The organism is Saccharopolyspora terrae (genome assembly GCF_004348435.1).
GTDB lineage: Bacteria > Actinomycetota > Actinomycetes > Mycobacteriales > Pseudonocardiaceae > Saccharopolyspora > Saccharopolyspora endophytica.
In genome coordinates this window covers 1-44,238 of the sequence record NZ_SMKS01000051.1, presented here as the reverse complement: position 1 = coordinate 44,238, position 44,238 = coordinate 1, and the positions used below count along the sequence as shown (strand labels likewise).

The following is a 44,238-nucleotide window of genomic DNA, read 5'->3' as shown; positions in this document are numbered from 1 at the left end:
CCGATGACGGTCACGGGCAAGGTCCGCAAGGTCGAGATGCGCGAAGAAGCCCGCCGCCTCCTCGACCTCTAGCACGTCGGAGACCCGGAACACCGCAGTAATCAGGACCCGGAATACCGCAGTAATCGGGTTCCGGATTACTGCGGTATTCCGGGTCCCTTGGGGAGCTCCAGCGGGGTGGAGGTTTCGGGTTGAAACCGCCACCCCGCTCGCGTCATCCGCGGAGCTTTTCCAGCTCAGCGGCGTCTTCGGCGCCGAAGCGATCTTCGAGGGCCTCCGGTTCGGCGTCGACGTCGATCTGGGCGAGCGGCATGCCCCTCGCACTGGAGATCGCGCCCAGGCGCCTGGTCGCGCGGTCGGAGGCGTAGGCGGTGAGCTCCTCCTTGTCGAGCGCGAACGGCAGCTCCTCGGGAGCGTCCGCCGGACTCCACTGGACCTGCGCGATGGCGTGCGGCAGCAGCGCGGCCATCTGGTCCTCGACCACCGACCAGTTGGTCTCGTCGGCGGCCACGTGCCTGCGGCAGGTGAAGGTGCCCCAGGCCATGTGCCTGCGCTCGTCGTCGCCGATGCGCTTGATGACCTGCTGCATGCCCGGCAGGATCCCCCGGCTCACGCAGATCTTGTGCCACGCGTAGTAGCCGGTGAGCGCGAGGGTCCCTTCCACGACGTGGTTGTAGGTGACCGAAGCGCGGACCTGGTTCTCGGGGCCGGGGTCGGTGTGCAGCGCCTGCAGCGTCTCGGGCAGGGCTTTGTAGAAGATCTCCCGGTAGCCGGGGTTCTCGGCGACGTACTCGTGCAGGTCCTCGGTGAGCCCGACGGCGTCCATCCAGAGCCGGAACACCTGGGTGTGCTTGGCCTCCTCGAAGCAGAACTGCGTCAGGTACATCTCGTCGCCGAAGCGCCCCTCGGCGGCCATCGCGGCCATGAACGGCTGGAGGTCCTGCGTGACGGCTTCTTCCCCGGCGATGAACTGCGCGCACAGCCCGGCCACGCCTTGCTTCTCGTCGTCGGTGAGGTTCTGCCAGTCCTCGGCGTCCTGGCTGAAGTCGATGTCGGCGGGGTTCCAGAACTTCGCGTTGCCCTTGTTGAACAGTCGCAGCGGGAGCGATTCCCAGTTCAGGCCGTTGGCTCGCAGGGAGTGGAAGCTCTCGCGCTGGGCGGTGTGCGTGCTCGTCATTGAACGACTCCAGCTCGCCGGGATGTGAGGTGTGTTACCCCTAGTTTCGGTACTGGACAGTTTCGCGTCAAGGCCGGTCGGAGCGTGTCCGTAAGGTGAAGATGATGGACGAGAGCAGCGCACTCACGGTCGGATTCGACCTGGACATGACCCTCATCGACCCGCGGCCCGGCATGGTTCGGGCCTTCGACGCACTCAACGAGGAGTTCGGCACCCGGCTCGACGGGGAGCACTTCGCCGCACACCTCGGGCCGCCGCTGGAGGACGTGCTGCGCGGATACGGCTTCGACGAGCCGATGGTCAAGCGCCTCGCCGCCCACTTCCGCTCGATCTACCCGACCGTCGTGATCGACGAAACGGTCGCGCTGCCCGGCGCGGCCGAAGCCCTGGAGGCCGTGCGCGCCGCCGGTGGCCGGACCCTGGTGGTCACCGGCAAGTACGAGCCCAACGCCGCGCTGCACCTCAAAGTCCTGGGCTGGAGCGTCGACCGGCTCGCCGGTGGCGTGTTCGGCGCGGGCAAGGGCGAGGTGCTGCTGGCCGAGGGCGCCGACATCTACGTGGGCGACCACTTCGGCGACATCGTCGGCGGTCACACCGCCGGAGCGATCGCGGTGGGCGTGGCCACGGGGCCCTACTCGGCCGCCGAGCTCAGCGAAGCCGGTGCCGACGTCGCGCTGGACGACCTCTCGGAGTTCCCGGCCTGGCTGGCGACCCGCGTCTAGAACGCGGCTGAGTCCCGCACCCCCGACGGAACCTAGTGCCGGCGGGCGCGGACCACGGTCGCGATCACGCCGAAGATCAACCCGGCCGGGCACAGCAGCGCGACGATGCTGATCCACGCCGGCAGGTCTTGATGGCCGGTCGCGAACAGCGCGAAGATCAAGACGATGGCCAGCAGCCCGATGCCGAACATCGCGATCGAGATCGGGAGGACTGCTGATCTTGGTGAGCTGCTCGCCATGTGAGCAGCGTATTCACACCAATGCTGTGCCTGGCAACCGGCCTTGGCCCATAAGGATGGGTGATTTCGTCCACCTTCGCGGTACGCTTGGTAGGACGCGTCCCGGCGCGCGCACCTGCGTGGCGTTAACGGGGCGCTTTCGTCGTGACGGGGCTGTTGCCGCGTCGCGGTGGGAAGAACGGCAGGGAGATCGTGACCCGGTCAACGGGTCAGCGCATTCGACAGGGAACGGTGAGGACAGTGCCGACCGGCAGGGTCAAGTGGTTCGACTCGGACAAGGGCTTCGGCTTCCTGACCCAGGATGGCGGGGAGGACGTGTACGTGCGTTCCTCCGCGTTGCCATCTGGTGTGGATGCGCTCAAGACCGGCCAGCGCGTCGACTTCGACATGGCGCAGGGCCGACGCGGCCCGCAGGCGTTGAAGGTCAAGTTACTGGACCCGCTGCCCTCGGTCACCGAGGCGCGCCGACGTCCCGCCGATGAGTTGCACGGCATGGTCGAGGACATGATCAAGCTCCTCGAGCTCAAGGTTCAGCCGGACCTGCAGCGAGGCCGCTACCCCGACCGCAAGACCGCCAAGCGCATCGGCGAGGTCGTCCGAGCGGTCGCGCGGGAACTCGATCCCGGCGGGAACTGATCGGTCTGCGCAATCCGCGGTCGTCCGAGCGAAGCCGTGCGGTAAGCGGAATCTGACACGCCTTCTGGGCCGGGAGCCGATGCGCGTCGGCTGTCCTCCCCGGAGGACGTGTCAGAACCCGCGACGGCGAGCGGTCACTGCTTGACGTTGAGGACCCAGCTGCCGCCGATGCCGAAGTCGACCCCGCCGTCGGCGCCCTGGCTCAGCACCGCTGAGAACTGCTGGACCTCGACGTGCTCGATGCGGGCGCCGTCCGGTGGCAGTTGCAGCGTGTAGGAGTGGCGCGAGTCCGGCGTGAACACCGGGCTGCGGCCGTCGAGCTCCTGGCCGTTGAGCCCGCGGTAGAGGAACACCACCTGCCACGGTGCACCGGCGACCTCCGCCGGCACCGAGATCTGCAGCGGGTCGCGACCGACCATGCGCAGCTCACCGACAGCCTCCGGCTTCGGGGGCGAGCACTCCTGACCGGTCGGGTCGCAGAACTGGGCGGCCTCGACCGCCACCGCGTTCCCGTGCGAGTAGAAGGTCACCTGCGGTTGGCTGGGGGAGGAGCAGCCGGCGGCGAGCCCGACGGCGGCCACTGCCAGCAGCGGCTTCAGTCCACGATGCACGGCCAGAGCCTACGACCCGGCACTCGAACGGGCGGTGGCCGGTGCGTCAGCCGAACGTCTCCGCCGTCGCGACAGCGACCGCAGCGGGATCGCCGGGACCAGCGTGCCGCCGCGCCCGCGCAGGATCGTCTGCGCCAGGACCAGGGCCAGCAGCGCGGCGATCACCAGGAACCCGATCCAGTACACCGGTGGCAGCAGCACGCCGAGCGCGCCGCCGAAGACCCAGCTCAGCTGCAGGATCGTTTCCGATCGGCCGAACGCCGAGGCCCGCGAGGCCTCCGGCATGTCGCGCTGGATGACCGCGTCCAGGCAGACCTTGGCCAGGGCGGAGGCGGTCGCGCCGACCAGGCCGACGATCACCGCCAAGGGCAGACCGGCCAGCACCGCGGCGCAGGTCGCCACGGCGAGCGCGGCGCCCAGGCAGCTGATGATCAACCGGTCGGGTTTCTCGAAGGTCATCCGCGAACCCAGCCCGTTGCCCAGGAAGCTGCCGACCCCGGCCGCGCCGCCGACCAGGCCCAGCAGCACCAGCTGCATGGCCGGTTCGTGCTGGGTGTTGTGCTTGATCACGAACGCGGCGAACAGCGTCAGGAAACCGGTCAGCACCCGGATCCCGCCGTTGCCCCACAGCGCCACCACGACGTGACCGGTCAGCGGCACCTTGCGCGACCGCCCCGGATCGCCCAGCGAGGTCTGCACCTCGCCCTCGGTGCTCTCCACCCAGCCCGGGATCCGCAGGCACAGCCACACCCCGGCGGCGGCCATCGCGGCCATGAACCACAGCGCGCCCTCGGACCCCCACAGCCAGGCGAAGCCGGATGCGATCGCGCCGAACACGCCGCCCGCGGCCAGGCCGAAGGCGGTGAGCCGCGAGTTCGCCTTGGTCAGCGTGATCTGACCGGGCAGCACCCGCGGCGTCATCGCGGCCTTGAGCACGCCGAAGGACTTCGACAGCACCATGCAGCCCAGCGCCGCCGGGTAGAGCAGCCAGCTGTTGAAGTTCAGCGCCATCACCGCGGCCAGCACGACGCGCACCGCGAAGGACGCGGCCAGCGCGAGCCGCCTGCCCTGCTGCAACCGGTCCAGGGCAGGACCGATCACCGGCGCGATCACCGCGAACGGCGCGACCGTGATCAGCAGGTAGAGCGCGACCTTGTCCTTGCTCTCGGCCGTGGCCGCGGAGAAGAACAGCGTGTTGGCCAGCGCGACGGCCATCGCCGCGTCGACCGCGTAGTTGCCCATCCACGCGTAGGTGAACTTGGCCAGCCCGGAGCGGTCGGCGCCGTCGGCGTGGGCCAGCGAGAAGAACAGCCGCACCATCCGCTGCGTCAGGTCCCGGCTGCGCCACGCGGCCACCCGGGTGACCGTCAGCTTCTTCGGCGGCGGCGCACCCCGGGGCTGCTCGGGTTCGGGTTCCTCCTCGTCGGGTGCGGCGGTGTGGTCCTCGGGCAGCGGCGGAAGCGGACTCGTCCCACCGCGCGAGGGGTCGTAGTCCGGGTCCTCCTGCCAGGGATAACGGCGCTCGTCGGCGTCCTGGAGCGGCGGTTCGAACCGCTGTCCGGACCGCTGCTGGTCGGCGTACCAACCGCGCTTCCCGCGCTGCCCGGCGCCCCAGCCCGGACGGCCCTGCGGCTCGTCCGAGTGCTGGTCACGTCCACGCATCCCCATGTCAGCCATCCTGCACCACCTCCTCTCGCCCGGACCGGGTTGCGGCGAAGCCCGTTCGGGCCTCAGCCGCAACGCCCTCACGAATAAGGAGGCGGAAAGCCGCCCAGAAATACAGCTGGACACGATCAGGCGACAAAATAGAGGTCTAGATCACTCGCTCTAGCGATCGCCGGGCACGAAGCGGACCCGGAACGTCGACGGCCAGTTCTTCCCGGTGATCAGGAACTCGTCGGTGCCGGGCACGGCCGCGATGCCGTTGAGCACGTCGGCCCCGGCCCGCTGCTCGGGCGGCAGCAACCCCTCGGCGTCCACGACCGCCGTGACCTGCCCGTTCGCCGGATCGATCCGCATGATCTCGTCGCTGCCCCACACGTTGGCCCACACCTGGCCGCCGGCGCACTCCAGCTCGTTGAGCTCCTCGACCGGCGAGCCCTCCCGCGTCACCGACACCTCACCGACCTGCGCGAACGTCGCCGGGTCGCGGAAGGTCAGCTCGTCGCTGCCGTCGCTCATCACCAGTCGCCGCCCGTCGAAGCACAGCCCCCAGCCCTCACCCGGGTACTCCACTCGGCGGAGTTCGCGGAGGCTCTCGCGATCTCGCTCGAAAGCAACCCCTTCCTGCCAGGTGAGCTGCCATATACGGTCACCCGTGACGGTGATCCCCTCACCGAAGAACTCGGCGGGCAGCCGGACCTCGTGCCGCACCGAACCGCTCAGCGGGTCGGCCGCGCGCAACGCCGAGGAACCGCGCAGGCCGGTGCCTTCGTAGAGGGTCTCACCAGCGATTTCCAGACCCTGAGTGAACGAGGAGCGGTCGTGCGGGAGCACGTTGATCACCTCGACTCGAAGGTGTGGCAGGCTTCCCGCGTGCCCTACGCCCTGATCGGTTTGCTCGCGGTCGTCCTGGCCGTCGTGCTGCGCTGGTACCTGCGGCGCACACGCAACCCCGACCACGATGGTGAGCAGCACGCCGCACAAGAGACGTCCAGTCTGAGCAAGTCGCACCCCGAAAGCTTGACACGCCCGATCACTCCGAGTGCTACTCCGCTCCGGATCAGCGGTCCTGCGGCCTCCGCAGCGACACAGCCGACTGCGGCGTCGAGCGCGTACGGCACAATCGAGCATGTGACGCCTATGCCTGCTCCGATGACCAGCCCAGGCGCGGATGCCCCGTACGACGACGCCGGGCAGCCTGCGGCCGAGCCGTTGAACCCGGAGCTCGCGGCGGCCGAGGACGTCGCCCGAGCTGCTGCGGAGGACGAGGCCCGCCCTGGTGACGACCCGATCGGCTCGCCGGTCCTGACGCTGGACACCACGGGGGACGACGTCGCCGAGAGCGCGTCCTCCCCGGTCGGCGCGCACGTCGGCGTCGAGGCCGAGGGGCCGCACGCCGTCACGCACTACTTCGAGTCGAACTACCCCGGGTACGTCGGCTGGCGCTGGGCCGTGACGGTCGCCAGCGTCGGCGAGGGCGCGCCGGTGACGGTCAGCGAGGTCGTGCTGCTCCCCGGTCCCACGGCGCTGACGGCGCCGGACTGGGTGCCGTGGCGCGACCGCGTCCAGCCGGGCGACCTCGGTGCCGGTGATCTGCTGCCGACCAGCCCAGACGACCCGCGGCTGGCTCCCGGCCACCTGACCAGCGACGACGAGCAGTTCGGCGACGTCGCCAAGGAGGTCGGCTTCGGCCGCAAGCGGGTGCTCAGCTTCGAAGGCCGCGCGGACGCGGCCGAGCGCTGGTTCTCCGGCGACTTCGGTCCGGGCGCCGACACCGCGAAGCTCGCGCCCGCGGCCTGCGGGACCTGCGGCTTCTTCCTGAAGCTGTCCGGTTCGATGGGCGGCGCGTTCGGAGTCTGCGCCAACGAGTTCGCCCCTGCCGACGGCCGCGTGGTCAGCGTCGAGTTCGGCTGCGGCGCGCACTCCGAGGTCGACGTGGACGTCTCGTCCACCGTCCCGGTCGCCGAGATCGTCTACGACGACGCCACGCTGGAGTTCGAACCGCGCAGCACGGAGCGCGGGTGAGCGAGCCGGACCGCTTCGGCGCGGTCGGACTGCGGCGCGCAGTGTTGCAGTCCTGGGAGACCTCGCCGACCAGGTTCCGGGAAGACGCCAACGCCGAAGAGGACCTGCGCCTCGGCGGCTACCGCGAACGCCTGCTGGTCGAGCTCGCCCAGAACGCGGCCGACGCCGCGGGCTCCGACGGTGTGCTGAGCGTCGAGCTCGTCGACGACGAGCTGCGGGTGGCCAACACCGGTGCGCCGCTGACCGCCGAGGGCGTGGCCGCGCTGGCCTCGCTGCGCGCGTCGGCCAAGCGCGACGGCGCCTCGGTCGGCCGCTTCGGCGTCGGGTTCGCCGCCGTGCTCGCGGTGTCCGAGGAACCCAGCGTGCTGTCGACCTCGGGTGGCGTGGCGTTCTCCGCCGAGCGCACCCGCCAGGCCGCCGCGCAGCTGCCCGGACCGGCCGAGGAGCTGTCCCGCCGCGAAGGCGCCGTTCCGGTGCTGCGGCTGCCGTGGGAGGTCGACGGCGCCCCGCCGGAGGGGTTCACCACCGAGGTCCGGCTGCCGCTGCGCTCCGAAGTGGACGCGGCCGCGCTGCTGGACTCGTGCACCGACCAGGTCCCCGGGCTGCTGCTGGCGCTGCCCGCGCTGAGCGAGATCCGGATCGGTCGCCAGACCTGGCGCCGCGTCGACGAGGACACCGACCGGGTCGTGGTGCACGGCCCGTCGCGCAGCGATCGCTGGCTGGTGCACCGCGCGTCCGGCGCGCTGAGCCAGTCGGTGCTGGCCGGGCTGGGCGCGGAGAGCCGTTCGACCGCGCAGTGGCAGGTCACCTGGGCCGTTCCGCTGGATTCCGAGGGCGTGCCGATCCCGCTGGCCGAGGACGTGCTGCACAGCCCGACCCCGACCGAGGAGCGGCTGTCGCTGCCCGCGCGGCTGCTGGCCAGCGTTCCGGTCGAGGCGGACCGACGTCGTGCGGCGGCCTCGCCCGCCACCGACGAGGTGCTGACCTTCGCCGCCGAGTGCTACCCGGCGCTGGTCGACAAGCTGCCCGGCGAGCACCGCACCGCGCTGGTGCCGCTGCCCGGGTTCCCGCTGTCCGATGTGGACGACAAGCTGCGGCAGGGCGTCAACGACCGGCTGCGGGTCTCGACCTGGCTGCCCGGGGCGGGGGACAAGCCGATCGCGCCGCTGGAAGCCCGCGCCCTGGAGTACGTCTCGGCCGAGCTGGTGGAGCTGCTCGACGACGTCGTTCCCGGTTTGCTGGACCCGCAGCTCTCCGACGCCCGGCATCGCCGTTCGCTGCACGCCCTGGAGGTCCGCAGGCTCGGCGCCGCCGAGATCGTCGAGGCCGTCACCGGGCTGGGGCGCGAACCGCGCTGGTGGTACCGGCTCTACGAGGCCTTGGCGCCGTTCGAGGAATCCGATCCGCAGGCCCGCGAGGAGTTCACCGCGCTGCCGGTGCCGCTGGCCGACGGCCGCACCGTCAGCGGTGTGCGCGACGTGCTGCTCAGCCACCCGGAGAGCGATCTCGACCCGGCCGCGCTGCTGTCCACCTTGGACATCTCGGGTCTGCGCATCGCGCATCCCGACGCCACCCACCCGCTGCTGGAGAAGCTCGGCGCCCACCCGGCGGGACCGGCTGAGCTGCTCGACGCCCCGCCGCTGGCGGAAGCCGTGCGCAGCAGCGTGTCCGACGCGCTGGCCGGAGTCGACGTGCGTCCGCTGGCCGAGGCCGTGCTGAAGCTGGTCGAGGAGTCCCGGTCGCGCGACTGGCTGGGCGCGCTGGCGCTGCCCGACGACGAGGGCGACTTCCGCCGCGCCGACGAACTCCTGCTGCCCGAGGCAGCGCTGCTGTCGGTCATCGACACCGAGCACCTCGGCGAAGGAGCTCCGCTGTCGGTGCTCGACGACGAGGTCGCGCAGCGCTGGCCGACCGAACTGCTGACCTCGATCGGCGTCCTGGACGGCTTCGGCGTGCACGTCGAGGACGATCCCGTGGAGGCCGACGAGAAGTTCCCCGACTCGCACCAGTGGTGGGCCGAGCAGGAGGCCGACCGGCCCGAGGAGTGGCCGCCGGCCCGCTTCGTCGGCATCCGCGACCTGGACCTGGTCGCCGACGACGCGTGGCCCGAGGCGATCAGCCTGCTCACCCGGGACCCGGAGACGCTGCGCGCGCTGCGCGAACCGCACGGCTACTCGGCCTGGTGGATCGCCCGCTGCGCGCTGATCGAAGGGCACCCGCCGCGGCACTGGCGGTTGCCGGACGCCGACGAGCTCGCCGGCGTCTACGACCCGGTTCCCGACGTCGACCTGGATGCCGAGGCGCTGCGGTTGGCCGGTGTCCGCGCCGAGTTGCGCATCGACGACGGTGACGACGCCGAAGACCTGCTGGAACGCCTCGGCGATCCGGACCGCGCGATCCGCGCGGGAACGGCGTTGCGCGCCCACCGGGCGCTGAGCGAGGCCGTGTCCGCGGGCGTGGTCGATCCGTCCGAGTTGGACCCGCCGGAGATGGTGCGGTCCGTGTCGGGCGCGGTGGTGAGCACCGGTCGCGCGGTCGTGCTCGACGAGCCGTGGATGCTCGGCGTCATGGACGCTCCGCTGGTCGTCGCGGGTGGCAGCCCGGACCAGTTCGACGCCGAGGCGCTGGCCGAACTGCTCGACCTGCCGCTGGCCTCGGAGGAGAACACGCTGCGCGTGCCCGATCCGGGGCGCACCCAGCGCTGGTCCGAGGTCGCCCGGGTCGCCTCCAGCTGCGAGCTGCTGGGCATCGAGGTCCCGGACGGCGAGATCACCCTCCACGACAAGCTGCGCGTCCAGGCGTCGACGGGTGAGCACCAGGTCCACTGGTGGGTCGAGAACACCGGCAAGGTCCACACCGAACGCACCCCGGACGGCTTGGCCAGGGCCTTGGCCTGGGCCACCGGATCGTGGCCGCACCGCTTCGCCCTGGCGGCCCTGCTCGCGGACCCGGAAGCCACGACCCTGCTGCGCTGAGAGCTGTTGAGGGATCGCAGCAAGCGGTCCAGGACCCGGTGTCGACGGTCGTGGACCAGAACACCGCCCAGGGCTGGAGGTGCGGCTCAGGTGTCGAGGCCGGAGAGGCCTTGCCAGGAGCCTCGGGAGCCGCGGCGGGCGGCGCTGCGCTGCCAGCGGAAGACGCCGTAGCCGATGATGCCGAGCGTGGTGCCCGCGATGCAGGTGAAGAACTCGACTCCGACGGCGCCGTCAGCGAGGTCGCGCCACCCGAACAGCACGACACCCGCGAACCACAGGGCGGTGCCGAACAGCAGCACCGGCGTCGGATCCGCGAGCCTGCGCGGCAGCGACGGGACCGTTCGGTGCGCTGGGTCGGAGGGGGCGGTTTCGCCGTCTTGTGCCACGTCAGGCAGGCTACTCCCGGTAGTAACGGCCCGCGCACAGGCCACCGCGATTGGAAAGTTCGAATGGTGGAGAGAACCGAGAGCAAGTCTTCGCTGCTGGATCGCTACTTCAAGATCAGCGAGCGCGGATCCAGCGTTGGCCGAGAGGTTCGGGGTGGCCTGGTCACCTTCGTGACCGTCGCCTACATCATCGTGCTCAACCCGTTGATCCTCGGCAGCGATTCGCCGACCGACGCCGGTGCCAAGCACGACGTCCTGGGCAACATCCTGCCCATCCCGCAGGTCGCGGCGGCCACCGCGCTGGTCGCGGGCGTCATGACCATCCTGTTCGGACTCATCGCGAACTACCCGTTCGCCATCGCCACCGGCCTGGGCATCAACACCCTGCTGGCCGTGACGATCGCGCCCCAGGTGACCTGGCCGGAGGCCATGGGTCTGGTCGTGGTCGACGGCATCGTGATCCTGATCCTGGTCGCGACCGGGTTCCGCACCGCCGTGTTCAACGCGGTGCCCGCCGATCTCAAGGCCGCGATCGCGGTCGGCATCGGCATGTTCATCACCTTCGTCGGCCTGGTCGACTCCGGGTTCGTGCGCCGACTGCCGGACGAGGCGAACACGACGGTCCCGGTGGGTCTGGGCATCGACGGTTCGATCGCCTCCTGGCCGACCGCGGTGTTCGTCTTCGGCCTGGTGCTGACCTCGATCCTGGTGGCCCGCAAGGTTCGCGGCGGCATCCTGATCAGCGTCGTGGTCACCACGATCCTGTCGATCATCGTCGAGTCGATCTTCCACGCCGGGTCCTCCAGCGACGCCGGTGCGACCGGCTGGAACCTGGGCTACCCGGCGCTGCCGGACCAGATCGCCGGTCTGCCGGACCTGTCGCTGGTCGGCGACATCTCCTTCGGCGCCTTCACGCGGTTGCCCGCGCTGGCCGCGGCGATGCTGGTGTTCACGCTGGTCCTGGCGAACTTCTTCGACGCCATGGGCACGATGACCGGTCTCGGCAAGGAAGCCGATCTGACCGACAAGGAGGGCAACCTCCCCGGCATCGGCAAGGCGCTGGCCGTCGAGGGCCTGGGCGCGGTCGCCGGTGGTGCGGGTTCGGCGAGCTCCAACACGGTGTTCGTGGAGTCGGCCTCCGGCATCGCCGACGGCGCCCGCACGGGTCTGGCCAACGTGGTGACCGGTCTGCTGTTCCTGGGCGCGATGTTCTTGACCCCGCTCTACCAGGTGGTTCCGGTCGAGGCCGCCGCTCCGGCGCTGGTCGTGGTGGGCGCGATGATGCTGTCGCAGATCCGCCAGATCGACCTGTCGGACTTCACGATGGCGCTGCCGGCGTTCCTGACGATCGCGGTCATGCCCTTCACCTACTCGATCGCCAACGGCATCGGTGCCGGGTTCGTCAGCTACGTGCTGCTGCGCACCTTCACCGGCAAGGCCCGCGACGTGCACCCGCTGATGTGGGTGGTGGCCGCGGCCTTCGTGCTCTACTTCGCCTCGGGTCCGCTGAGCAGCCTGCTCGGCATCTGATCTCTTTCGACGAGGCACCCGCTTCCTGCGAAATCCTGGGACGCGGGTGCCTCTTTTCGCGCTCCGGGCGGAGATCGCGCCAGACCCTTGGCGCGCGGTGAGTCTCCTTCATCCCAAATACGCCATGCCGGGGCTCGGGCTGGCTAAGGTATGCCACCACTGGTCGAGAGATCAGTTTGTCCGAATTCCCGAGATAGTTTGGTAGACTAACGACGTGTCCGATATCGCGGAACGGGAACGCACCCTGGCGAGCCGGCTGCGGCTCGCGGTCGTTCGCCTCAACCGGCGGTTGCGCGCGCAGCGAGCCGATTCGGCCCTCACGCTGTCCCAGCTGTCAGCGCTGTCCTGCCTGCACAAGGCCGGATCGATGACCCCGGGCGAACTGGCGGCCAAGGAGGGTGTCCAGCCACCATCGATGACCAGGGTCATCGCGGCGCTGGAGGACAACGGGCTGGTGGTCCGGCGGGCTCATCCCACCGACGGTCGGCAGGCGATCGTCGAGGTGACCGAGTCCGGCAAGGCCCGCATCGAGGAAGAGGTCACGATCCGCGAGCGCTGGCTGGACCAGCACCTCGCGGAACTGGACGCGGAAGAGCTGGCGGTGCTGTCGCGCGCCGCCGAGATCATCGACCGGCTGGCCAGTCGATGAGGGAGCACTGAGAGGCGGTACGCGGAAGCGTGGTTGACCAAGATCGAAGGTCTGCGGAAGACGAGGACTCCGAAGACCCGGTCAACCGCCGCACCCGGTCCGCGGACGCCGGAGGCGGGATGTTCCGCTCGCTGCGCGAGCGCAACTACCGCTACTACGCGTCCGGGCAGGTCGTCTCGCTGACCGGGACCTGGATGCAGCGGGCCGCGCAGGACTGGCTCGTGCTCGAACTCTCCGGAGGCAGCCCGGCCGCGCTCGGCTTGGCGGTCGCGCTGCAGTTCCTCCCCACCCTCGCGCTCACGCTGTGGGCGGGGGTGTTCGCCGACCGGTTCGACAAGCGCAAGATCCTGATCGTCACGCAAAGCGCCCTGGGGCTCTGCGGCTTCGCGCTGGGGACGCTCGACGTGACCGGGGTCGTCGCCCTCTGGCACGTCTACGTGCTGTGCTTCGTGCTCGGCTGCTTCTCGGCGGTGGACGCGCCGGTGCGGCAGTCCTTCGTGGTGGAGATGGTCGGACCCGCGCAGCTGACCAACGCCGTCGCGCTGAACTCGATGACCTTCAACCTGGCCCGCATCGTCGGGCCCGCGATCGCCGGACTGGCCATCACCGCCGTCGGCACCGGCTGGGTGTTCCTGGCCAACGGGCTCAGCTCGGTGGCCGTGGTGGCGGGCCTGCTGCTGATGGACACCGCCCTGCTGCACCGGGCCAGAGCCGTGGGCAAGGAGCGCGGTCAGCTCCGGGCCGGCCTGCGCTACGTGCGCGGCCGCCCGGACCTGGTCGTGGTCATGGTGCTGATGTTCTGCGTCGGCACCTTCGGGATGAACTTCGAGAACACCTTCGCGGTGATGGCCCGCAACGTCTTCGGCCGCGACGCCGACGGCTACGGCATCCTCATCACGATGCTCGCGGTGGGAACGCTGACCGGCGCGACGCTGGCCGCCCGCCGCAGCGGCAAGTCCGGTTCCCGGCTGCGGCTGATGCTCATCGGCGCGGGCGTGTTCGGCGCGCTGGAGGCGGTGGCCGGGCTGCTGCCGACCTACTGGCTGTTCGCCGCGTGCCTGGTCCCGGTCGGTGTCGCGGTCATGACCTTCACGACCAGCGCGAACTCGACCGTGCAGCTGGCCGTCGAGCCGACCATGCGGGGTCGGGTGATGGGCCTCTACATGCTGTTGTTCATGGGCGGCAAGCCGCTCGGGGGTCTGGCGTCGGGCTGGTTGGCGGAGGTCTTCGGCCCGCGCTGGCCGCTCGTGCTCGGTGGCCTGCTCTCGCTCGCGGCCGCCGTGGGCGGTGCCGTGGCGCTGTCGCAGCAGCGCAAGAAGGGGTTGATCCAGCCGCAAGGTTAGGCTAACCTAATACTCGTCCGCTTCGTGGTGGGAGCGGTAGTCAGTTCGGGAACAGATCGAGCCCCGGCCTCCTTCGGGAGGCCGGGGCTCGATCATTACCGGCGGCAAGAACTTGTCGGAGCACCCACCGCCGAGTTCTCTTTGTTCCAGTGGTCGTTTTGCTTATCGGTGCGGGTGGCGGAACCTGAGACGTCGCCTGGACTCCGGGCGCCACTTTTGATGTATGCCGGTCAGGACGTGGGCAGGCGGAGGCCGTTGAGGCCGTTGCGGGCGTCGGTGAAGCGCTTGGCGACCTCGTCCCAGTTGACGACGTTCCACAGCTGCTTGACGTAGTCGGCCTTCACGTTCCGGTACTGCAGGTAGTAGGCGTGCTCCCAGATGTCGAACACCAGCAGGGGAGTGGTGGCGATCGACAGGTTCGAGTGGTGGTCGCGCAGCTGCTGCGTGATCAGCCGCTGGCCGACCGGGTCCCACGCCAGCACGCCCCAGCCGTTGCCCTGGATCGTGGTCGACACGGCCTCCATCTGGGCGCGGAACTTGTCGAACGAGCCGAAGTCCTGGTCGATGGCCGCTGCCAGCTCGCCCGTCGGCTTGTCGCCGCCGTCCGGGGACAGGATCTTCCACCACACCAGGTGCATCGAGTGCCCGGCGAGGTTGAACGCCAGCGTCGTCTCCAGGCCGACGATCGAGGAGAAGTCGTTCGCGTCGCGGGCCTCGGCGATCTTGGCGATCGTGTCGTTCGCGCCCTTGACGTAGGTGGCGTGGTGCTTGCTGTGGTGCAGCTCGTTGATCTCCCCGGAGATCGCCGGCTCCAACGCTGCGTAGTCGTAGTCCAACTCCGGCAGCACGTACTCGGGCACCGAAGTCTCCCTCCGTAGTCGACACCTTCTGGTTGTTGCCACCCTATGGCAATTGAAGAGGTGTGGCCACAGGCGTCCTGCGGAGGGTCAGCGGACCGGCCAGGTGTGGACGGGATCGCCGTGGTCGGCGAGCTCGATGTAGCGGCGGAGCATGGTCGTCAGCGCGGCGTGCCGGTCGGCGCCCTCGGCCTCCAGGTGCGCGACCACGTCCCGCTGCCAGCTGGCGCCGTTCTGCCTGGCCAGCGAGCGCTGCTCGATGACCCCGAGGTAGCGGGTGCGGGCCTCGTCGGAGACGCCGCACGCCCGCAGGCCCTCGTGAGCCATCGGGAGCAGTCGGCGCAGGACGAGTTCGTCCGGCGTGACCCAGCCCGAACCCGGCCAGTAGAGGTGCGCGTCGAAACCGTGCCGGGCGCCCGCGTAGAAGTTCTCCTCCGCGGCGGCGAACGACATCTGCGTCCAGAGCGGACGGTCCTGTTCGGTCAACGCGCGCTGGGCGCCGTAGAAGAACATCGCGTTCGCGACGATGTCGACCACCGACGGGCCCGCGGGCAGGACGCGGTTCTCGATCCTGAGATGGGGGACGCCCTCCACCAGGTCGTAGACCGGGCGGTTCCAACGCCAGATGGTGCCGTTGTGCAGGCGCAGCTCGTTGAGCTTCGGGGCGCGGCCGTTGTCCAGCGCGGCCACCGGGTCTTCCTCCTCGGGTTCCGGCAGCAGCGCGGGGAAGTAGCGGACGTTCTCCTCGAACAGGTCGAAGATCGAGGTGATCCACCGCTCGCCGAACCACACCCTGGGCCGCACGCCCTGGTTGCGCAGTTCGGTCGGGCGGGTGTCGGTGGCCTGCAGGAACAGCGGGATGCGCGTCTCGTGCCAGAGCGCCTTGCCCAGCAGGAAAGGCGAGTTCGCGCCGATCGCGACCTGCACCCCGGCCAGGCACTGCGCCGCGTTCCAGTGCGCGGCGAAGTCCTCCGGCGCGACCTGCAGGTGCAGCTGCACCGAGGTGCACGCCGACTCCGGCGCGATCGAATCCGCGTAGGAGCGGAGCCGTTCCGAGCCGCCGTCGGCCAGCGGAACGCCCTCCATGTCCAGAAGCATCTCCTCGCCGCGAGCCAGGATGATCTGGTCGTTGAGCACCGAGTAGCGCGGATTGCTCGTCAGCGTGGACGGGTCGAAGTGCAGGCTCTGCAATGTCGGTAAAGCGCCGATCATGGCGATCTTCGCTCCCGCGTCGTGCGCCCCGCCGTCGGCGCGCACCAATGCCGCCCGCACGCCTTCTTCCAGGCGCAGCGCGCTGTCTCCCGCGAGCACTCGCGGTTCGACGTTGAGCTCGATGTTCTGCTGCCCCAACTCGGTGGTGAAAATCGCTTCGCTGATTTTTTCCAGCACCACCGCGTTGTTCATCGACGGCTGCATGTGCTCGTCCACCAAGCACAATTCCATCTCCAGCCCCATCTGTTGATGGGGGAAGGAAAATTCGCCATCGGCCAGCATCCGCGCCAGTGCGTCCAGGCCTCGTTGCATCTTGTTCCGATAGCGTTGCCGATCAATCGGTTTGAACGATCGATCGTCCACGTGCCGTCCCATGCCGTCTCCCCTTTATCGGCAGCACGTCAGCGCCCAGCGCTGGGGAAACCACCGTGACACATCCCCACCTGGTGAGCCAGCGGCCAATACGGTGTCAGCAGTCACCTCGGTCCGCGCGCTCGGGCCGAAGCGGCATTCAGCCTTTTCGACTCCGCTGAAGCGCGGTGAAATCGGCCGCCGGGAGCAGAGCCGCGCGGTGTTCGGTGTTGCTCGCACCGGCAATCGGGGCAATGGCGATGCGAAGCGGACGTCAACCAGTCCAACCGGATCAACGGCGGTGCGGCATCACTCAGAGTCGCCCCCTCGTCTGTTGGGGCGAGAACTTTCCCACCGCATTCGTTCGAGAAGTCGCTAACACCGCTGAGCGCACTCACCGCGGAGGTCTGAACAAATCCTCCACGCGAATCGGAAATGGGGCACAACGGTTCCGATTCCTCCCTCCGCAGCTGAAGTGACCCGAGGAGTGAAAGAGATCGCCCCATTGCGCCTTGATTCCCGAACCCGCCCGGGAGGAAGCGAGGGAACCTTCCTGCCACTCCCGTCGGTCGGGGGGCGTGAGCATGGGAACTTTCCTGTCACTCCCGTCGGTCGGGGGAGGTGAGCACGGGAACCTTCCTGCCACTCGCGGTGGCCTGCGGGGTGAGTGTGGGAACCTTCCTGTCACCGTCGCGCGTGGCGCGGATGGGAGAATGGCTCGCGTGGCGCAGATGGTCGAGATCAGCGATGTGGACGATCCGCGGGTCGACGACTTCCGCGATCTGTCTCGCGCGGACCGCCGGCCGGACCGGCCTGGCGGGCGCGGACTGGTGATCGCCGAGGGCGTGGTGGTGGTCGAGCGGTTGCTCGCCTCGCCGTACCCGGTCCGGGCGCTGTTCGGGGTGCGCCGCCGGGTCGAAGACCTGGCCGAGGCCACCGCCGACCTGGACGTTCCCGCCTACGTGGCCGACGCGGACGTGATGGCGCGGGTCGTGGGCTTCCACCTCAATCGCGGGGTGCTGGCCGTGGCCGACCGGGCGCCCGCCGTCGATCCGGCCGAGCTCGTCGCGCGGTCGCGGCGGCTGGCCGTGCTGGAGGGCATCGGCGACCACGAGAACCTCGGCGCGCTGTTCCGCAACGCCGCCGCGCTCGGCGTGGACGGGGTGCTGCTGGGCGCCGGATGTTCGGACCCGCTGTACCGGCGCAGCGTGCGGGTGTCGATGGGACACGTGCTGCGCGTGCCCTTCGCGCACCTCGAAACCTGGCCCGAAGACCTGAAACTGCTGCGCGACGAGGGTTTTCGGATCGCCGCGCTCACACCGCGAGGGGATTCGAAGGCGCTGCGCGACGCCGGGCTCGACCAGGGCAGGGTCGCGGTTCTGCTGGGCTCGGAAGGTCCCGGGCTGACCGACGAGGCCATCGAGGCCGCCGACGTCGCGGTGCGGATCCCGATGGCGGAAGGGGTCGATTCGCTCAACGTCGCCACGGCAGGGGCCCTCACCTTCCACGCGCTGAGCGGGACCTGATGGACACCGGCTGGGAGCTGCACGCGCGGTCCGGGCGGGCCGTGCTGGTGCGCGGCGGGGCCGAGCACGACCCGGCGCGGCTGCGCCTGCCCGAAGCGCTGGTCGCGGCGCTGCACGAGTGGGCGGGTGTCGCGGAGCTGGTGCAGACCGGTGAGTCCGCTCAGACCGGCGAGATCGTGTCTCGCCGCGGCCGGCAGCTGGCGGTGCGCCTCGCCGCGGAAACGGGCGGTCGCGTCGGTTACGTCGACCCGTTCAGCGGTGAGCTCGCCCAGATCGGGCAGACGCGTTCGGCGCACGCGATCAGTCGTCGCGGGAGGCCGATCGCGCCGGTGCCTCCGACGCCGTGGGCGACAGGGCTGACGATCAGCGCGATCGTCGCGGTGATCGTGGCGGTCACGCTCGCGGTGGTCTCGCAAGGCCTGGCCGACGTCAGCGGAGTGCTCGCGGTGTTCGTCAACGTCGCCATCGCCGCCGGGTTCGCGCCCTCGATCTGGCTGGGACGCAACGTCCCCATCTGGCGCTGGGTCGCCTTCGGCACCGCAGCGGGCCTCGTCGTCTCCTGGATCACCGGGATCCTCAGCCTGCTCGGCCCGGGTTAGACGCGAAAAACGGCCAGGCCGCGAAGGGCCTGGCCGTTCTCCGTGGATCCGCTCAGCGGTGCGAGCGCACTCCCAGCAGGACGTCTTCCCACGAGGGGACGATCGGGTGGTTCTTGCGGGCGCGCTTCGGGTCGGTCTTGGTGTCCTCCGCGGACTCGGTCTCCGGCTTCGCCGGGTTCTCGGTCGGCTCCGGGGTCTCCAGGTCCAGCGTCGGTTCGGCCGGCTCGACGGGTTCCGGTTCCGGCGGTTCGACGCGCTGGAGCGTGGGTTCGACGCGGGCTGCCGGCGGTTCGGGCAGCACCGGCTCCGGCTCGGGGGCGACCTGGTCGGGAGCCACCGGCTGGTCGAGCTGCAGCGCCTCGCGGGCCAGCTCGGTCACCGGGCGAACCGTCCGCAGCGGACGGTTCGGCGACGGATCGAGCAGGTCCACGGCGTGCTCGTCGAGCGAGGCGACGGTGCCGCCGTGCGCTCCCGGGTGGAACACCCAGTGCGCGCTGTTCTCCGAGCGGCCGGCCTGCCAGGCCAGCTGCACGACCCACTTGTTGTCCTCGCCGCGCCAGGCGTCCCAGTTGGCCTCGGCGTAGTCGTGGCCGCGCATCCCGAAGGTGTGCGCGATGACCTCGCCGAGCGTCTGCACGTCGGGGCCGTCCTCGCGGACCGGGTGGGCGCGCTGCGCCATCTCCGCGATCTGGGCGCGTTCGAGCAGCACCGGGTAGGCGTAGCGCTCGATGCGGTGCTCGGGCAGGCCCGAGGTGGCCGCTATCTGGGCGACCGACGCTCCGGAGCGGATGCGGGCCTGGATCTCGCGCGGCCGCATCTGCTGTTCCATCTCGATCTGCACCTGGCCCAGCCGGGTGAGGTCGCCGCGGGCAGCCGCGCGCAACCGCTCGTCGGCGGGCACGGTGAATCGCTCACCGTTCTCCGGGTCCTCGCAGATGACGGATTCACCGTCCTCGTCGAGCCCGACCACTCGCAGCGCTCGCATAACGCCAGCCTCCCGCCGACCTACATGTCACCAAGCTGTGACAGTAACCCGGCGCGCCGCCTTGACGCGGGAGGCACGCCGGGTCCTCGTGTCGTTTGTTGGTCGCCCTGTCAGCGTCGATCTTGCCCTATGCGGGCGGGGCGCGCGAATGAGTTGAACTACTCAACTCCTGCGAACATCACTCGTCGTGATCAACTTCGTCGCGGATCGCGACCGCGAAATGGCAACGGCCGCCGAGGAAACCCGCAGTTCACGGGGTTGCCTCGACGGCCGCATAGCGCGATCAGGACAGTTGCGAAATCACCCAGTCGATGGACTTGGTCAGCTGGGTGATGTCGTCCGGCTCGATCGCCGGGAACATGCCGATCCGCAGCTGGTTGCGGCCCAGCTTGCGGTACGGCTCGGTGTCGACGATGCCGTTGGCGCGCAGCGCCTTGGCGATCGCGGCGGCGTCGATCGAGTCGTCGAAGTCGATGGTGCCGACGACCTGCGACCGCTTGGCGGGGTCGGTGACGAACGGCTTGGCGAACTCCGAGGACTCCGCCCAGCTGTAGAGGCGCTGCGAGGACTCCTTGGTGCGCGAGTCGCACCAGGACAGACCGCCCTGGCCGTTCATCCACTCGATCTGGTCGGCGAGCATGAACAGCGTCGCCACCGCGGGGGTGTTGTAGGTCTGGTCCTTGCGCGAGTTGTCCAGCGCGGTCGGCAGCGACAGGAACTCCGGCACCCAGCGGTCCGAGGCGCCGATCTCGTTGACCCGCTCGATCGCGGCCGGGCTCATCGCGGCCAGCCACAGCCCGCCGTCGGCGGCGAAGGACTTCTGCGGCGCGAAGTAGTAGACGTCGACGTCGGCGGCGTTGAACGCCAGCCCGCCGGCGCCCGAGGTCGCGTCCACCGCGATCAGCGCGTTCTCCGAACCCGCCGGGCGGGACGGCGGCAGCATGACACCGGTGGAGGTCTCGTTGTGCGCCCAGCCGATCAGGTCGACGCTCGGGTCCGACACCGGCTCCGGGGCGTCACCCGGGTCCGAGGAGACCACGATCGGGTCGCCGAGGAAGGGGGCCGTCTTGGCGGCCTTGGCGAACTTCGAGGAGAACTCGCCGTAGGTCAGGTGCAGCGAGCGCTCGCGGATCAGGCCGAAGGTCGCGGCGTCCCAGAACGCGGTGGTGCCGCCGACGCCGAGCACGACCTCGTACCCCTCGGGCAACGAGTACAGCTCCCGCAGTCCCTCGCGGACCCTTCCGACCAGGGACTTCACCGGCTTCTGCCGGTGAGAGGTGCCCATCACCGCGGCACCCTCGTTCGCCAGCCGGGTCAGCTGCTCGGGGCGGACCTTGGAAGGTCCGCAGCCGAAGCGGCCGTCGGAGGGCTGGAGTTCGTCGGGCAGCTTCAAGGTGGTCGGGTCGGTGGTCTCGGCCTGCGTCATTCCGGCGCCTCCGGGCGTTGTTGTGGTGACTGTGCGGGGTGACCGGGAGAAGCCCGTCCCCGCGCGCCAGTGGCCAGGTCCGCCGGCGCCATTGCCGGCTCGGCTCAGTGTTGCAGCAGGGTTACCGCTCGGTGTCCAGCGGTCGCTGCCGCACCGCAACTTACTGCTGTTCGCCGCCGCGGCCAACCACACTGTGTCCCACAAGGCCCGTTCGGGTCGGAACGATCAGGCGAATCCGGGCGCTCCGCAGCACTTCTTGTACTTGCGTCCCGAACCGCACCAGCAGGTGTCGTTCCGCCCCGGCGGCCAGGGCACGTACCGCCCGGCGTGGGCCTCCTCGAACACGAAGTCCTCCGGGGTCTCGGGGTCGCCGGGGTCGACTCCGTACGCCGCGGCGAACTCCTCCACGGCGGCGACGGTCGTGGGAACCAGGCAGGCGCCGGAGACGATCTCCCCGAGCTCGCGCTGCACCGCGCGCCGGTAGTCCTCGTGGCTGGTGTCGGAGTTCCACCACTCCGGGTGCTCCCGCACGGAGCGCTCGAACTCCTCGGCGCTCCACAGCGGCACCGGGTAGAGGGTGAGCGAGAGGTTCCCCTCCTCGTCCACCAGGCCGGCGAGGTCGCCTTCGGTGCCGGACAGCTGCTGGATCTCGTCGCGGACCTCCTCGCTGTGCTCGACGCACCGCTGGAGGAATTCGTCCATCGCGTCGGCGGGCAGGCCCGAGTCCTTGCGGGTGTGCCAGCGCTCCAGGAGGAGGTCGAAGCCCTGGTCGGTCGGCTCCAGGAGCTCGTCGAGCGACGGGACGATGTGGGTCGCGCCCGCGTTGAGCCAGCGCAGCCCCTCGGGGATGTTGCCGGTGGTGGCGTAGCCGACGTGGACGTCCATGTAGGTCATCGCGACCTTGCTCGGCTTCCGGCGCAGCTCGTCGAGCAGCGGTGCCGCTTCGTCGGCGCGCCCGTGGGTGAGCAGGTACGAGATGTAGGCGCCGCGCCCGCTGAGCGGACCGGCGTCCTCGTCGAGGTCGAACGCCCTGGTCAGCGCCGAGAGCTCGCGCTCGTGCTCCTCCGCCGCGTGCCAGTGCTCCGCGGCCTGGACTAGTTCGGCGCACGGGTTGTCGCTGACCGCGGCGTCCTCTTCGAGGGCCGCGGCGTACTGGGCGTGCAGGTTCGCCGAATCGGTCACGCCGTCAAGGTATCCCCTGGTGGGTCGGCCACGCGGCCGACCCACCAGCGGGCTCACACCGGGGCGATGATCTGGGTGACGGTGTCCCAGCCGGCCACGTCCTGCGGCGAGCGCGGGGCCGGGCCGATGTACTGCGCCGACGGCCGGACCAGGCGTCCGGTCCGCTTCTGCTCCAGGACGTGCGCCGACCAGCCCGCGAGCCGGGCGGCGGTGAACATCGAGGGCATCATCGCCGGCGGGACGGCGGCGAAGTCCAGGACCACGGCGGCCCAGAACTCCACGTTCGTCTCGATCTGGCGGTCAGGTCGCCTTTCGCGCAGCTCGGCCAGCGCCGCCTGCTCCAGCTCGCGGGCCACCTCGAAGCGGGGGGCCTTGAGCTGGTCGCAGGTGTTGCGCAGGACGCGGGCGCGCGGGTCCTCGGCGCGGTAGACGCGGTGGCCGAAGCCCATCAGGCGGTCACCGCGGTCGAGGATGTCGGCCACCACGCGACGGGCGTCTCCGGTGCGCTCGACCTCCTCGATCATCGGCAGCACGCGGGCCGGAGCGCCGCCGTGCAGCGGGCCGGACATCGCGCCTACCGCGCCCGACAGGCAGGCGCCCACGTCGGCGCCGGTGGAGGCGATGACGCGCGAGGTGAAGGTCGAGGCGTTCAGGCCGTGCTCGGCGGCCGACACCCAGTAGGCGTCCAGCGCCTGCACGTGAGCGGGGTCCGGTTCGCCGCGCCACCGCGTGAGGAACTGCTCGGTGGTGGTCGTGGCCTCGGCGATGCGCGCGTGCGGGACCGGCGCCTGGTCGCCGCGCGCGGACTGGGCGATGTAGGACAGGCCGAGGGAGCAGGCTCGGGCGAGCTGCTCGCGCACCTGCTCGGGCTCGATGTCGAGCACCGGCTGGAAGCCGAACTCGGGCGCGGTCATGGCCAGCGCGGCCTGCGCGTCGGCCCGAACGTCACCGGTGCGCACGGGCAGCGGGAGGTCCTCGGCGAGCGGCAGTCCGCCGCCGAACCGGCCGTCCACCAGCAGCGTCCAGACATCGCCGAAGGAGACAGTGCCCACCAGGTCTTCGATGTCCACGCCTCGGTAGCGCAGCGCGCCACCGTCGCGGTCGGGTTCGGCGATTTCGGTCTGGAAGGCGACAACGCCTTCCAACCCGGGACGGAATTCGCTCATAGCTGCCTCGTCTCCTGGTAGTAGGGGTGCGCGCGTGCGCATGGCTGGGCGACGTGGCGGGGTTTGAGCCAACAGTGCACCCCGGGCGGAAGAAAGAGCAATGGCGCCGGGACGGGAAAAAATTCCAGGTTGAGTTGACCCGCGGTGAATGGAACGTTTTGCGCTCGGGTGAAAAATTCGGGAAAAATTGCTGTTTCGCAAGTTGGCGGTCCGGATGTGGGCGTGAGGGGTGTCGATCGTCGCGCCCGCGCGCACGGGAACCTTCCTCTCACCGCCACGGCGTGCTCCCGAGGGTCGCGATCCGTTCGTTCCCGTCAAGCGTCGGGTGGCCGACGGCGGGGAGCGGTCCCGGCGATCCGCTCCCATCATCCGGACGTCGAGGGCTTGACGTTCCCGCTGTGGTGACGTGGGATGAGCGAAAGGTTCCCTTGCTCTTCTCGCAGCGCAACGGCTGTTCGGGTGACGTGGAGCCGTTGTGGGAACGATCACTGCATCGGTTGCGGAATCGATCGTGACCTATCGTCGATTCGGCTCCCGTTCCGATCCCGTTTACCGTCATAACGAATGGCCGATGCGCCTCGCGCGCGTCGGCCTCGTCCAACCCGTACCGTCCGGCGCCGAGCCGGAATGTCGAAGTCGAGTCGTGCCGTTCGCCGGACGAGTCAGGGAGGAAGAGGATGACGGAGGCCAACGTCGCGTTGCCGTCCATGCGTGTTTCCTACGAAGCCGGGGCGTTGAACGAGGATTCGCTCGCCGGCACTTGGCACGAGCAGCTGCGGCTGTGGTTCGACGAGGCGGTGTCGGCCGAACTGGTCGAGCCGAACGCGATGGTGCTGGCCACCGCCGATCCGGAGGGCTTCCCGTCCTCGCGGACGGTGCTGTGCAAGGGCTTCGACGAGCGCGGCGTGGTGTTCTTCACCAACTACACGTCCAACAAGAGCCACGACCTCAAGACGACGCGCGTTGCCGCGGCGACGTTCCCGTGGCTGGGCCTGCAGCGCCAGGTCAACGTGCGCGGCGAGGTCGAGAAGGTCAGCTCGTCGGAGACCGCCGAGTACTGGGCGGAGCGCCCGCGCGGTTCGCAGCTGGGCGCTTGGGCGTCGCCGCAGTCGCGGGTGGTCAACGGCCGCGAAGCGCTGGAGAACTCCCTCAACGGCATCGAGCGCCGCTTCGGCGAGGCCGAGAAGGTCCCGGTACCCCCGCACTGGGGCGGCTGGCGGATCCGCCCGGACTTCGTCGAGTTCTGGCAGGGACGTCCCGACCGGCTCCACGACCGGCTCCGCTTCCGCCGGACCGATGACACCTGGACGGTCGAACGCCTCGCTCCGTGAGTGAGTCGCCGGGGAGTGGCGTAGAGCTCCGTCACACGGGCGGATAACCAGTGGTCCTTTAGTTTCGCGAAGGACTACGCTGCGTCTTTCGTGCGGCAGAGCAGCGGAACCATTCCCCGGCGTAGCTTCAAGTCCTCGTTCAGCAAGGTCTTCATCGACACCCGACCGCTGCACTACCCGGCCTACCGCAGGCTGTGGATCTCCAACATCGTCACCGCCGTCGGCGCCCAGTTCTCCGCCGTGGCCGTGCCCAAGCAGCTCTACGACATCACCGGATCCTCCTTCTACGTCGGGCTGGCGGGCATCTTCGGACTGGTCCCGCTGGTGGTGTTCGGCCTGTGGGGCGGCGCGATCGCCGACGCCGTGGACCGCCGGAAGCTGATGATCATCACCAACGGCGGGCTCGCGGGAACCTCCGTGCTGCTGTGGCTGGTCGCGTTCGCCGGAATCCCGTCGGTGTGGCTGGTGCTGGTGCTCTTCGCGCTCCAGCAGACGTTCTTCGCGGTCAACTCGCCGACGCGCGCCGCCGCCGTCGCCCGGCTCATCCCCGCCCACCTGCTGCCGTCCGCGCAAGCCCTGGGCTCCACCGTCTTCCAGCTCGGCTCCATCGTCGGACCGCTGCTGGCGGGAGTTCTGCTGCCGCTGCTCGGGTTGTCCGTGCTGTACCTGGTGGACGCCATCGCGCTGTGCCTGGCGCTGTGGGCGGTGTTCCGGCTGCCCGCGCTGCCGCCGCAGGACGGTGCGCCGAAGAAGGCGGGTCTGCGCTCGGTGCTCGACGGCTTCCGCTACCTCGGTCTGCACGCCGTGCTGCTGGCGTCGTTCCTGCTGGACATCATCGCGATGGTCTTCGGCATGCCGCGCGCGCTGTTCCCGGAGATGGCCGAGCGCACCTTCGGCGACCCGCCCGGCGGCGGTGCCGCTCTCGGGTGGCTGTACGCGGCGATCCCGTTGGGCGCCTTCTGCTTCGGGCTGTTCTCCGGTTGGCTGCACCGCATCGCCCGGCACGGCGTCGGCGTGACGATCGCCGTGGTGGCCTGGGGCGTGGCGATCATCGGCTTCGGCTTCGCCGACTCGCTGTGGCTGGCGGTGCTGTTCCTGGCGCTCGGCGGCGGCGCCGACCTGGTCAGCATGGTCTACCGGAGCTCGATCCTGCAGGCGGCGGCCACCGACGAGATGCGCGGCCGCATCCAAGGCGTGTTCACCGTCGTGGTCGCGGGCGGGCCGAGGCTGGCCGACACGCTGCACGGCCTGGCGGGTGCCGCGCTGGGTACCCGACCAGCGGTGATGATCGGGGGAGTGCTGGTCGTGCTCGCCGCCGCGCTGTCGGCCGTGGCCCTGCCCGCGTTCTGGAAGTACAAGGCGCCCACCGGTGACGACACGTGATCTGACCAGGGCGGAGCGTGCTCGTTGGGCACTCCGCCACGCTTGCGCCACTCGACGGAGTGCGTTTCGACCAGGGGCGGGCAGACAGTCGTCGAAGCCACCCTGCACACTTCTCCACTATGGCCAACGAAACGACCGTTAATGCGCCCGGCGGTGCGCACGAGCCTGGCCTCAAGAAGGTGATGGGCCCGAAACTGCTGCTCTTCTTCGTGGTGGGAGACATCCTCGGGACCACGATCTACTCGTTGACCGGGAAGGTCGCCGGCAAGGTCGGCGGGGCCCTGTGGGTTCCGTTCCTGGTCGCTTTCGTGGTCGCCTTCCTGACCGCGTTCAGCTACCTGGAGCTGGTCGGCAAGTACCCCCGGGCCGGTGGCGCTCCGTTGTACGTGCACAAGGCGTTCGGCATCCACTTCGTGACCTTCCTGATCGCCTTCGCGGTGATGTGCTCGGGCATCACGTCGGCCTCCTCGGCCGCGCAGGCGTTCAGCGGTGACTACTTGACGGGCATCTTCGGCGACGGCGTCGAGCCCTACTCGTGGATGGTCGCGCTCGGCTTCCTGCTGCTGCTCGCCGCGATCAACTTCCGCGGTGTCGGCGAGTCGGTGAAGATGAACGTCGTCCTGACGTGCGTGGAGCTGTCCGGTCTGGCGATCGTGATCGTCTTCGGTCTGATCGCGATCTTCGGGGGGAGCCACAACGCCGACATCGCGCCGGACCCCAGCAGGCTGACGCAGTTCGACACCGACACCTCGCCGCTGCTCGCGGTCACCTCGGCCACCGCGCTGGCGTTCTTCGCCATGGTCGGCTTCGAGGACTCGGTGAACATGGCCGAGGAGACCAAGGAGCCGTCGAAGAACTTCCCGCGCGCCCTGCTCCTGGGCATGGTCATCACCGCGACCATCTACCTGGTCATCGCGGTGATCACCTCGACGCTCGTGCCGACCGCCGAGCTCGCCGAGTCCGACGGTCCGCTGCTGCTGGTCGTCAAGGCCGCGGCCCCGTGGTTCCCGCCGATCCTGTTCTCGCTGATCGCGCTGTTCGCGGTCACCAACACGGCGCTGATCAACATGCTGATGGCCAGCCGACTGGTCTACGGCATGGCCAACGAGGGTGTCGTGCCGAGCGTGTTCGGCAAGGTGCACAAGGGTCGCCGCACCCCGTGGGTGTCGATCCTGTTCACCAGCATCATCGCGGTCATCCTGGTGAGCTCGCTGGAGATCTCCGACCTGGGCAGCACCACGTCGCTGCTGCTGCTCGTGGTGTTCGCGGTGGTCAACGTCGCGGTTCTGGTGCTGCGCAAGGACGAGGTGGAGCACGACCACTTCAAGGCCCCCACCTGGGTTCCCGTGCTGGGTGCGCTGACCTGCGCGTTCTTCGCGAGCCCGCTGTCCGGCCGACCGGCCACGGAGTACATCATCGCCGGCGTCCTGCTGGGCATCGGCGTGATCTTCTGGCTGATCAACTACCTTGTGAAGGGCAAGACGGACTTCCAGGCGGAGTCCCTGAGCAAGTAGGAATCCACGTCCGACGAGGCGGTCCGGGACGCTGTTCGCGGTGTCCGGGGCCGCCTCGTGGTCGTAGAGTGGCGGAGTGCATGATCCTCTTCCCGCCACCGGACGGCAGTTCGAGATCAGCTCGGGGACCGCGAAGGCGGTCATCACCGAGTTCGGCGCCGCGCTGCGCGCCTTCACCGTCGACGGCGTGCCCCACACCGAGACCTTCGACGCCGACCGGCTCCCGCCGTCAGCCGCCGGTGGGGTGCTGGTGCCGTGGCCGAACCGGGTCGCCGACGGGCGCTGGGCGCTCGACGGCGAACCGCAGCAGCTCGCGTTGACCGAGCCCGACCGCAGCAACGCCATCCACGGACTGCTGCGGCACGCGCCGTGGGCGATCGTCGAGCACACCGACTCCGCCGTGGTGCTGCAGGCGACCGTCTCGCCGCGTCCCGGCTGGCCGGTGCCGCTGCTGACCTCCATCGGCTACGCCCTCGACGGCGACGGGCTCACCGTGACCCACACCGTGGAGAACCTGGGTGGGCGCGCGGTTCCCTTCGGCGTCGGAGTGCACCCGTACCCGCGCGCGGGCAACGTCGAGACCGACGAGTGCACGCTGCGGCTGGCCGCCTCCACGGTGCTGCCGGTGGACGCCGACCGGCTGCTGCCGGTCCGGCCGCCGCGCGCGCTGGAGGGCGACGAGGTCGACTTCCGCACCGGTCGCCCTCTCGCGGGCGTCTGGCTCGACACCGCCTTCGGCGGCGCAGCCCCGGCTCCCGACGACCCGGCTGGTCTCGTGCGCCACTCGCTGACCGGCCCCGACGGTCACGGCGTCCAGCTGTGGGCCGATCCGGTCTTCAAGTGGGTCCAGGTCTACACGGCCGAGGACTTCCCCGAACGAGGTCGCGCCATCGCCATCGAACCGATGACGTGCCCGCCGGACGCCCTCAACTCCGGCACCGACCTCATCACCCTCCAACCGGGCGAGGCCTGGACGGCCCACTGGGGCCTCAAACCCCTCTGACCTGCGAAGTCCTGTCGCTGTGGTTGCTTTGCTTTGCGGTGCGGGTAGCGGAACCTGACACGCCGCCTGGACTCCGGGCGCCACTCCTGATGTATGCCAATACACGGCGTCGCGGCGTACTCGCCAGACGACGTGTCAGAACCCGCGGCGGTGCGGGCTGAGTCCCACACCTGAGGAAGCGGCTGCGCCGCATTCTTGAACAGTTTCTAGCTCTTGGCGAGGTGGCGGGCGAGGACGACGCGCTGGATCTGGTTGGTGCCCTCGAAGATCTGCAGGACCTTGGCCTCGCGCATGTAGCGCTCGGCGGGGAAGTCGCGGGTGTAGCCGGCGCCGCCGAGGACCTGGACCGCGTCGGTGGTGACCTTCATGGCGGCGTCGGTGGCCACCAGCTTCGCCACCGACGCCTGCTCGCCGAAGGGCAGTCCCGCGTCGCGGCGGCGGGCGCCGTCGAGGTACATCGCGCGGGCCGAGTGGATGGCGGCGGACATGTCGGCCAGCAGGAACTCGATGCCCTGGAACTCGATGATCGGGTGCCCGAACTGCTTGCGCTGCTGCGCGTAGTCGACCGCGAGGTCCAGCGCGGCCTGGGCCAGGCCCACCGCGCACGCGGCGATGCCCAGACGTCCGGAGTCGAGCGCGCACAGCGCGATCTTGAGCCCGTCGCCTTCCTCGCCGATCAACCGCTCGGCCGGGACGCGGGCGTCCTCGAAGTACAGCGGGGTCGTGGGTGACCCGGTGAGTCCCATCTTGTGCTCGGGCGGTCCCGCCGTCAGGCCGGAGGTGGCGGAGTCGACCAGCAGGCAGCTGATGCCTCGCGCGCCGTCGCCGGTGCGCGCCATCAGCGTGTAGAAGTCCGCTTCGCTGCCGTGGGTGATCCACGCCTTCTGCCCGTTGATGGCGTACTCGTCGCCGGTCCGCTCGGCGCGGGTGCTCAGCGCGGCGGCGTCGGAGCCGGCGTGCGGTTCGGACAGCGCGTAGGCGCCCAGCGTCGAACCGCCGATCATCTCCGGGAGCCACCGCTCGCGCTGCTCGGCGGTGCCGAAGTGGGCGAGCGGGTAGCAGCTCATGGTGTGCACCGAAAGGCTCACGCCGACCGTCATCCAGGCGCTGCTGATCTCCTCCAGGACCTGCAGGTACACCTCGTACGGCTGGGAACCGCCGCCGTGCTCCTCGGGGTAGGGCAGGCCGAGCAGCCCGGCGTCGCCGAGCAGGCGGAGGGCGTCGCGCGGGAACTTCCCGGCGGCTTCGTCCTCGGCCGCGCGGCCGGCGAGCTCGTCGCGGGCGATCTCGCGGGTCAACGCGAGCAGATCTGCGGCTTCCTGCGTCGGAAGCAGGCGGTCAACGGTCATGGCGCGCTCCCGCGGTCCAGTGTGAGTACCGGGCTGTCGTACTGCAATCAGTACTGTAGGCGGTACTCCAGTACTGTGGAAAGCTCTGCGCCGAGGATTAAGCATCCTGTGGCAGGCTTCTCCCGATGAGCACCTCCCGAGCCGAGCGGGCGCTGAACCCCAGACGAGCCGAACTCCTGGGCCGGCTTCGCGATCTGTTCCTGGCCGAGGGGTTCGCCCACTTCACCCTCGACGACCTGGCCGGCAGGCTGCACTGCTCGAAATCGACCCTCTACACGCTGGCCGGGAGCAAGGAGCAGCTCGCGGTCCGCGTCGTGGCGCACTACTTCAAGAGCGCCACCGAGGACATCGAGCGCCGCGCCGAGGTCGCCGACGATCCGCGGGAGAAGGTGCGCGCCTACCTCGACGCCGCAGCCGAAGCGCTGCGCCCGGCGTCGCGCGAGTTCATCACCGACATGGGCGCCAACCTCGCGACCCGCGCCACCTACGAGGCCAACGCGGGTGCCGCCGCCGACCGGTTGCGCGGGTTCATCGCCGAAGGCGTGCGGCAAGGCGTGTTCCGCGAGGTCCACGCGGGCTTCGTCGGCGAGATGGTCGGCCGCACCATCGCCGGCATCCAGCGCGGTGAGATCGGCGAGCGCACCGGGCTGTCCGACGCCGCCGCGTTCGCCGCGCTGTCGCAGTTCCTGCTGGGCGGACTGGCCCAGGAGAAGTCCCCTTCGGACACAGTGGAGGAAAATTGATCGTCATCGGCGGTGAGGCCCTGGTCGACCTCGTGCCGGATTCGTCCACCCCGGACGGAGAGCTCGGCCCGCTGCACCCGCTGCTCGGAGGTGGGCCCTACAACGTGGCCATCGCGCTGGGCAGGCTCGGCGTGCCCGCCGCGTTCTACGCGAAGCTGTCCACCGACCAGTTCGGCGACCGCATGCTGCAACGGCTCATCGAGTCCGAAGTGGACACCTCCCTGGTCCAGCGGGGCCCGGAGCCCACGACGCTGGCCGTGGTCGGGCTGGAGGCCAACGGCTCGGCCCGCTACAGCTTCCACACCGAAGGCACCGCCGCGCGTTTCGTCACCGACCAGCCGCTCCCGGACGGCACGACCGCGTTGTGCCTGGGCACGCTGGGCATGGTGCTCGAACCCGGCGCCACCGCGTACGAGAAGGTGCTGTTCCGCGAGGCCGAGCGGGGCGTGTTCATCGCGCTCGACCCCAACATCCGAGCCGACCTCATCGCCGACGCGGACGCCTACCGGGCGCGGTTCTCCTCCTGGCTGCCCTCGGTCGGGCTGCTCAAGGTCTCCGACGACGACGCCGAGTGGCTCGCCCCGGGGTGCGACGTGGTCGAAGCGGCCCGCGAGTGGCAGGCGCGCGGCCCGGCGGCGGTGGTGCTGACCAGGGGAGCCGACGGGCTCACCGCGGTCACCGCCGACGGCGAGGTCACGGTCCCCGGTCGGAAGGTCGACGTCGCCGACACCATCGGCGCCGGCGACACCGTGCAGGCGGCGCTGCTGGCGTGGCTCCACCGCAACGGTGCGCTGTCGCCCGAGAAGGTCCGCGCGCTGGGCGCGCGGCAGTGGGAGCAGGCCCTGTCGTTCGCCGCCGCCGCGGCGGCCGTCACCGTTTCGCGTCCCGGAGCCGAACCGCCGTGGTCCGCGGAGCTGGATGCGTGATCGGAATCCATCCGGTGGTGTCCGAACACGCCCCGTGAGCTCAGCGGTCTGACTGCGGAAGAACGAATCCGGATTAGACCGTTCGGATTTCACTCGTGGTCACGATGGTGGTGTCAGGCGGTGGCGGAGCGTCGACATCGGCGCTCCGCCTACCGGTAAGTGTGATGTGATCGTGGTCCCACCTGCAAAAAAGAGGAAACGCGATTGCTGCGCGGGGACCCTCCGGCGGTCTAGCGTGACTACTGACAGGACCCCAACGGGGTGGTGCTGCGACGGTTCGGACACCCCGACCGGAGCGCGGGCGACATCGAGCCCTGCCGCTTGGCTGGGCTATCGCGGTCGTCATCACGCACCCCTTGACGAGCGCGAGAGGTTCCCGAATGCCCGACGACGTGACCGCCAAACGTACCGTCGCGCTGCGCTATGACGCCGGCGAGCACGAAATGCAGGTGACGCAACCTACCGAGGGTGCGCCTGGCGTCGATCTCGGCAAGTTGCTGGCCCAGACCGGTTTGGTGACGTTGGATCCGGGCTTCGTCAACACCGCAGCCTGCAACTCCGACATCACCTACATCGACGGCGACGCCGGAATCCTCCGGTACCGCGGCTACCCCATCGAGGAACTCGCGGCGAAGTCGAACTTCATCGAGGTCAGCTACCTGCTGATCTACGGTGAGCTGCCGACCCAGCAGGAGTACGACGAGTTCTCCGAGCGCATCCGCCGCCACACGCTGCTGCACGAAGACCTCAAGCAGTTCTTCGACGGCTTCCCCCGCGACGCGCACCCGATGCCGGTGCTGTCGTCCGCGGTTTCGGCGCTGTCGACCTTCTACCAGGACAGCCTCAACCCGTTCGACAAGGACCAGGTCGAGCTGTCCACGGTCCGCCTGCTGGCGAAGCTGCCCACGATCGCGGCTTACGCCTACAAGAAGTCGGTCGGCCAGCCGTTCCTGTACCCGGACAACTCGCTGGGCCTGGTGGAGAACTTCCTCCGGATGACCTTCGGCTTCCCCGCCGAGCCCTACGAGGTCGACCCGACCCTGGCCCGCGCGCTGGACCTGCTGTTCATCCTGCACGCCGACCACGAGCAGAACTGCTCCACCTCGACGGTCCGGATGGTCGGCTCGTCCGAGGCGAACATGTTCGCCAGCGTCTCGGCCGGCATCAACGCCCTGTTCGGCCCGCTGCACGGCGGCGCGAACAGCGCGGTGCTGGAGATGCTGGAAGGCATCAAGAACAACGGCGGCGACGTCGACGCGTTCGTCGAGCGGGTGAAGAACAAGGAGCCCGGCGTTCGCCTGATGGGCTTCGGCCACCGGGTCTACAAGAACTACGACCCGCGCGCGGCGATCATCAAGAAGACCGCCGACGAGGTGCTGTCCAAGCTGGGTGCCAACGACCCGCTGCTGGACATCGCGCTGCGGCTGGAGGAGCGGGCGCTGTCGGACGACTACTTCGTCTCGCGCAAGCTCTACCCGAACGTGGACTTCTACACCGGCCTGATCTACAAGGCGATGGGCTTCCCGACGAAGTTCTTCACCGTGCTGTTCGCGCTCGGCCGCCTTCCCGGCTGGATCGCGCACTGGCGCGAGATGATCGAGGACCCGGCCCGCAAGATCAGTCGTCCGCGTCAGGTCTACACCGGTGCCGCCGAGCGTCCGTACAAGCCGATGGACCAGCGCTGATCTGAATCGTTACCTGAATCAAGTCTGAGGCCAAGGCCTCGGACCACGCAATGGGCCCCGGAGAGCCCGGCCACCAAGGCCGGCCCCGGGGCCTTTCTGCACCTCACCCCGGCACCGAAACCCGGATTACCGCCGTATTCGGGCCACGGATTACTGCGGTATTCGGGTCTGGAGCTGGGACTGCGCCTGTGGCGGGACCCGGATTACTGCCGTATTCGGGTCACGGATTGCTGCGGTAGTCGGGGAGAGGTGGTGGGTCAGGGTTCGATTCCTGCCAGTGCTCTGGTGACCAGGTTCTCGACCTGGGGGAGGGCTGCGGTGCGTTGGGCGGGGTCGAGGCCCAGGCGGGAGCGGCGGTCGAGGACGTCGTCGGCATCGAGGGCGCCTTCGTGGCGGACCGCCCAGAGGACTTCGGCCGCCGTGAGGTGGAGGCCTTCCGCGACAGGTTCGGCGAGGTCCTGGTCGAACTCGGTCAGGGCCGCGACGCGGGCGGCTTCGGTGCCGTACTTGGCGACGAGGGTGGCGGGAGCCTCGATGTCGGTGAGGTGACGCCGAGGGGCAGCGCCGACCAGCGCGATCTCGGTGGTCCGCGAAGGCCCGGCCGACAGGCCGCGGGACCCGACCGCCGCGTCCACGGCGTCAGCGGCCATCTTCCGGTAGGTCGTGAGCGTGCCGCCGATGACCGTGATGACCCCTTCCTCCGACGTGAGCACCGCGTGGTGGCGGGAGAGGTCGGCGGAGTCCTTGCCGTCCTGCTGGAGCAGCGGCCGGAGGCCGGCGAACGACCCGAGGACGTGGTCGCGGGTCAGCGGCGCTCCCAGGACGTCGCGGACCCCGGCCAGCAGGAAGTCCACATCGGACTCCGGGACCTCCGGGACGGTCGGGATGGGACCGGGCGCCGGTTCGTCGGTCAGCCCGAGGATCGCGCGGCCGTCGGGCAGCGGGATCAGCAGCAGGAACCGTCCCGGCTCACCTGGCACGGGCGCGACGACGGCGGTTCCGGCGACCCCGGCAGCGTCGGCGTCGACCACCAGGTGCGATCCGCGCGACGGGCTCAGCCGGACCTCCGGCACGAGGTCACCGGCCCACACGCCCGCGGCGTTGACCACCGATCGCGCGCGGATCCGCAGCGATTCGCCGCTGCGCGCGTCCACCAGGTCGGCGCCTCCGCCGTCGAGGGACGTCACCGCGCAGCGGGTGAGGACGCGCGCGCCGAACCCGGCCGCCGTGCGCGCCAGCGCCACCACCAGCCGTGCGTCGTCGACCAGCTGCCCGTCGAAGCTCAGCAGGCCGCCGCGCAGCCCGGCCGGGCGAAGTCCGGGAACGAGCGCGAGGGCTTCGGCCGAAGGGATCCTCTTGGGCGACGGCAGGACGTCGGAGGGCGTCCGCGCCGCCCGCCGGAGCGCGTCGCCTGCCCGCAGACCTGCGTGCAGGACGACTTCCCGGCGTCGCGACATCCCTTCGTGCAAGGGGATGAGCTGCGGCAGCGGGCGGACCAGGTGCGGGGCGGTGCGGGTCATGAGCACGTGGCGCTCGGCCGCGCTCTCCCGCGCCAGCGCGATGTCGCCGTGCGCGAGGTAGCGCATACCTCCGTGCACGAGCTTGCTGGACCAGCGGGAGGTTCCCCACGCGAGGTCCTCGGCCTCCACCAGCGCCACCGACAGTCCCCTCGCCGCTGCGTCGAGGGCGACCCCGGTGCCGGTGACGCCACCGCCGACGACGAGCAGGTCGACTTCCTGCTCCGCCGCCGCGTGCAGGTCGGTTCGCAGCCGGGCGGAGTTCAGCGAGGTGGCGCGCAGCGAACCGGCGGGCAGCGGCGTGGTGATCATGAAGGGCTCCTTGGCTGGAGAGCGCCGTCGAGGAGGTGGGCGAGTTCGTCGGTCAGCGAGTCGAGTCCGACGTCCTCGGTCGCCGGACCTGCGGAGATGACGAACGACTGGGTCAGCAGCAGCAGCGAGCGGGCCTGCACCGCCACGTCGCCGGGGCGGATCGATCCGTCGGCGTGCCCGGCGGCCAGATACTCGCGAATGAACCGGTCGGTCGCCAGCTGGGTGCTGCCCAGTCGGGCGACCAGGTAGGGCAGCAGCAGTTCGGCGTCGGTTTCCAGGACTCGTTGCAGCAGGGGAGCTTCGCGCAGCAGTCTGATGCCGCGCACCATGACGCGCACGAGGCGCTCTCGTGCGTGGCCGCTCACCGCCGCTCGGCGTGCCTGGTCGAGGACTTCACCGAACTCGACCGTGACGAGGGACGTGACCATGCTGCCCACGTCGGGGAAGCGGCGGTAGAGAGTCATCCGGCTGACGCCCGCGGTGCGGGCGACCTCGGTCAGCGTGGTTCGTCGGACGCCTGAGGCCAGCACGCACGCGCGCGCCGCGCTGAGCAGGTCGGCGTCGGCGACCCGGTTGGCCGCCTGCCGCTTGCCGGTGCGGGCGTGATGCGGGTCAGCTCGCTCGATGCTGTGACAATCCGACTCCATGTGTCACACTTTAGCCGTGAACGGCGAGATCGAACACACCCTCCGCGGCAGCTGGACCCCGTCAGGGGCCGCGTCCGCGCCACTGTCCCCGTCCGCGCTGCGCTGGTTGCGGCACCGCATCGGACTCACCGAGACCACCACGCCGGCGGTCCCGTCGTCGCTCCTCGACGTACCCGGGAGCTCCCTCGCCGACACCCCGCGCGCCGAGTTGGAAGCACTGCTCGGCGAGCGGCACGTGCTCGTCGACACGGCTGCGCGGCTCGGACGCGCGGGCGGCATGTCCTACAGCGACCTGGTGCGCAGGCGCGACGGCGCCGAACTGGCCGTCCCGGACGCCGTGCTGCTGCCCTCGGACCCGGAGCTGGTGCAGGGCGTGCTGGAGATCTGCGCCCGCCACGACATCGCGGTGGTCCCCTTCGGCGGCGGAACCTCCGTCGTGGGCGGCGTCGACGCGCTGCGCGGCGGGAAGAACGCCGTCGTCGCCCTCGACCTCGTGCGGCTGGACCGGCTGATCTCGCTCGACCCGGACTCGCGGATCGCCGTGCTGCAGGCCGGGATGCGCGCGACCGAGGCCGAATCGCTGCTGGCCGCGCACGGATTCACGCTCGGGCACTTCCCGCAGTCCTTCGAGCGGGCCACCATCGGCGGGTTCGCCGCGACCCGCTCGGCGGGCCAGGCCTCCTCCGGCTACGGGCGTTTCGAGGACATGGTCGAGGGCGTGCGGCTGGCGACGCCGGCCGGTGAGTGGAAGCTCGGTGTCGCCCCGGCGTCGGCCGCGGGACCCGATCTGCGTCAGCTCGCCATCGGCAGCGAAGGGATCCTCGGGGTCATCACCGAGGTCGCCGTCCGGGTGCGGCCCGCGCCGAGGCGCAGCCGCTACGAGGCCTTCGTGGTGGACGGCTGGCAGGCCGGCACCGACGCCGTGCGCGCGCTCGCTCAGGAACGGGTGCTCGCCGACGTCACCAGGCTGTCGGACCCGACCGAGACCGAGGTGCAGCTCGCGCTGTCCGGGCAGCTCAAGGCACGTGCGCTCGGGAACTTCCTGCGCGCCAAGGGCGTCCGCAACCCGTGCCTGCTGGTGCTCGGCTGGGACGCCGGTTCCCGCACCGAGCTCAAGCAGCGCCGGGCGGCAGCGGTGCGCGCGCTGCGCGACGTCCGGACCGTGCGGTTGGGCCGGGCGGCCGGGGAGTCGTGGAAGTCGCACCGCTTCTCCGGGCCTCGGCAGCGGGACGCCCTGCTCGACCGGGGCGTGTGCGTGGAGACGCTGGAGACCGCGACGAGCTGGAGCGGGCTGAGCGAGCTGCGCTCCGCGGTGCGCACGGCCCTGGTGCGCAACCTGCAGACCGGCAGCAAGCCGCCCATCGTGATGTGCCACGTCTCGCACGCCTACGAGACCGGTGCCTCGCTGTACTTCACGGTGCTGGCGCCGCGCGACGCCGAGCACGCCCTCGCCCAGTGGCAGCGCGCGAAGGAAGCGGCCTGCGACGCCATCGCCGGTCGCGGCACGATCAGCCACCACCACGCGGTCGGCGTCGACCACCGGCCGTGGCTGGGCGCGGAGATCGGCGACATCGGCACGGCGGTCCTGACCGCGGCCAAGCGGGCGGTGGACCCGACGGGAATCCTCAACCCGGGCAAGCTCATCCGCGACTAGCGGAGATGGGGCTGTAGCGGAAGCCGAGGCCCCGGTAGACCTTCAGCGCCGGTTCGTTGTCGGCGTCGGCCATCAGCGTCACCGCGCCGAGCGCGGCGAGCTCCCTGGTCACGAACGTGCAGACCTGCGTGGACAGGCCCCGGCCCCGGTGCGCGGGGTGGGTGGCGACGCCGGAGACGTAGCGCAGTCCCGGTGCGGGCCAGGAGTCCCCGGCGATCGAGATCGGGGTGCCGTCGGTGTCGCGGATCCCGGCCCACCGCACGGCTCCCGGGTCGTCGGGGAACAGGTACGAGCCGGGGTTGGCCTCGCGCAGCAGCGCGTCGATCGCCGGAACGTCGGCTCCGGTCAGCCACTCGACCTCGGGGGTGGGTCCCTGCGGCGCGGCGGCGTCCAGGTGCAGCCATCCGAACGTCGCCAGGACCTCGTGGCCCAACCGCTCGGAGACCCGGGAGGCCAGCGGAGCGGCTGCGAGCAACCGCACCTTCTGGCCGTTCAGACCGGGCAGGACCTCCCGCAGCAGCGCGACGACGTCGTCCTCGTCACCGGCGTGGACCACCCGGTCGGCGCGGTTGAGCCGGGGCGCGAACACGACCACCGCGTTGCGCGACCGCCACGCCGCCCCGCGCTCGTGCGGGTACCCCGGCTCCAACGCCTGGGCCGCCCACCGCACCATCAGGTCGGACGTGACCTCCGCGACCTCGGCCGCAGTCCTCAGCTCCTGCACACGCCCAGCGTAGGGATCCGAATTTCGCGCGAAATTCGAACGCGAAAGTTCCGACTCGAATTTCGCGCGAAATTCGAATTCCGCCCCGCCGGGGTGGCCTCAGGACTTCTTGCGGCGGGAGAGGAATCCGGTGGGCAGGCGGGGTTTGGTGATGGCGTCGCGGAGGTCCTCGAACGCCTCGTGGACGGCGAGGCGGGACTCCGACGGCGACGCGTCGGGAGCCTTCCGGTCAGCGGCCGGGAGGCCGGAGGAGCGCAGCCAGCGCTCGTCCCAGACGACCTGCATCGCGGCCGTCCAGCGCTGCTTGACCTCGGCGACCAGCTCGTCGCGGACCTTCTCCGACTCCTCCGTGCGCTGCTTGCCCGCCGCGACCTTCTCGCCGAGCTTCTCGGCGCTGTCGCGCTCGTGCTTGCGCATCCGCTTGCCCGCGGCCGTGGCCAGGGCGGTCAGCTCGCGGTAGCGCTCGGCCGCGGTCTCAGTCACCGGCTTCCTCCCGGACGTTGGCGTCCGACTCCGTCGAACGCTGGGCGGGCACCGGCGGAGCCCCGCCGAGGTCGAAGGGCAGGACCACTTCGGGACGCGAGTGCACCGAGCGGTCGAAGAACAGGCCGCGGCGCGAGCGCGGCGACCAGTTCACCGGCTGGCCCGCGGCGAACGCGCTGAGCTCCTGCCCGTGCACGTCGAAGGCGACCCACGCGCCGATGTCGTCCACCGGCCCCATGCCGAGGGTGTTCTTCACCCGCTGCACGCTGCGCCACCAGCCGATCACGTGCACCCGGGACTCCGGGCCCTGCTTGAGGATCTTGCGCAGGGAGTCCAGCGCGCACGCGCGGGTCACCGGATCCTTGCGCTCCAGCGTCGTCTGCGCGGCGTCGACGGCGTAGAGCACCACGCAGTGCCGGACCGGCGACGCGCCGGCGTCGATGTCCTGGGCTATGCCGTCGAGCGTCGCCGAGATCTCGTCCAGGCCCACCACGTCGACCTCGTGGCCGCGCCCGCGGAGCTCCTCGGCCACGGCGCGCGCGTCGTCGTCGACGTCGTCGAGCAGGGCACCGATGGTGAACCGGATCTTGCCCGGTTCGTGCTGGCGGGACAGCGAGAGCGCCGCCGCGCCGAGCGCGCTGGTGGTGTCCTCGCGGACCGAGCCGATCACCGCGATGTTGCGTCCCGGCGAGCGCGACAGCCGCACCGCTGCGGCCGTCCCCTCGACGTCGATGACCTGACCGAGCAGCGCGCGCGGCGTGCTCACCGGCGCGGTCAGCCTCCAGAAGTCCTCCAGGGCAGACAGCTTCGGCAGGTTGGAACCGTCGAACAGGCGCGGCGGGTGCGAACCGGCCGCGCGCCGCTGCCACAGCCGCTGTTGCAGCTCGTGGAACGTGTCGCGGGCGGTGGCGTCGGGGATGCGGGCGATCTCGTTGCCGTGCTTGACGCCCGACTCGTGGTTGACCACCGCGTGCCAGCGCGGCAGGTCCATCGCCGCCTGGTTGTGCTCGGTGAGCACGCGCCGCGCCTTGGGCAGCGCGATGCGCAGGATGAACTGCTCGAAGATCGCCGGCTTGCCCCAGAACGCCTCGATGCCCGAGACGTCCTGGCTGGCCAGCACCAGGTGGATCCCCTGCGAGCGGCCGCGCCGCGCAACGTCTTCCAGCAGCTTGGTGGCCTGCGCGGTCACCGGATCGCGGTCGGCGAACAGGTACTGGAACTCGTCGATCACCGCCACGATCCGCGGCCACCGGCCCTCGGGGTCCTCGGCGCGCAGCTCTTCGAGCTTGGTGACCTCGTGCTCCTTGGCCTTGTCGGCGCGGCGGCGCATCTCGTCGGCCAGGAACCGCAGCAGCGCCAGCCCGAACTCGCGGTCGGTGTTGACGTTGACGCCCACCAGCTTGGAGTGCGGCAGCCAGCTCGGGTCGCGCTTGCCCGGCGTGAACTGGGCGAACGACACGCCTTCCTTGAAGTCCAGCAGGTACAGCTCCAGCTCGTCCGGCGAGTACCGGGCGGCCATCGCGCCGAGCATGCTGTAGAGGAAGTTCGTCTTGCCCGAGCCGCTCGGCCCGCCGATCAGCGTGTGCGGGCTGGCGTCGCCGAGCCGCATCCACACCTCTTCGCCCTCGTCGAACCCGACGGGAGCCTGCAGTTCGGAACGCGAGTGGCACTGCCACAGCTCGTCGGGCAGCAGGTCGTCGAAGTTGCGGACCCGCGCGCGGCGGGACTCGAACTCGGCCGCGATCGCGGCGCACGCCTTCGACGCCTTGCCGCGCGTGGGCGGTTCGTCCAGCGCCACCACGGCTTCCGGCCCGGTCATGCTGGTGCGGGCCCGGTTCTCGCCGATCAGCGTGATCGACTCTATGGAGCTGTTGACGGTCAGCGGGAGGTCGACAGTGATCAGCTGGATCCCGCAGGCCAGGCCGTTGCGGGCGATGCGCTGGAGCTGCTGCTGCTGTTCCTCGCGCAGCGGCTGGCCGTTGCCGAACAGCACCGCGATCCGCCACGGTTCGCCGCGCCTGCCGTTGGCAGCGGCCAGCGCGCGCAGCGTGGTGTGCTCGCCGAGCAGCGCGCCGGAGTGGATGCGCTTGATGTGGTCGGAGAGCACGTCGAGCATGTCGCCCAGCCGCGTCGGGTCGTGGGCGGTGAGTAGTCCGGCGCTGCTGAGCGGGTGCAGATCGGGCAGCGTCCCGGTCAGCCTCGCGACGTCCCAGCTGTGGATGCGCACCTGGCCGGGTTCGAAGTGGCTGACGATGCGCAGCAGCAGGTTCTGCACCAGGGTTTCGGCGGTTTCGGGCACCTCGTCGGTGGTGATGCGCAGGTGCGCGAAGTCCAGCGCCGGGACCACCGCGGGGAACGACGGCGACAGCGGGGAGTCGGGGATGGTCGCGGTGCCGATGCGCCACAGCTCGGGCGGGTGCGCGACGTCACCGCCGCCGAACTCGCCGAGCCAGGCGTCGAACGGGTCCGACGCGCTGCCGGGCGAGTTCGCGGCGACCAGCTTCTCCAGGGACGGCGGGCCCTGCTCGGTCCAGTCCTGGAAGATCTCGTCGCGGTCGGCGAGCGCCCTGGCGAGCGCGGCCTGGAAGTGCGGGTCGGCCGGGTCGGCGATCTTCTCGGGTTCGCGTTCGGCCGCAGCCGCGCCGAGCTGGGCGATGCGCAGCGCGTACTCCTGCTCGGCGCAGGTGTCGAGCACTTCCTGGTGCGCGTTCTCGGCGGCGCCGAGGGCGGCGGAGATGCTGCGGCGCAGGTGCTCGAATGCCGATTCGATGCGACTTCGCCGGTCACTGCGTTTCACAACACGCCACCTCGGAGACCGAGTTACGGAACGTGATCAAGGTACCACCTCGAAATAAGCCCCGCCTAACCCATGCGCAGGCACGAATACCGCGCAGTGGGACGGTGTTCCGCGCTCCGCCGACCGTCCTACAAACGGGTGGCGAAGTCGCGGATCGTGTTCAGGACGAGGTCGATCAGGCGCTGGGCGCGCTCGACCTGGTCATGCGTTCGGGGGAGCCCCGGTGGGAGGACGGTCTCCGGGTGCTCCGGGTCGAGCCGGACCAGCGCCTGACGCGCTTCGTCGAGCTTGCCCTGACAGGTGCCCAGGTGCGCACCGGCCTCTTCGAGCTGGCGCTCGATGCCCTGCAGGACCTGCTGGAGTTCGTCGAGCGAGGACACCGCTACAGCCGCCCGGCGTAGCTCTCAGTGGAGGAGATCGTCGCCGACAGCGTGCCCTGCGCGCCACCGATCGTCTGCAGGACTTCGGCGAGCATGCCGTAGGCGTGCTGCATCTCGTCCTGCGCGGTGCCCTGGATGGCGCCGGAGAGCGCGGCTTGCGCCTCTTCGAGGACGAGCGCCGTCTGCTGGAGGGCTGCGACGCCTTCCTGCATCTTCTGGTTGGCCAGCGAAATGCCTGCGCGAACTTCTTCGACGCCTGCCATGTGGATTGCGGTCCTCTCCCAGGGCGGTACGACTCTGCAAGGACTCACAAGGTAGTGCCCGAGCGAGATCAGCGCGCGGCCGGGCCACCCCTTGTTGATCACTGTTCGGTCTTAGCTGGCAGGCATGTTGGAGTCAGTTGTCTACTGTGGATTCTTGGTGATCCGGGGCGTCCTCGGGCTCCGCCGACCAGGCCTCGATGAGCAGGCGTTCGCCGGCCGGGACGAGTTCGCCGACCAGCTCGGGGTCGTCCACCACCGACCAGGCCGTCGGCGGCGCGCAGGCGACGCGGTGGCGGGCGTAGCCCGGCCCCAGCTCCCGGAGGAAGTTGCGCACCACGCGCGAGAGGGCTGCCACGTGCCAGCCCGTCTCCCCGGTGCCGCGGCTCATCGTCAGCGACCAGCAGCCGGGCTCCTCGTCGGAGCAGTCCCCGACGGTCACGACCCGTCCGCCGACCCGTCTGACCAGGTCATCGCAGGCGACTCGGGCGGAGGCTTCGTCCTGCGCGCCGACGACCACCGTGATGAGCAGTTCGAGCTCGCTGTGTGCGTCCATCGCGGAAGATTCTTCCGCATCCGCACCGGGTTCGAACGCCCGAGAGGATCATGAATCGATATCGCTCTCGTCGGGGTCGGCGAGGCCGTAGTAGGCGTAGAGGTCGCGGCCCTCGGTGTCGGTGAGCCGTCCGCCCTCGGCCTCGACGCTCGGGGCGTTGCGGACCCGGGCTCGGGAGAGCGGGATCTCCAGCCGGTTCTCCGCCTTGATCGCGCCGTCGAGCGGCACGAAGGTCTCCCTGACCCCGAGCATGCCGAGTCGCACCGTGACCCATTCGGGCTGGTTGGTGTGGTCGTCGACGTAGACGTTGCCGACCCGGCCGACGCGGTTGCCGTCGCTGTCGAAAACCGGTGTCCCGATCAAGTCCTGCGCACGCTCGACGTTCATGGCAGCCCCCCGCTCCGTCGGACTTCAAGCTGCCCGGAAGAGCGGACGCCTGCAACCGCGCAAGCGACACGCCTCACTCGATCAGGTAATGATCGTCAGTATAATCAGCCGATCTAAGAATTCAGCGCTCGGCCGATGAAGTTGCGGACATCCGTCATGACCTCGGCTTTGTTGGTCTCGTTGAACAGCTCGTGGCGGCCGCCCGGGTAGATGTGCTCGTGGAACTCGTGGCCCCGGATGCGGTCGATGCCGGTCCGGGTGTCGGCCTCCGGCACCAGCTCGTCGTCCTCGCCGTGCACCCACAAGGTCGGGATCTCCAGCGCCGGGCCCTCGTTGATCGCCAGCAGGCAGTCGTCGATCGCGCGCAGCGTGGGCCGCTTGAACGGGCCGTGCCAGACCAGCTCGTCGCCCAGGTACGCCGCGCCCACCTCCGGGTCGCGGGACAACGTCGCCGGGTCGATCGGGGTGTCCGGGATCTCGTCGTGCTCCAGCAGGTCGAGCACGTGCCAGGTGCCCAGCACCGGGCCGGACAGCACCACGGCGGCCAGGTTGCGCTGGTGCTCCTGGGCGTAGCGCGCGGCGAGCATCCCGCCCATCGAATGCCCGATCAGCACCACCGGCAGGTCCGGGTGCTGCGCGGTCACCTCGCGGCGCAGCGCCTCCAGGTCGGCGACCAGGACCTCGGCGTCCTCGAAGTGGACGCGGTCGCCCGGCGAACGGCCGTGGCCGATGTGGTCCGGTGCCCACACCAGAGCGCGTGCGTGGACCAACTGCTCCGCGACCCACTGGTAGCGGCCGGAGTGCTCGCCGTAGCCGTGCGCGATCAGCGCGATCCAGCCCGGGTTGTCCGCCGACCACTCCCGCACTGCCAGGGTTCCCAGGCTCCCCGCTACCTCGCGGTCCGTTGACTCGATCATGTCGCCACCCCAGCACACCGGCGCTGTTCCGGCCACCACCTCCGGTTGAGAACTGTTCGGGAATTGCTTTGCGTGGCGGTGCGGGTGGCGGAAACCCCCGAAGGGGAAGCACAGCGCCTCCGTGGTCTCCGTGCGCCGCTCCTGATGTGTTCCGCTTACCCCAGGGGTGGACATCAGCGTCGCGGCGTACTCGCCACGAAGGCGCTGGCGAACCCGCGGCGGTGCCAGTGGCGATGGTGGTGGAAGAGGATGCGGCTTCGCCGCATTGAAAACCAGTCCCTAGTTGTACTGACCTGAGAGGTTGGTTACGCGGCTGGCGGGTGGGCCGCCGATGCTGGTGTGGTGGCGGTGATGGTTGTAGCCGTGTAGCCAGCCGGGCAAGGCGGCGCGCCGTTGGGTCTCGGTGCTGTA

The 44,238-nt window shown here is 70.1% G+C and carries 40 protein-coding genes and 1 pseudogene; 17 read left to right on the top strand and 24 right to left on the bottom strand.

The features are described from left to right. Positions 1-214 precede the first annotated feature (214 nt). Positions 215-1,177: a R2-like ligand-binding oxidase gene (locus tag E1181_RS23420; protein WP_132677876.1), complete on the bottom strand. Its 963-nt coding sequence runs from the start codon at positions 1,175-1,177 to the stop codon at positions 215-217. 104 nt (positions 1,178-1,281) lie between these two features. On the opposite strand from E1181_RS23420, the gene E1181_RS23415 reads away from it, so the two are divergent. Then, complete coding sequence (locus E1181_RS23415) at positions 1,282-1,899, top strand: HAD family hydrolase (RefSeq protein WP_408010491.1); 618 nt, start codon at positions 1,282-1,284, stop codon at positions 1,897-1,899. 32 nt (positions 1,900-1,931) lie between these two features. Here E1181_RS23415 and E1181_RS23410 read toward each other — a convergent pair whose 3' ends face one another. Beyond that, positions 1,932-2,138, bottom strand: a complete 207-nt coding sequence (locus E1181_RS23410; RefSeq protein WP_132677874.1) for a hypothetical protein — start codon at positions 2,136-2,138, stop codon at positions 1,932-1,934. Between the two features lie 240 nt (positions 2,139-2,378). Here E1181_RS23410 and E1181_RS23405 point away from each other — a divergent pair, with 240 nt between their 5' ends. Then, positions 2,379-2,774 (top strand): cold-shock protein, encoded by a 396-nt coding sequence (locus E1181_RS23405; protein ID WP_132677872.1) that lies wholly within the window; start codon positions 2,379-2,381, stop codon positions 2,772-2,774. A gap of 134 nt (positions 2,775-2,908) precedes the next feature. On the opposite strand, the gene E1181_RS23400 is transcribed toward E1181_RS23405, so the two are convergent. The 3 genes from E1181_RS23400 to E1181_RS23390 all read right to left on the bottom strand — a co-directional run bounded on the left by E1181_RS23400 (position 2,909) and on the right by E1181_RS23390 (position 6,031). Then, on the bottom strand, positions 2,909-3,385 hold the full coding sequence (locus E1181_RS23400) for a DUF2771 family protein (RefSeq protein ID WP_132677871.1): 477 nt from the start codon (positions 3,383-3,385) through the stop codon (positions 2,909-2,911). 9 nt (positions 3,386-3,394) lie between these two features. Further along, positions 3,395-5,053 (bottom strand): MFS transporter, encoded by a 1,659-nt coding sequence (locus tag E1181_RS23395; RefSeq protein WP_132677881.1) that lies wholly within the window; start codon positions 5,051-5,053, stop codon positions 3,395-3,397. Between the two features lie 159 nt (positions 5,054-5,212). Beyond that, entirely contained in the window at positions 5,213-6,031 is an 819-nt protein-coding gene (locus E1181_RS23390; protein ID WP_408010493.1) for a glutaminyl-peptide cyclotransferase, read from the bottom strand. A 168-nt stretch (positions 6,032-6,199) separates the two neighbouring features. Here E1181_RS23390 and E1181_RS23385 point away from each other — a divergent pair, with 168 nt between their 5' ends. After that, complete coding sequence (locus E1181_RS23385) at positions 6,200-7,072, top strand: DUF3027 domain-containing protein (RefSeq protein WP_207922271.1); 873 nt, start codon at positions 6,200-6,202, stop codon at positions 7,070-7,072. Continuing rightward, entirely contained in the window at positions 7,069-10,047 is a 2,979-nt protein-coding gene (locus E1181_RS23380; protein WP_132677868.1) for an ATP-binding protein, read from the top strand. Before E1181_RS23385 ends, E1181_RS23380 begins: the two co-directional genes overlap by 4 nt. Positions 10,048-10,133: 86 nt before the next feature. On the opposite strand, the gene E1181_RS23375 is transcribed toward E1181_RS23380, so the two are convergent. After that, positions 10,134-10,433 carry a DUF2530 domain-containing protein gene (locus E1181_RS23375; RefSeq protein ID WP_132677866.1) on the bottom strand — a complete coding sequence of 100 codons (300 nt, stop codon included), beginning with the start codon at positions 10,431-10,433 and terminating at the stop codon, positions 10,134-10,136. Between the two features lie 63 nt (positions 10,434-10,496). On the opposite strand from E1181_RS23375, the gene E1181_RS23370 reads away from it, so the two are divergent. The 3 genes from E1181_RS23370 (at position 10,497) to E1181_RS23360 (ending at position 13,955) form a co-directional block, all read left to right on the top strand. After that, the gene (locus tag E1181_RS23370) at positions 10,497-11,963 is read left to right on the top strand and encodes an NCS2 family permease (RefSeq protein WP_132677865.1); all 1,467 of its coding nucleotides are present in this window, start codon (positions 10,497-10,499) and stop codon (positions 11,961-11,963) included. Between the two features lie 214 nt (positions 11,964-12,177). Beyond that, complete coding sequence (locus E1181_RS23365; RefSeq protein WP_132677863.1) at positions 12,178-12,612, top strand: MarR family winged helix-turn-helix transcriptional regulator; 435 nt, start codon at positions 12,178-12,180, stop codon at positions 12,610-12,612. A gap of 29 nt (positions 12,613-12,641) precedes the next feature. Then, positions 12,642-13,955, top strand: coding sequence for an MFS transporter (locus tag E1181_RS23360; protein ID WP_235876978.1), 1,314 nt, complete (start codon positions 12,642-12,644; stop codon positions 13,953-13,955). 230 nt (positions 13,956-14,185) lie between these two features. On the opposite strand, the gene E1181_RS23355 is transcribed toward E1181_RS23360, so the two are convergent. Further along, a complete protein-coding gene (locus E1181_RS23355; protein WP_132677862.1) occupies positions 14,186-14,815 on the bottom strand; it encodes a superoxide dismutase in 630 nt (209 codons plus the stop codon). Between the two features lie 87 nt (positions 14,816-14,902). Then, positions 14,903-16,399 carry a glutamate-cysteine ligase family protein gene (locus E1181_RS23350; RefSeq protein WP_132677861.1) on the bottom strand — a complete coding sequence of 499 codons (1,497 nt, stop codon included), beginning with the start codon at positions 16,397-16,399 and terminating at the stop codon, positions 14,903-14,905. Between the two features lie 689 nt (positions 16,400-17,088). On the opposite strand from E1181_RS23350, the gene E1181_RS23345 reads away from it, so the two are divergent. Together E1181_RS23345 and E1181_RS23340 are read left to right on the top strand one after the other, a co-directional pair. Next, a complete protein-coding gene (locus tag E1181_RS23345; RefSeq protein WP_408010486.1) occupies positions 17,089-17,901 on the top strand; it encodes a TrmH family RNA methyltransferase in 813 nt (270 codons plus the stop codon). Beyond that, a complete protein-coding gene (locus E1181_RS23340) occupies positions 17,901-18,500 on the top strand; it encodes a DUF2537 domain-containing protein (RefSeq protein ID WP_132677858.1) in 600 nt (199 codons plus the stop codon). The genes E1181_RS23345 and E1181_RS23340 overlap by 1 nt, the downstream gene beginning before the upstream one ends. Before the next feature lie 52 nt (positions 18,501-18,552). On the opposite strand, the gene sepH is transcribed toward E1181_RS23340, so the two are convergent. The 4 genes from sepH to E1181_RS23320 form a co-directional block, all read right to left on the bottom strand. Then, positions 18,553-19,485 carry a septation protein SepH gene (gene sepH, locus E1181_RS23335; protein ID WP_132677857.1) on the bottom strand — a complete coding sequence of 311 codons (933 nt, stop codon included), beginning with the start codon at positions 19,483-19,485 and terminating at the stop codon, positions 18,553-18,555. A gap of 283 nt (positions 19,486-19,768) precedes the next feature. After that, entirely contained in the window at positions 19,769-20,911 is a 1,143-nt protein-coding gene (gene serC, locus E1181_RS23330; protein WP_132677855.1) for a phosphoserine transaminase, read from the bottom strand. A 225-nt stretch (positions 20,912-21,136) separates the two neighbouring features. After that, positions 21,137-22,093: an SEC-C domain-containing protein gene (locus E1181_RS23325; RefSeq protein ID WP_132677854.1), complete on the bottom strand. Its 957-nt coding sequence runs from the start codon at positions 22,091-22,093 to the stop codon at positions 21,137-21,139. A 53-nt stretch (positions 22,094-22,146) separates the two neighbouring features. Next, positions 22,147-23,259, bottom strand: a complete 1,113-nt coding sequence (locus tag E1181_RS23320; protein ID WP_235876977.1) for a citrate synthase 2 — start codon at positions 23,257-23,259, stop codon at positions 22,147-22,149. A gap of 677 nt (positions 23,260-23,936) precedes the next feature. Between E1181_RS23320 and pdxH the strand changes: the two genes are divergently transcribed. The 4 genes from pdxH (at position 23,937) to E1181_RS23300 (ending at position 28,490) form a co-directional block, all read left to right on the top strand. Beyond that, positions 23,937-24,590 (top strand): pyridoxamine 5'-phosphate oxidase, encoded by a 654-nt coding sequence (gene pdxH / locus E1181_RS23315; RefSeq protein WP_132677851.1) that lies wholly within the window; start codon positions 23,937-23,939, stop codon positions 24,588-24,590. A gap of 90 nt (positions 24,591-24,680) precedes the next feature. Beyond that, on the top strand, positions 24,681-25,973 hold the full coding sequence (locus tag E1181_RS23310; RefSeq protein WP_132677849.1) for an MFS transporter: 1,293 nt from the start codon (positions 24,681-24,683) through the stop codon (positions 25,971-25,973). 119 nt (positions 25,974-26,092) lie between these two features. Then, positions 26,093-27,487 (top strand): APC family permease, encoded by a 1,395-nt coding sequence (locus E1181_RS23305; protein ID WP_132677848.1) that lies wholly within the window; start codon positions 26,093-26,095, stop codon positions 27,485-27,487. A 76-nt stretch (positions 27,488-27,563) separates the two neighbouring features. After that, positions 27,564-28,490 carry an aldose 1-epimerase family protein gene (locus tag E1181_RS23300; protein ID WP_132677846.1) on the top strand — a complete coding sequence of 309 codons (927 nt, stop codon included), beginning with the start codon at positions 27,564-27,566 and terminating at the stop codon, positions 28,488-28,490. A gap of 206 nt (positions 28,491-28,696) precedes the next feature. On the opposite strand, the gene E1181_RS23295 is transcribed toward E1181_RS23300, so the two are convergent. Beyond that, complete coding sequence (locus E1181_RS23295) at positions 28,697-29,839, bottom strand: acyl-CoA dehydrogenase family protein (protein ID WP_132677845.1); 1,143 nt, start codon at positions 29,837-29,839, stop codon at positions 28,697-28,699. Positions 29,840-29,964: 125 nt separating this feature from the next. Between E1181_RS23295 and E1181_RS23290 the strand changes: the two genes are divergently transcribed. The 3 genes from E1181_RS23290 (at position 29,965) to E1181_RS23280 (ending at position 33,193) form a co-directional block, all read left to right on the top strand. Further along, positions 29,965-30,582, top strand: coding sequence for a TetR/AcrR family transcriptional regulator (locus E1181_RS23290; RefSeq protein WP_132677844.1), 618 nt, complete (start codon positions 29,965-29,967; stop codon positions 30,580-30,582). Continuing rightward, complete coding sequence (locus E1181_RS23285) at positions 30,579-31,508, top strand: carbohydrate kinase family protein (RefSeq protein ID WP_132677842.1); 930 nt, start codon at positions 30,579-30,581, stop codon at positions 31,506-31,508. Before E1181_RS23290 ends, E1181_RS23285 begins: the two co-directional genes overlap by 4 nt. 380 nt (positions 31,509-31,888) lie before the next feature. Beyond that, positions 31,889-33,193, top strand: a complete 1,305-nt coding sequence (locus tag E1181_RS23280; protein ID WP_132677841.1) for a citrate synthase — start codon at positions 31,889-31,891, stop codon at positions 33,191-33,193. 257 nt (positions 33,194-33,450) lie between these two features. Here E1181_RS23280 and E1181_RS23275 read toward each other — a convergent pair whose 3' ends face one another. Further along, a complete protein-coding gene (locus E1181_RS23275; protein WP_132677840.1) occupies positions 33,451-35,022 on the bottom strand; it encodes a glycerol-3-phosphate dehydrogenase/oxidase in 1,572 nt (523 codons plus the stop codon). Beyond that, positions 35,019-35,669, bottom strand: coding sequence for a TetR/AcrR family transcriptional regulator (locus tag E1181_RS23270; protein ID WP_132677839.1), 651 nt, complete (start codon positions 35,667-35,669; stop codon positions 35,019-35,021). Before E1181_RS23270 ends, E1181_RS23275 begins: the two co-directional genes overlap by 4 nt. Between E1181_RS23270 and E1181_RS23265 the strand changes: the two genes are divergently transcribed. After that, a complete protein-coding gene (locus E1181_RS23265; RefSeq protein WP_408010479.1) occupies positions 35,668-37,323 on the top strand; it encodes an FAD-binding oxidoreductase in 1,656 nt (551 codons plus the stop codon). The genes E1181_RS23270 and E1181_RS23265 overlap by 2 nt on opposite strands. Here E1181_RS23265 and E1181_RS23260 read toward each other — a convergent pair. The 9 genes and pseudogenes from E1181_RS23260 to E1181_RS23220 all read right to left on the bottom strand — a co-directional run. Then, positions 37,310-38,047: a GNAT family N-acetyltransferase gene (locus E1181_RS23260; RefSeq protein WP_132677835.1), complete on the bottom strand. Its 738-nt coding sequence runs from the start codon at positions 38,045-38,047 to the stop codon at positions 37,310-37,312. The two genes, E1181_RS23265 and E1181_RS23260, sit on opposite strands and share 14 nt — an antisense overlap. A gap of 99 nt (positions 38,048-38,146) precedes the next feature. Next, positions 38,147-38,530 (bottom strand): hypothetical protein, encoded by a 384-nt coding sequence (locus E1181_RS23255; RefSeq protein WP_132677833.1) that lies wholly within the window; start codon positions 38,528-38,530, stop codon positions 38,147-38,149. Next, positions 38,523-41,327, bottom strand: a complete 2,805-nt coding sequence (locus E1181_RS23250; RefSeq protein ID WP_132677831.1) for an FtsK/SpoIIIE domain-containing protein — start codon at positions 41,325-41,327, stop codon at positions 38,523-38,525. The genes E1181_RS23255 and E1181_RS23250 overlap by 8 nt, the downstream gene beginning before the upstream one ends. A gap of 128 nt (positions 41,328-41,455) precedes the next feature. Further along, the gene (locus E1181_RS23245; protein WP_132677830.1) at positions 41,456-41,707 is read right to left on the bottom strand and encodes a hypothetical protein; all 252 of its coding nucleotides are present in this window, start codon (positions 41,705-41,707) and stop codon (positions 41,456-41,458) included. Between the two features lie 2 nt (positions 41,708-41,709). Beyond that, positions 41,710-41,970 (bottom strand): hypothetical protein, encoded by a 261-nt coding sequence (locus tag E1181_RS23240; RefSeq protein WP_132619308.1) that lies wholly within the window; start codon positions 41,968-41,970, stop codon positions 41,710-41,712. Between the two features lie 133 nt (positions 41,971-42,103). Continuing rightward, entirely contained in the window at positions 42,104-42,523 is a 420-nt protein-coding gene (locus E1181_RS23235; protein ID WP_207922270.1) for a hypothetical protein, read from the bottom strand. Between the two features lie 48 nt (positions 42,524-42,571). Then, complete coding sequence (locus tag E1181_RS23230; protein WP_132677828.1) at positions 42,572-42,910, bottom strand: PRC-barrel domain-containing protein; 339 nt, start codon at positions 42,908-42,910, stop codon at positions 42,572-42,574. Between the two features lie 113 nt (positions 42,911-43,023). Then, positions 43,024-43,827 carry an alpha/beta hydrolase gene (locus E1181_RS23225; RefSeq protein ID WP_132677826.1) on the bottom strand — a complete coding sequence of 268 codons (804 nt, stop codon included), beginning with the start codon at positions 43,825-43,827 and terminating at the stop codon, positions 43,024-43,026. A gap of 279 nt (positions 43,828-44,106) precedes the next feature. Continuing rightward, positions 44,107-44,238: pseudogene (locus E1181_RS23220) on the bottom strand (IS481 family transposase); the annotation flags it as partial.

Coding starts and splice junctions, on each gene's coding strand:
- E1181_RS23420 (WP_132677876.1), bottom strand. CDS start 1,177: ATGACGAGCACGCACACCGCCCAGCGCGAGAGCTTCCACTCCCTGCGA.
- E1181_RS23415 (WP_408010491.1), top strand. CDS start 1,282: ATGGACGAGAGCAGCGCACTCACGGTCGGATTCGACCTGGACATGACC.
- E1181_RS23410 (WP_132677874.1), bottom strand. CDS start 2,138: ATGGCGAGCAGCTCACCAAGATCAGCAGTCCTCCCGATCTCGATCGCG.
- E1181_RS23395 (WP_132677881.1), bottom strand. CDS start 5,053: ATGGGGATGCGTGGACGTGACCAGCACTCGGACGAGCCGCAGGGCCGT.
- E1181_RS23385 (WP_207922271.1), top strand. CDS start 6,200: ATGACCAGCCCAGGCGCGGATGCCCCGTACGACGACGCCGGGCAGCCT.
- E1181_RS23370 (WP_132677865.1), top strand. CDS start 10,497: ATGGTGGAGAGAACCGAGAGCAAGTCTTCGCTGCTGGATCGCTACTTC.
- E1181_RS23350 (WP_132677861.1), bottom strand. CDS start 16,399: ATGGGACGGCACGTGGACGATCGATCGTTCAAACCGATTGATCGGCAA.
- E1181_RS23345 (WP_408010486.1), top strand. CDS start 17,089: ATGGCTCGCGTGGCGCAGATGGTCGAGATCAGCGATGTGGACGATCCG.
- E1181_RS23340 (WP_132677858.1), top strand. CDS start 17,901: ATGGACACCGGCTGGGAGCTGCACGCGCGGTCCGGGCGGGCCGTGCTG.
- sepH (WP_132677857.1), bottom strand. CDS start 19,485: ATGCGAGCGCTGCGAGTGGTCGGGCTCGACGAGGACGGTGAATCCGTC.
- serC (WP_132677855.1), bottom strand. CDS start 20,911: ATGACGCAGGCCGAGACCACCGACCCGACCACCTTGAAGCTGCCCGAC.
- E1181_RS23320 (WP_235876977.1), bottom strand. CDS start 23,259: ATGAGCGAATTCCGTCCCGGGTTGGAAGGCGTTGTCGCCTTCCAGACC.
- pdxH (WP_132677851.1), top strand. CDS start 23,937: ATGACGGAGGCCAACGTCGCGTTGCCGTCCATGCGTGTTTCCTACGAA.
- E1181_RS23305 (WP_132677848.1), top strand. CDS start 26,093: ATGGCCAACGAAACGACCGTTAATGCGCCCGGCGGTGCGCACGAGCCT.
- E1181_RS23295 (WP_132677845.1), bottom strand. CDS start 29,839: ATGACCGTTGACCGCCTGCTTCCGACGCAGGAAGCCGCAGATCTGCTC.
- E1181_RS23290 (WP_132677844.1), top strand. CDS start 29,965: ATGAGCACCTCCCGAGCCGAGCGGGCGCTGAACCCCAGACGAGCCGAA.
- E1181_RS23280 (WP_132677841.1), top strand. CDS start 31,889: ATGCCCGACGACGTGACCGCCAAACGTACCGTCGCGCTGCGCTATGAC.
- E1181_RS23275 (WP_132677840.1), bottom strand. CDS start 35,022: ATGATCACCACGCCGCTGCCCGCCGGTTCGCTGCGCGCCACCTCGCTG.
- E1181_RS23265 (WP_408010479.1), top strand. CDS start 35,668: ATGTGTCACACTTTAGCCGTGAACGGCGAGATCGAACACACCCTCCGC.
- E1181_RS23270 (WP_132677839.1), bottom strand. CDS start 35,669: ATGGAGTCGGATTGTCACAGCATCGAGCGAGCTGACCCGCATCACGCC.
- E1181_RS23240 (WP_132619308.1), bottom strand. CDS start 41,970: ATGGCAGGCGTCGAAGAAGTTCGCGCAGGCATTTCGCTGGCCAACCAG.
- E1181_RS23235 (WP_207922270.1), bottom strand. CDS start 42,523: ATGGACGCACACAGCGAGCTCGAACTGCTCATCACGGTGGTCGTCGGC.
- E1181_RS23230 (WP_132677828.1), bottom strand. CDS start 42,910: ATGAACGTCGAGCGTGCGCAGGACTTGATCGGGACACCGGTTTTCGAC.
- E1181_RS23225 (WP_132677826.1), bottom strand. CDS start 43,827: ATGATCGAGTCAACGGACCGCGAGGTAGCGGGGAGCCTGGGAACCCTG.